We start from the raw sequence: 46,202 nt of genomic DNA, 5'->3' as shown, positions 1-46,202 counted from the left end.
CCTCGGCGCACTCCAGCACGATCCGCGACCGCTGGGCCAGAGCCTGAGCCGTCGTCCGGCGACGCACCCAACCCTCCAGCACCCCCCGCTGAGCACCAGTGACCGACAACGGCGGAATCTTCGGACCCGGACGACTCATGCCCAACCAACGACGAATCTTCGACTCAGGTCACTAGCTGGCCTCGGCCTCGGCTCGGCTCGGGTGCTGGCGAGTCGGTAGGAGACGGTGCCGGTCTCGATGATGGTGCCGTTGAATGTGAGGCGGTCGACGATGGCGCGCAGAGGCGGGGGTCGGTGAAAGTCTTGGTCCAGCCGTCGAGGGACTCGTTGGAGGAGATGGCGACGCTGTTCTTCTCCTCGCGTTCGGTCAGGACCTGGAAGAGGAGTTCTTCTTCGTAGCGGTCGGCTTCCATGTAGCCGAGTCGCGGGTCACAGGCCCGGCGGGAGTTCGGGCCCCATGTAGCGTTCCAGGAAGGCGCGCGCGTAGGCCGGGTCGTCGCGCAGCCGGAACAGCCGGGCCCGCCGCAGCTTTTCGAGGTACCCCGCGTCCGGGGTACCGGGAAGCGGGCCATGCTGGAGGTGGAGCATGAAGTGGCTGAACTCCTGCACCTGCCACACGTCGGTGAGGCGCCGCCGTGAGTAGGCCGCCAGCACCTCACCGACATCCCCCGCGGAGTCTTCGCGGAAGTACCGGCCCAGGGCGGCCGCGAGATCGGCCGCGTCGGCCATGGCGAGGTTCATCCCCTTGCCACCGGAGGGCGGCACGATGTGCGCCGCGTCACCCACCAGCGCCACCCGCCCCAGGCGCATGGGTTCCACCACCCAGGTACGCATCTCCACGAGAGACCTCTCGAGCACCGGCCCCCGCCGCAGCGCCCCCGGCGGTAGCGCCAACCGGGCATCCAGCTCACGCCAGATGCGTTCTTCGGGCCAGTCCTCCAGGCTCTCACCCGGGGACACCTCCAGGTACAGGCGCGTCACGTCCGCGGACCGCAGCATCTGCCCCGCGAACCCCTCACGGTGCTGACCGTAGACGGTATGGGGAGCGAAGGGCGGAGTCCGCGCCAGGACGCCGAGGAGCCGCACACCGTGCCGGATGTCGTACTGGGTGAAGGCGTCAGCGGGCAGGTCGGCGCGCACGGGACCGTACTGGCCGGCTGCATCCACCACCACATCGGCCGGTACCACCGTGCCGTCCGCGCACCGCGCCACCGGCCGCGCCCGCTCGGTGCCGAGGCCGACGACGGGGTGCCCCAGCAGTACCGCTCCGCCGTCCCGGACGTACCCGTCCAGCAGATCGGCCACCAGCTGGTGCTGCGGGTAGACGAAGCTCGGGGTGTCTCCGCACAGGTCCGCGTAGTCCAGCCGCACGACCTCGCCGTCACACCGGAACTCGCACGCCGTATGGGGCAGGCCCTCAGCGTGTAGCCGCTTCGAACGGCCGAGGTGGTCCAGCAGCCGCACGGTGCGGCGTTCCAGAAAACCGGCACGGGACCTGGCCACCAGCTGGTCGCGCCGGAACTTGTCGATCACCACGCAGGCGACGCCCCGCTGGTGCAGCAGCGTTGCCAGTGTCAGGCCGGCGGGCCCGGCCCCGACGACAGCCACCTGAGTTTCGATAGGTCCCACCACAGTGCTCCTTCGTCCGTGCTGGGCGAAAGGATAGTGAGCCGCCGCTGCACCGCCGACGGTGGAGTGGGGGAAGACGGGGCGTGGAACAGCTGCCGCACACCGTGCCTGGCGTCGTAGCGGGCCGTTGCGCGTCCGGCTGGGGCCGCGGGACAGTGGCGTCGTTGACGCGGTCGATGGCGACGTTGTCCGCGATGCGGCGGGGTGAGGTCTCGCCGCGTGTCGGGCGTGCGCTGAGGATCGCGGCCGGGCCGGCGGCAGGATAGCGAGCGCGGCGGACGCGGCGACGCCGACGGACACAAGGGGATGGGCCGAGGGGTCACCGGCGGATCCCTTACGTGAAGCGCCGTGCCGCCGGAGCCGCCGCCGGCCGTGACGGCGGCCCAGACGGAACGAGCCGGTCGGCCGCCGCAGAAGGTGGGCCGGCGTACGGGTCAACGTGTCCCCCGCGTACAGCCGTACGTGCACGTCCAAGACGACACTCAAAGATTGATCTCGGTTGTCCCGCATATCGAGCGTCCATGATCACCACGAACGGAGCGCACCCCGTGGCCCGACAGCTCGTTCACCCGTGACATGGTTGCTGCCATGACAGTTGGCGCGTCTCCAGCCAGTGAGGTTGTACTCGAGACGAGTCGGCTGCTGCTCAGACCTTGGCGGGTAGCCGAGGCTGTCGTCCAGCGTGAGCTGTGGACCGAACGTGACCCACGAGTGCCGCCGCACCGCCGAATCGACCGGGACGGACACCCCACGGTCGCGGAGCTCGAGGATTCGATCCGTACCAACCAGCCGTGGTCGATCGGGTTGCTCGCGGTCGAGCGGAAGGCCTCTCATGACGTCATCGGCTACTGCGGGCTGGTCGACAGCGGCCGAGGATCGGTAAGGGAACCGGAACTGGCCTTCGAGCTGCTGCGCCGGGTTTGGCGTCAGGGATACGCGACTGAGGCCTCGTTGGCGGTTCTGGCCTGGGCGAGATCGTCTGGGTACGAACGTCTGTGGGCCACGGTCTGGGACTGGAACACCGCTTCTCGCCGTGTGCTGGCCAAGGTCGGGTTCACCGAGACCGAGCGGAAGGAAGTGGACGCGGTGCACGGGACTACCCTGTTCACCACGAGACGGCTCTGACCGACCCGATGTTTGGCCTTGCGGACGGCTCCGTCCACTGCTGTCAGGCGCCAAGTGTCCCCACTCCGTCGGCAGAAGCGGATGCGGCGCACGCTCGATCCCAGGCCGTTGGGAACGGAACATCACGGTGGCCGCCGGGCCGTTCTTATGGGTCTCGCTGAGTCCGGTGGTCGATCGCGGTCGGTTGAAGCATCGGACCTGCCTCCGCTCGCCTCATCGTCGATCCGCACGACGCTGCGCGTTCAGCCGTACTTGGGTGTGCACGTTGACACGCACGCCGACAAGTAGCGGCCACCGCGGCGGCGGCCATGGTTCTACGCATGCGAACGCATTGGCATGAAGCCGTCAGCATTGACGAGCGTGAGCACGAGGCGAGTCTTCCCGACCGACGCGCCAACGTCGGCCTACTCGATGACCATCACAGGATCATTCGGGAAGCTACTCCCTTCGTGACGCGATGCCGAAATGAAGAGGACCTTCTGTCCGCGATCACGGGAGTTCCACGCCTTCAGACCAAGCGGAACGGCTGCATTGGAAGGTGGTGTTGGGTCTACCCCTGTGGTGGTGCTGGACCGCTGGCGGGCCGAGTGGGCCTCTCATAGCGTCGTGCTCATGATGAATGCGACGAACGAAGAACGATCAGGTGCCACCCGGCGGACGGCATTGCGTGGGCTGGGACTCGCGGTGGGGGGCGTGGCATTGGCCACCGGGCTGGGAAGCTCGCCGGCCGCAGCGGACCCGCGTCGCGGGCTCACCACCTACGTGCTGGTGCACGGTACCCACAGCGCCGGCGCGTTCTGGATGCCGATCGCGCGTGAGCTGACGCTGCGCGGTCACCGCGTCGTCATGGTGGACCAGCCGCGGCACGGCGCGGAGGCTTTCGTGCCGGAGTCGTATCAGCGGCAGGACCTCAAAGCGATGGCGGCCGAGCTCTCCCCGCTGAAGGGCCTCGGGCTGGAGGACTATGAGGCGCGCGTCACGGGCATCGTGCGGCGGGCGGCAGGCAACGGCCCGGTGGTGCTGGTCGGGCACAGCCTGGGTGGCGTATCGGTCAGCCGTGTCGGCGATGCCGTCCCGCATCTGCTGCACCACATTTGCTACATGGCGGCCTTCTGTCCCAGCCGTGTCCTGCCCACAGCGGACGCCTGCACGGCGGCACCCGAGAACGCGAACGCCGTCAGCCCGGTCGAGCTGACGGTGGGTGACCCGGACCGGCTCGGTGTCCTACGACTGAACTTCCGGACAGGTGACAGCCGTGAGCTGGCCCTCCTCAAGGAGATGATCTGCGCGGACTACCCCGACGCCGAATTCCGCCGGATACTGGCCGGCCTGCAGACCGACGAGCCCGTCACCGCTTATGCGGGCCGAGCGGTCGGCCGGGCCGGTAGCTGGGGACGCATTCCCCGCACCTACCTGCGTTTCGGCAGGGACCGGACGATCGCCACCGCACTCCAGGACAGAATGATCGCGGAAGCCGACGCGTTCACGCCCGGCAACAGCTTCCGCGTGCACGACTTTCCCGGGGCGTCACACATCGGCCCTCTGGACCCCACCCCGATCGCAGAAATCCTGGACACGCTCGCAGGGTAGGGGGACAGGGCGCTCGAAGAAGAGCACGGGTGGATCGAATTACAGCCCCGAGCCCTCACCGTCACCAGGGCGGGTCGACGCATCCTGGAAGAGACGTTCCAAGTCGACCTCGAAGACAGCCCGGCCGCATAGGGCTCAGCGACACCAGCATTCAATGCCTGCCCTACCCGAACATGTGAACGACGTCGGGAGTCGCCGACATTCGGCGTCGAGATTTCACCAGGCTTCTACTTCTTCGCGGTGATAGCCGTCCTCGGCTTCCTGGCGCCCACGGGGGCCTATCCCGCGGTCGCCAGCGCACCGGTGATCGTCAGGCCGGCGATCGAGCCGATCCGGCCGATGCCCGAGGCGGAACCGAGGGCGATGCCACAGGTTTCGCCCGGGTAGTAGTTCGTCACGTAGGCATGAAGGCGCCCGCCGCACCGACCGCGGCCACGATAAGGCCGGCCCATCCCGCTGTCACTTCTGCGCTCACCAGTTGATCCTGCCGTTTGGGGCACTCGATCTGGCCGTGGATCGCTCAGTTTTTTCCTGGACCGGACGGGTACGGGCTTATTGAACAGCCGCATCGCGGCGCCTCCGGCTCCGCGATGCTATCGAATGGAGGACATCAGATGCTGAAGGCAATCGCGGACGTATTTCGTGCTGTTGGCGGTGCCGTCGCCACCGTCGCCACCCTGCCATTCCGCGCTGTCGCACGGCTCTTCGGCGGAGCCTCCGACACCGCCCACGGCCACCACTGAAACAACACTGCCTCCAGCCCGCCCCGGTCGGCTCATCGAGCCGGCCGGGGCTTCGTTCGGTCGGCAGACCCCACCCGGGGCGCCCGCCGGCCAGCGGCGCCCGCGCCGCCTCCGCAGGCCAGCAGGATCGGACAGCCAGCCTTCCGCGAGATCCAACGCCTGATCGGCTGGCACTGATGGGCAGCCCCACCATGGGATCCCCGGGTTCTCGGGTCTGCCCCGCACCAGCCGATGACGGCTTCGCTGGAATCGGGCCTCGGCGGATCCTGACCCAGGCGCGGGTGTTTGTTCCGCCGTCCTCCTGCAGGCTTGCCACAGACCCCACTCGTCCTGTGACACGTGGCAGGTGCGCAGGAGAACGGCCGTGAAATGAAGTTTCGGGAGAACAACCAAAACGTATAAGTAGACGTTCCCGGGCTTTCCTCGGATGTGAGAGACCCACCTTTCAGTATCTTTTTGAAAGATCGCCGCCCTTCGTGATGATTCTCGCGGAGCGGGGAGACCCTCGGGGGATCTCGCGAGCCTAGGTGAGCCCTGCGGTGTCCGGCGGCCGTACTGTCGAACCCGGTAGCGAGGAGGACTTCTGATGCGCAGCGTGACGTATTCGATGGGCGTCTCACTTGACGGGTACATCGTCGGGCCGGACGGTGACTTCAACTGGACGGAGCCCGACGACGAGGTCTTCCGTTTCGTCACCGACGAGATCCGAGGGGTCGGCGTCCACCTGTTGGGACGACGGCTGTACGAGACGATGCTGTACTGGGAGACCGCCGACCAGAACCCCTTGCTCGACGACTCAATGCTCGAGTGGGCCGCGATCTGGAAGCCGCTCCCCAAGGTGGTGTTCTCCACCACGCTGTCGGCGGTGCAGGGAAATACCCGCCTGGCTTCCGGCAGCCTGGCGGAGGAGATCGAGCGATTGCGAGCCGCGCCGGAAGAGGGCGACATCGCGGTCGGCGGCGCGAGTCTCGCCGCCGAGGCGGCCGCGTCGGGTCTGATCGACGAGTACCGGGCCAGGGTCTACCCGGTGCTGATTGGTGGTGGCGTCCCCTTCTTTCCCCGGCACGAGCGCCGGGTGGATCTCGAACTCGTCGAGACCCGCACCTTCAGCTCCGGAGTCGTCTACGCCCGCTACTGCGTGGTGCGCTAGGCCGTGTCTTCAAAAGATCTTGAGTAGTGGATCATGGCCGGGTGATGCGTCGCCATGAACTGTCGGATTGCGAGTGGGAGTTCGTCCGGTCGCTGCTGCCTGTCTCGTCACGAGGCAGGAGGCGGACGGACGACCGCACCGTGCTCAACGGCATCGTGTGGAAGTTCCGTACCGGAACGGCCTGGCGTGATGTGCCCGACCGATACGGCCCGTGGGCCACACTCCACACCCGTTTCCGTCGGTGGGCTCTGGACGGCACATTCGAACGGATGCTCCAGGCCGCCCAAGCGCGAGCGGACGCGGTCGGCGATATCGACTGGCTGGTGTCGGTCGACTCCACCGTGGTCCGCGCCCACCAGCATGCCGCCGGGGCGCGAAAAGGGGGCGCCGCGGCCCCGGACTCGGACGGTCCCGTGGCGGCCTGACCAGCAAAATTCACCTGGCCTGCGATGCCTGGGGTCGCCCGCTGGCCTTCACCATCACCGGCGGGAACACAAACGACTGCACCCAGTTCACCGCCGTGATGGAGGCGATACGGGTGCCACGAACCGGTCCGGGCCGGCCCCGAGTGCGACCCGATCACGTCCTGGGCGACAAGGGCTACAGCTCGAAGGCGATCCGGTCCTGACTCCGCGGGCACGGCATCGGCCACACCATCCCCGAACGAGCCGATCAGATCGCCAACCGCCTACGACGTGGCAGCCGAGGCGGCCGCCCACCGACCTTCAACAAACAGCTCTACAAAAACCGCAACGTCGTCGAACGCTGCTTCAACCGCCTGAAGCAATGGCGCGGAATCGCCACCCGCTACGACAAGACCGCCGAGTCCTACCAAGCAGCCGTCACCCTCGCATCACTCCTGATGTGGGCGTGACATTTGAAGACAACTCCTAGGGGTCTGAACTGCGCAAACACGCTCGCCATGCGAGTAAGACACCGTAGGGGGGAACGCAGGGGAAAACGTAGGAAACCCTGCAGGGTCGACCACACCCGCCTCACAGCTTGTTCCTGAAATGCACGCAAGCGGCCCGGTCGCAAAGGGCCGGGCCGTGTGTCACCCGGCGGGTTTGATGCGGAGGACGGCGGCCGCATCGAGGATGTCGACGACCTTCAGGCTCATGGCATCGTTGATGGTCGCGGCGGGTCCCTGCCCGCAGCTGAACCCGACACCGCCTTCACCCTTCGACGACACGCCGTCGCCACCGGAACAGCCCGAGACGCTGTAGCCCGACCCTGTCAACTGGGCGACCATGTCGACCTTGCCGCCGGCGATCGCTGTCACCTTGATCGGCCCGAGGCCGTACGTTTCTGGCACGGTCACGACATCTCCCACCGCGACCTTGATTTCGCACGTCCCGTCAGCACACGGCCCGGTTGGCGAGGGCGATGGCGTGGCCGTCTCTGTGGGATCGGTCGCCGGCCTGGATCCGGACCTGCTGGGCTGGCCCTCAGCGGTTGACCCGTCCGAAGAATCCGAGGAACACGACGTGAGAGCGGCGAACAGGCAAGCAGCAACAACGGTGACGGCGGCGGTGGATGACGTTCTTCTACGCATCATGACCGCCATTGAACCCCCGCCACCTGCCGCCCGGCCAGGTGCGCCCCAAGACGCCCCGGGGATGTTCGCCACCGCTGTGAGCAAAGCCCCCCGGTGTCCGGATCGCACCAAAGCGCGGGAGCGTCTGCGGAAGCCTGACGTCCGCCCCGGCCCGATCAACTGGCGAACCGACGCCAGAACTCTCACTTAGTGGAGAGGCGTGCGAAGGCGACGACGCTTGCGAACACCACACCGGCCACAACGAGCATCCAGTCGGGCCCAGCCCACCAGCCCAACATCGAATCAACGAGGTAGCCCAAGGCCACGAGGAACAGCGCGCTCGCCACAGCGAAGATGAGTAGGCCCTTATTGCCGGCACGACGCGGCGTGTCAACCGGCTCTGACTCCTGCATCGCAGGCATCCCCCGCCCTGGCCTCTGGTGCCATGGATTGGCCGCGTCTCACAAGCAATGTACTGCCCTTGGGCGTTGTCCCAGCATGCGCGGATCGAGTTGGCCACTGGCCTGACCAGTCACAGACTCGGTCAACATCCAGCGAAACGGTCAACACGGACACCGAATCATAAAGAACTTCCCAATGACGATGTCAAGCCGCTGCCGTGACTGACGGTTGGGCTTGGTAGCACGCTCCGTCCCGGATCATCGCCCACAGAACATTGGCTCTGCGGCGGGCGAGGGCCAGCAGTGCCTGCTTGTGGCCCTTTCCTTGGTTCCGCTTGCGCCAGTAGTACCTGTGCGAGGCAGGGCATGATCTCAGGCTGGCCATCGAGGAGAGGTAGAAGGCCCGGAGCAGGCCGCGGTGGTAGCGGCGGGGCCTGCGCATGTTGCCGCTGACGCGGCCGGAGTCACGAGGAACGGGGGCCAGGCCGGCGAAGGATGCCAGGCGGTCGGGGGTGCCAAAAGCTTCCATGTCTCCGCCGGTGGCAGCGATGAACTCGGCGCCGAGCAGGGCACCCATGCCGGGCAGACTGCGGATCACTTCGGCGTGCGGGTGCTCCTGGAACCGTGCCTCGATGAGTGCGTCGAGCTCGGCGATCTCTTCATCGAGGGCGATCACCCCTTTCGCTAGGCGGGCCACCATCGCGGCTGCCAACTTCTCGCCCGGCAGTGCGGTGTGCTGCGACCTGGCCGCCTCGACCACGGTCTCGGCGAGCGCGGCGGCGTTCTTGACCTTGCGGTTCTTCAGCCATGTGCCGATCCGGCTGGCACCGCTGCGGCGGATCGCAGCCGGTGTCTGATAGCTGGCCAGCAGGACGACCGGGCCCTTCTTATTCAGGTTCAGTGACCGCTCCAACGCCGGAAAGATTTCGAGGAGTTGCGATCGGAGCCGGTTGATCTGACGGGTGCGGTCGTTGACCAGGTCAGTACGGCAGGCGGTCAGGGTGCGCAGGTCGACGGCTATCTCATCGTCGGGCCGCAGCAGACCGAGGTCCATGCGCATGCGCGCCTGGTCGGCGATGACGAAGGCGTCCTTCTCATCCGTCTTGCCCTGGCCCCGGTATGCGGTCGACGCCTGGTGCACGGCCAGGCCGGTGATATAGACCATCGGCTGCTCGTGGTTGAGCAGCAGGCCGATCAGCAACGCGGCGCCGCCATGGTTGATGTCCACCGCCCACAGCGTCTCGCCGGATAGCGCCAGTACATCTGAGATCAGCTCCAGCAGGGCCGCCTCGTCGTTGAGGACTCGGCGCGAGAGCAGACGCTCGCCCTGGGCATCCATCACCACGCAGTGGTGGTGTTCCTTGCCAATGTCCACTCCGGCCCAGATCTGGGGCACGGTCACCTCCGCCAGCTCGTCGTCGTACACGAATCCCGCAGACGACCTCGCCGACGTTGTCCTACGAAGCGATCAAGTCGCGTATCCCAATTAGCGGTCGAGTCGTCGCGGGGCTCCGGGCGGCCAAGTTCTTTGAGCCATCCAACGGCGACAAGCTCACAGCCATACCCAGAACCCCCGGGCCCGCCGATCTTACGAATGACCGGCTCAGACCCACGCTTGGAAGGTAGGACAAGCTCAACGCCTGGCCCGCCGGAGGGAACTGACCACGCCGGCAGGCGACGGTTCCCGAGAGGTCACGAGCCGGAGTGCGAAACGCCCTGCACGAGCTGGTCCAAGACGTTCAGGACTCCGTGACCGAACTCCGTCGGGGCCAGCAGCACCCCCAACACCAGCACAGTCACCACGGTCACCTTCTCATCGAACCGGCTCCTGGCCTCCGTCCGACGACGCAACCGAAACAAGACGATGACCACAAGCAACACCGCCACATTGATCGTCAGCACCCGGCCAGTCCCCCCGTCAGGCAACACCCGTCCTTCCTGTGTAGCCCGAACCCGGCAATCCGGTAACTCCGTTGCACGTTGTTGGCGACAAAACACCCCTCTGGCCGGATCCCCACCAGCGCGCGAGCATCGAAGCCGACACCCGGCGTATCGGTGCGCACCGCCCGATGACTTCGGAGGGCGCTGCGGTCGTCACTCTCGGTCTCCTCGAACAAGATGGGCTCGCCCGTAGAACTGGGCCTCCATCGCGAACACGAGCGGCTCTCGGTTCCTCAGTCGATGCGGGCACTGGCCGGAGCCACGTGGCGCTCGCTGCGCAAATCACGGATCTGAAGCCGTGCGCGAACCTGGAGAGTGAGCCAACGACGCTCAGCGGCCCGTCCACCTGCACCACCTAGCGCGGGAGCGCGCCCAGTTGGCGCAGCATGCTGAGGTCGTCACGTATGGCCCAGCGTTCCGCGATGCGCCCGTCAACCAGGCGGTAGGCGAAGGCCACGTCCCTGGCGTAGTCGCCGCTCGGTGCCGGGAAGCCCAGGAAGTCGCCGCCGGCCCAGTGGCCCGCCCGTACGCCGAACTGCACCACCAGGTCGTTCTCCGCGACAATGAAGGACTCACGAAAATGGTCGTCGTCAAAGGTTCGCGCCATCGTGGTCAGGAACTCCCTGGTCCCGGCGAGCCCGGCCGGGCGTCCCGGGGCCAGCGCATGATTGACCATGTCCGGCGTGCACAGATCGTCCAATTGGCTGACATCGCGGTTGCGGACAAGATCGTCGAAGCGTGCCACGACCTGCTTGTTGATCTCGATGTTCATGAGTCCACCTCTGCCGTTGGCCCCCAGTCGGTCTCCAGAGCCCCGCTCACCTGACACACTGCGAGCGCCCCCGAGGAACAAGCTCTCATCGACGCTCGGGTCGTGCCAGGCGGGGCTGGTGCGGCAGACTTCGACGGCTTGGGCTGAGGACATGTACCAGCGCCTGGACTTTAAACGACCAGATCGTCTCACGCTCAAGATCGACTTTCGCCACAGGCCCTGACCCGCCGAAGCCCCTCAGGCGTTCCTCCCTAAGCTAAGGAGGACAGGCCCGTCGGTCAGACCGTCTGGTCGCAGTGTTCGACGAACGTGCGGAGCCTCGTCGCGAACCGCCTGGGATCGACGAGGTGGACGAAGTGCCCGTCGCCCACCCACTCTTCGATCTGCACATCCGGCAGGCGGCTGAACCTCTCGCGCTCGCCGTCGGTGGCCGACCGTCCGAATACTGCCAGGGGGTCCGGATTCCGGTCGGCTTTCTGGCTTCGTTGATCTCCAAGGGTTCGTGAATTGAGCCACCCCGCGAAGGCGCCGGTGGCGATGAAGCACGTCCAGTCAGTGGGTAGAGGAGCTGCTCGGCTGTCGGTCGATAGGGGTCGTGAGGTGGGGAGGGGCGGAGCGCGCGCCGGGTGCGCGCTGGGTGGCGCGCCCTGGCGCTGTTACACAGGCGCCAGCTGGGTCTTCCACGGTGCGTCCCACCCAGCCTCGATCGTCGCAGGGCGGGGCGCACCGGCGGTAGCCGGTGCGCCCGAATCAGGAATAGTCGGTTTCGAGATAATCGATGTCGGTGAATTCCACGAGAAGATCATTTGCGCGTCGGCCGCCGTCCTTGAAATAGACCTCTTGCAGTCCTTGAGCGACGATGTTCCGCAATTCCTGCTCACCGGCCCCGGCGTCTTTCGCGGTGAAAAGGCGGTCGGCGTAAACGGGCGGGAGGTGCTGGGTAATCAGCCGGATGCGTCCATCATCCGTCGTTCCGGGCGCGGCGGTGAACCCGAAGCGGGCCCGGGTTTCGATCGTGATGCCGGTCGCGGTTGCTGCCTGGGTGCGGGCGCGTTTGCGGACCACCGGCTGCCAGTTCTTGCGGACCTCGCCCTGCAGTCGGTCGGCGAGTTCGGGGCGGGGCTTCTTGATCTGGCCCTTCAGGTAGCGCTCCACGGTGCGCTGGGAGATGCCCAGGCGGCGGGCGACCGTGCGGGTGGAGCCCTTCTCGTGCTTCACGAGGAACCGGATCTGCGCGCCGGCGGACTTCGGGATCGGGCGGGTGAACACGTTGGCTGAGGCCTTGTCGAGGCTGTCTCCGATGATGCCCATCAGATTCCTACTCTCCGTCGTCGGCGGCGTCGGTGCCCTTGATGTGCCGGGCCGGGTTGTGGCCCTGATCCAGCATCTGGGCGGCCCACATGAACTCCTGGGTGCCTTCGTGCTTGACCATCCCGGGCGATACTCCGAGACGGAATCCGCCGGGGGCCGGCTTGCCGTCGGCGGTGCGCGGCAGGAAGCCGTACGGCGAGGGGTCGTCGGCGAGGAAAACCGCACAGTCCGAGAGCAGCGCGACAGGCAGGAGCGCGTCCTCGTCGAAGCGCAGGTGCCCGACCGGGGCCGGAGAGGTCTGAGAGGCGAGGGCGGTCTTGATGAGCTTGCGGTGCATGTTGACCCGGGCCGCCGCGATGACGGCGGCACGGATGTCCGGGCGCCAGGTCGGGCGCTCGAGTGCGGGCCAGCGCTCGCCGTACTTGTGGGAGGCGCCCTGCGGGCGTTCGCGGAGCTTGCCGATGCTGCCCTTGATGGTGGATTTGATCGCGGACAGCACGATGGCCATGCCGGGATCGTGTCGCTTGTGTGTGGCCATCGCGGTGAGGAAGTCGTTTTCCTCCATGCCGGATTCGATGCCGAGGTCGGCCATCGTCGCCTTGTATGCGTCCGAGAGGTGCTTGTACCAGGGGTCCAGGTACGGGCCGGATGCGGTGCGGATCCATGCCTGGATCGGGGTGAGGGTGACGGGCAGTTGGTAGGTATCGATGAGCTCTTGGGCGTAGGCGACGGTGGGCGTCGCGTACCAGGCCGGGCCGGTCGGCCGCGTGCCGTGCGGGGTGAACGGGTTCGCCAGCCGGGGGTCCATCTCGATGGTGGACAGGTCGATCAGCCAGGAGCCGGGCACCGTCTTGTCGAAAACGGGTGCGGTGACGTGGAGGGGCTCACTGAGGCCGACGTTCAGCCGGTTCGCGGCGGCGAGGAAGGCGGTGTTCACGTCGATGCCCACCGCGTACTTCTTCGCGCATTCGGCGTCGGTGAGCAGCTGTGGATCGCGGATCCACTCGAAGGCTTCCTCCTCGAGGACGTCGGCCGGGGTGCGCTCGTGGTGGCGGGGGAACAGGGAGGCGACGATCGGGTGCTCGGACGGGGCCTCCGGTGGCGCGGGGTCGACTGCTTCGGTGAGCGAGCCGGCCACCGGGCCGGACACCCAGGCGCCGGTGGTTTCGTCCTTCACGGCCCGGGTCGGCGGGCGCAGCGCGGTCATCAGCTCAAGGCCCGAGACGGCCGTCGATCCGCGCGGGGTGATGACCCGCTGGGCGTACGTGCCCAGTACCGCGGCGAGTTCGGCGGGCGGCAGCTGATCGGCGTTGCCCCAGGAGCGGGTGTCGAGCGCGCCCCACGGCAGGATCGCGAACTGCACACACTGGCGCTGCCCGCCCGCCGCGGGCCGGTACACCCGCGCCCAGGGGCCGAAGCCGCGCCGGGTGAGCTGCCATTTCGCTTTGGTGATCTGCTTGAGGACCTTGTGGTCCTCAGCAAGGCGCAGGCCTCTGCGGTCCTCGAGGGTGGCGGGCAGTCCCAGATGTTCGGCGGCGGCCGCGGTGATCACGATGAGCGGGTCGCCGTCCTTGCCGTTGCGGTGCAGCCGCGGCGTGCCCAGCTTCGCCTCGCTCAGGGTCCAGTCGACCAGCGAGGCAACGTTGGTGGCCGGGCAGTCCAGGACCAGGCCGCCGGCGCAGTACAGCGATCCGTCACCATCGAGCACACCGAGCCGGCCATGTGCGAAACGCGGGTCGACCGCGGCCGGGGCGACAGTCGGCTTCTTCGCCACCGGCTTCTTGACTCCCGGGCGACGCGACGTCGCTGCCGTCCTGGTCGTGCTTGGCGAACCGGGCGGGGCCGCGACGGGTGCAGCAACGGCGGGTGCCGGCGCCGGTTCAGGCTGCGGTGCGGCGGGGCCGGTGGATGCTTCCGGCACCCGAGGGTTGCTGCTGGTGGGCTGACCTGGGTTGCGGGCGGCGAGACCGTCCAGGAGCCGGACGTACGCGGCGCGCTTCGGGGGCCGGGGCTCGGTCCGCCCCGACTCCCAGCCGGTGATGGTCTCGCGGCGCACCGACAGCGCCCGCGCGACCTGATCCTGACTCAGCCCGCCCGCCTCCCGCAGCCTCTTGCGCTCGCCAGGATCCGGCAGGTCATCCTGCGCAGCCGCCTGTTCCAGCAACGCGTCAACCGACGCGAACAGCTTGTCCTGCTCATGGGACACAACGATCACCTCCAACCGCCACCCTACCCAGAACACACAAAGCGTCGCACTGAAACGCACAACCTTATGTGAGGCCGTTCGGCTGGGCCGGCAATCGTCCAATCGTCCGTGCTGCGTGTTGGTGACCGGGTCCGATTCGACGGTCAGGTTCATACCGTGGCCGGGCTCGCGGGCACCACGGTCCGACTGGTCGACAGCCACGGGGCGCCGTCGCTGGTGATGTTCACCCACCTCCTGGCCGCCGAGGACTTCGAACTGCTCGACTCGCAGGCCACGCCGCCGGGCCTGCCGCCGTTCGGGCAGCTCGACACAGTTCCCGAACCCGCCTTGCGTAAGGCCCAGTTTTTCGAGCGGCACCTGGTCGAGGTCGAGACCGGGGTGCCGCCGGATGCACCTACGGGCACCAGTCCCCGGCCGGAGTTCGACCCGAAATGGCGCACGATCAACGAGCGGATCGTTGCGAATGCCGCCGAGCTGACCGCCTCGGGAACACCGGTCTCGGACCGGACCCTGCACCACATGCGGCTGCGATGGCGCGACGAGGGAGTGTGGGGTCTGGTGGACCGGCGGGCCACACGGCTGTCCTTGCCGAGTACGGGGCGAGCGGATGAAGGCTGGTGGAAGCCCTGATCGAGGTGCTCGCCTCGCAGGAGAACCAGTCAACCGGCACCCGCAGCCGGGCGATGCGACAGGCCGAGCAACTGGTGGCCGAACGCCACGGCGACGGCGTGGTGCCCATCCCGCCCCGGGCGACGTATTACCGGTTGGTGAAAGCGCTGGCCGAGGGGCGACACAGCTTCGAGGCGGCCACGACCAGGCGGTCGCAGGCCCGGCGGCCGGAGGCGCCGTTCACGCCGACCATGGCCGCCCGGCCCGGCGAGGTGGTGCAGATCGACACCACACCACTGGACGTGCTGGCGGTCCTGGACGACGGAGTGACCGGCAGAGTCGAGCTGACCATCGCGGTCGATATCGCGTCGCGGACCATCTGCGCGGCCATCCTGCGGCCGGCAGGCACGAAGGCGGTCGATGCCGCCCTGCTGCTGGGGCGGATGCTGGTGCCCGAGCTGATGCGGCCCGGCTGGGCAGACGCGTTGAGCATGTCGGCTACGCTCATCCCGCACGCCCGCCTGATGAGCATCGACGCCCGGCTGGAGCACGCCGCGGCCAAGCCGGTCATCGTCACGGACACGATCGTCGTCGACCGGGGAGCGCCGAACAGCAGAACCTCCCTCGCGCGCGTCGATGTCGGACCCGCAACGAGAAGCGCACCGCGTGACCACGCGGCTGCGGGTGCTGCCACTGTCCCCGCCGCCTGTTCACGGAGAGACGATCGGCTCCTACCTGAACCACCTCGCTGACGCCAACCACCTCAGCATCGGCACCCTCTCGTCCCTGATCGGCCCCTCGCGTCAACACCGCCGGGGCGACAACCGAGTCGGCTACTGGACCCCTGAGGCACTGAGACGGCTCACTGTTTTGACCGGCCGGGGTTCGTCCTTGCTGATCCACGCGATGCCGCCGCTCGGCTCGATTGGCGGCCCGCTTCGACACCTTCGCTCCGCCATCGAAGAGGTCATCGAGCCCCGACGACGCCCGGCCTGCCGACTCTGCATGGCCCGCCGACACATCCATGGACTTGTCGTCCGCAGCACCCCGCCGCGCGAAGGCGTCTGCCACTGGCACCACCACTGGCTTCTCGGGGACGAACAGTACGACCTGACGAGACTGCCGGAGGTGCTTCACGCCAACCGCCGACATCAGCGGATTGTGCGCCGCGGCACATACCCCGCCACGGCCCTGGCCTTCGTCGACGCCCGTGACCACCTACTCACGTGGTTTCCCACCGAGACCTGCGGACCGTCGCTTCAGCAGCAGTGGAACCGTCGGCTCGACGTGCTGGGCCAGGACCCGTTCGGGGATCCCCACCGTCCGTCCGACGCGCGGATCGAGCTCGTGACCTATCCCGAAGCCGTTGTTCTCACCGGCCTGTTCGCCTCGCCGCACTGGCGAGACCACCCCCAACTGCCCACCGAAGCGGCACGGCGACTCGGCATCGCATCCCACCAGCCACAGCACACTGGAACAATGAAGGTCTTGCACTCGTCACGAGGGAGAATTTGTCTGTGAAAGTCGGGCTGGCACGTTCCGTTGCGGTCCAGTGGGTCGCGCAGTATGCCCAATCCGATGCCGGCTATCGGGGCGCGTACTTCAGCGGCTCGACCGTCGGACTGCCGGACGATGCCGAGCTGCCACCCTCCTCCGACGTCGACATCTTCGTCGTCACCGCCGCCGACAGCCCGCCGGCCAAGCCGGGGAAACTCCGCTACCAAGGCGCTCTGCTGGAGGTCAGCTACCTGCCCTGGGCCGAGCTCGCCTCCGCCGACGAGGTCCTCGCGTCCTACCACTTGGCCGGCAGCTTCCGCACCGACACGATCATCGATGACCCCACCGGCCATCTGCACAAGCTGCACGCTCTCATCTCACCCCATTTCGCCGATCGGCCCTGGGTCCGCCGCCGATGTCAGGCTGCCCGCCACCGGATCGAAACCCGTCTGGCGACGATCGACACCTCAGCACCGTTCCACGAGCAGGTGGCCGCCTGGTTGTTCCCCACCGGCGTGACCTGCCACGTGCTTCTCGCCGCCGCCCTGCGCAACCCCACCGTCCGCTTGCGCTACCCGGCCGCGCGCGAGGTCCTCACCGAGTACAGCGACCTCAGCATCTATCCCGAACTCCTTGGCCTTCTCGGCTGTTCACATCTGTCGGCGCAACGCGTCCAGCACCACCTGCGCGAACTCGCCGCGACGTTCGATGCCGCCGCCCAGGTGGCGAAGACCCCGTTCTTCTTCAGCAGCGACATCACCCCCACCGCACGGCCGATCGCGATCGACGGAAGCCAGACTCTCATCGACTCCGGTGACCACCGCGAGGCCACCTTCTGGATCATCGCGACTTTCGCCCGCTGCCACACCATCCTGGCCACCGACGCTCCCCAACTGCACGAAGCCCTCGCCCCGGCCTTCCAGGCAGCCGTTGCCGACCTCGGCATCAGCTCCAGCCGGGACCTTCACCACCGGGCCGCAGACGTCACCCGGTTCCTGCCCCGGCTCTGGCAGACCAGCGAGGACATCCTGGCCAGCAACCCCAACATCACCGAATAGCGAGGAAGAACACCGTCCCGCGCAGGGAGCGCTGTCCGTTCTCATTGACGAAGCCAGCTACCGGGCCTGCCCCGGAAAGTGCCACCTGCAGTGAGAGCCCTGACAGCAAACGTCTCACCGTCCTGACACAGCCCAGCTCAGGACACCTCGGCACCGCCATGATCGACGAGACGCGGGTTCGGTGGCGGAGCCGCAACCGCAGACGACAGCCTGCGGTCCCGCAGCGAATTCCACATCAACCTGTCACCTTGCAGGCCAACGCCCCAATCTTTGCAAGATCTAATGAGACGGGACAGACGCGCCCGCGTGGTCGATGTCCGTGCCGAGGACAGTGTCGACGAACGGACCACGGAAGCGTTCGCCGCGACCGAGCGGGCCTGTTGGGCGGTGGGTTGGGAGTTTGTGCACGTCGGTGTTCCGGATGCGGTGGTCATGGCGAATCTGCGGTGGCTGGCCCGCTGTCGGCATGGGCGATGCGGCCGTGAGACCGATGTCGCCGAGCGTCTGGTGGAGGTATTCAGGCAGCCTCAGGGGCTACGGACAGGAGCCGAAGACACGGGGAACGTCCTGCGTGTCCTGCCCGTACTGTTCCACCTGCTCTGGGCGGGAACCCTTCGCGCTGCCCTGGGTGGTGCTCTGCTGAGTAGTGGCACGGTGGTCCACGCGTCAGGGGGCTCTGCCGTCGGGCTGCAGCGCAGAGACCGGGGCCACGGCCTGCTGCGGTCGAGGCCGGACACACGCGGTGAAGGGAGCCAGACGCAGGCTGTCGAGGCTGGCAACGATCGGGATGGTGTCGGCGTACGGACTTCTCTCCCCAGCTGCGTACAGATGAACGTCCCCAGCTGTTAGTACGTGCTCCTGATTCTGGTGCGCCATGCTGACTCCATGACGACTAAGGGGTGGGGCATAGCGGCCGCGGCCTGGACCGTGATTGCCGTGCTGTTTGTGGGGATAACGGTGTGGGCCGGGTTTGGAGGGCTCGTGCGGCTGGGACTGGCTGGAGATGAAGTCCGGGTTCGTCTTTCGCAGTGCCAGCGCGAAGGCGGCGGCCGAGGGGGAAGCTACGTCGAGTGTTCCGGTCAGCTCGTGGGTGACGTGAGCGCGGAGACAGCGATCGTGCGTTATGACGGCAAGCAAGGGGAGGTAGTGCTCGCCGCGAAGACGCCGTGGGGAGCCCTTGTGGTGGTGGATAGGGGTCTCTCGTCGTGGGGAACGGCAGTTCTATATCCGTTACTGCCTCTCGGGGCTGCGGCGTTGGCTGCCTACCTTGCTTTGAGAGCCGGTCGTCGCGGATGGAAGCGGACCGCATCAAGCGTCTCGTGAGGCTTGGTGACCAGGGGGCTTATGCCACGTCCGTGTCTCGTTCGATGGCTTTGAGCCGGTTCTTGAGCCGGTAGCTTGGCCCGTTAATGGAGATGACGTCGCAGTGGTGCAGGAGGCGGTCGAGGATGGCGGTGGCCAGCACCTCGTCGCCGAACGCCTGTCCCCATTCGCTGAAGGTCTTGTTCGAGGTCAGGATGATAGAGCCCTTTTCATACCGCTTTGAGATGACTTGGAAGACCAGGTTCGTTTCTCCGCGTTCGAGGATTTCGTAGCCCACCTCATCGACCACGAGAACGCCCGGCCGCAGATAGGTGCCGAGCTTGTTAGCCAGGCGGCCGGCGGCTTCGGCTGCTTTGAGATTGCGGACCATGTCGTCGAGGCTGGTGAAGTAGACCGAATAGCCGGCCCGGCAAGCCGCGACCGCCAGCGCGACAGCGATGTGCGTCTTGCCCACCCCGGGCGGCCCCAGGAGTGCCGCGTTGGCCTTGGCCTCGACGAACGAGAGGGTGGCCAGGTCCTTGACCTTCCGCGGGTCGAGGTCGGGCTGGAACGAGAAGTCGTACTCGTCGAGCGTCTTATGGTGCGGCAGCCGGGAGAGCCGCAGGCCCTGGCGGAACCGGCGGTCGTCGCGGACGGCCAGTTCCTCGGAGAGGACAAGGTCGAGGAAGTCGAGGTAGCCCATCTTCGCCTCGTCCGCCCGGCGGGTGAACTCGTTGATGGTTTCCGCGAGGTGGGGCAGGCCGAGCTTGCCGGCCGTGGTGCGATGGGCAGGTCGATGCCGGGCCCGACCCGGTTGATCAGGACGACCGGCCGGGCTGGCGGGCGAGTTCACGCAGCTCGGGCGATGCGATGCGGGAGGAGAGCAGGGCCAGGCCGTCGACATGTCCCAGGAGGTCCACGGCCGCGGCGTACTCGTCGCCGGGGTTGCTGGAGTGGTCGGCGATCAGCATCCGGAAGCCGGACTCGGTGGCCACGTCGTGCGTGCTCTTGATGATGTCGTGGAAGTAGGCGTTGCGGAGATCGGGCATGAGGGCGCCGATGTTGCGCTGGGATGCGAGCGCGACGTCGCGGTTCCGCGGGCACTGACCGGCCGGACACGACACCGGCGTGCTCCTGCGGCGCAGAGCACGCCGGTGTCCGGCAGAGTCAGCTCAGCCCCGGCACCAGCAGGACCTTGCACGCGTCGCCCGTGAGGAGGTCCATGGCCTGGTCGACCTCGTTCAGGGGCAGGCGATGTGTGATCAGCCAGTCCAGGTCGAGGCGGCCTGAGTTCAGCAGGAGCATGGTCTGCTCCCAGGTCTCCCACAGCCGGCGGCCGAAGATTCCGCGCAGGGTGATGCCGCGCTTGTTGATCTGGGCAGCGACGTCGATCGGCACCGGGCGGCCCGGGTGCCCCACTGTCACGACCGTGCCTTCGCGGCGCACCGCTTCGAAGAGGGGCGGGAGTGCGGCGGCCGCTCCCGAGCATTCGAAGGCCACGTCGGCGCCGCCGCGGTGGCCGCTCAGTTCGCGGCTGCGCTCGGTGACACCGTCGCCCGGCTCCATGGCGATCACACCGAGCCGTTCGGCCTCGGCGCGGCGAAAGGGGTTCGGCTCGATCACGATCACGTAGGCGGCGCCCATCAGGGAGGCTAGGCGGGCGACGACCATGCCCACCGGTCCGGCGCCGCTGACCAGAACCCCGCGGCCTGCCACCGAGTATCCGGCCCGCTGGATGGCGTGTACCGCGACGCCGGCCGATTCCAGCAGTGCGCCGGTCTCCAGGGCGACGTTGTCGGGCAGAGGGACGCAGATGCTGTCGGGAACGGCGACGCGTTCGGCAAAGACTCCGTCGAAGTGCATGCCGAGGATGCGCGTGCGCTCGCAGGTGTGGGCGTCCCCGGTGCGGCACGCGAAGCACTGCCCGCACGGCAGGTGGCTCTCCAGCGCGACGCGGTCACCGACGCGCAGGTTCTTCACCCCGGCGCCCACCTCGACGACGGTGCCCGCCGCTTCGTGTCCGAGGACGACGGGGAGCCCGAGGTTGAACGCCTGGGCGGCCGGTGACCACTCGTAGCATTCGCGGTCGGTGCCGCACAGTGAAGCCGCCGCGATCTCGACCGCCACCTGGCCGTCGCCTGTCTTGGGCTCGGGTGCGTCGGTGACGTATTCGACTCCCTTGTCCGCCGCTGCCTTGATGACTGCTCGCATGAGTTCGTACTCCTTGAATTCAATTACCGTGTGGGGGTGGGGCGTGGGGAGGTGACTGGTGGCTGGGTGGGCGGATCAGGCCGCAGGAGATGGCTGCGCGAAGCGGTCGAGGACGTCGACCGGGCCGACTTGGCCTCCCTTGAGCAGCAGTCGGCAGCCAGCCACCGCCGCGGCGCTGTCGGTACGGCAGACGGGGGCGGCCGTGACGAACTGTGAGGAGACACGGAGCTCGCTGACTCCCATGGCCAGCAGTGCGTGGCTGGAGGTGTCACCGCCGAGCACGGCGATGTCCCGGGTGAGCCCCTTGATGGCCATGTTCGCGGCCACGGTGCCCAGGAAGGCACCCACGTACGCGGCGTCGAGCGGGCCGGCCGCGGCGTAGCGCGGGTCCTGGGTTCCCCGGGTGGTGTGCACGACGACGTTCCGCCCGGCCTCGAGCCAGGCGGCCGCACGCTGCTCCAGATCGTCCAGCAGGGACGGATCGTCGCCGTTGAGTACCTGCGCGGGCACGGCCAGTTCGGCCCAGCCGTGCGCGACGGCGTCGGCGATCTGCGCGGCCGTGGTGCTGGATGCCGATGCGCTGACGGCCAGTACGGGCCCCGTGGCCGACGGGGTGTCGGTGGCAGAGGGAGCGATGGAGCGCTCGGTGGCCGTGCGGGCGAGTGCGGCCATTACACCACCGGAGCCGACGACGATTGCCGGGCCCGGGCGGGCGGTGTCCTCCCGCAGTGCCCGTGCAAGGGTGTCGAGATGGCCGTCCTCGACGGCGTCCACGACGAAGGCGGCCTGGTGGGAATGGCGCAGCCTCGTCCATTGCTCGCGGAAGGAGCCATCGGCGTAGGCGGGGAGATGGATGGCCGCGGGGACCTCGCCGCTACGCAGCTGTGCGGCGATCACCTGCCGCAGGTCGGCCTCGTGCAGGGGAGTTGACGGATGATGCGCCATGACGGGATGCCGATCGAGGCGGTGTACGCCGCCGGAGTAGCCGGCGAAGTGGTTGCTGAAGGCGGTATACCGGCCGAAGCCCGGTTGCGCCGGCGCGATCGGGACCGGGCCGTGATGGGGAAACCGTTCGTGCAGCAGCTCGATGCCTCTGCCGATGCTGCCACGTGCGGGGGAACTGTCGAAGGTGGAGCAGACCTTGTAGATCAGCACATCGGCGTCGGCCGTGGCGATTCGCTCCAGCTGTGCGCGGACCAACGCGTCGAAGGCATCCCCGCCGAGCGAGCGCGAGGGACCGGCGATCCCCACCACATCGCAATCGGTGGGCAGTGGCCGGCTGCCGTCTCCGACGACGAGCACTGCATCAAGACCCTGGCGGTGAGCCTGCGCGAGGACATCGCTGGCGCCTGTCAGGTCGTCGGCCACGAAACTGACGTACGTCATGTCAGGCCACTCCCCCGAAGGCGCGCCCGGCGTGCAGCAGCGCCGGATCGCCTGCCTGGGCCGCAGCGTGTGCGGCCACGTTCAGGGCGACGCCGTCGACGGCTGCCGTCCAAGCGGCGCGGAGGCTGTGTACGCCGGCAGCCGGTCCGTCGGGGTGCGCGGCCACGCCTCCGCCCGCGAGCATCAGGAGGTCGGTCGACCCCGTCGCGGCGAAGGTCGGTGCCGGGGTGGTGACGTTCTGCCCGGACGACAAGGTCGGTACCGGGCTCAGGGTCTTCCCCAGCGGCTCGAGCAGGCTGTGCACGTTCGCGGCGACCTCCAGGTCGGTCTCGTAGAACTTGCTGCCGAGTCCGCTGACATGCAGGTGGTCGGCTCCCGCCAGACGGGCCAGCTGCTGCCACACCCGGTAGGACATCCCCAGCGCCGGCGAGCGCATCGACCCGGCCAGACCGGCACGATGGCCGTGCACGGGGACTTCGGAGAACTCCCTCAGCCAGGCCAGTGCGGGAAGTCCCATGACAGGGACGTTGAGCATCACGCACCGGCCGCCCGCCGCGACCACCATGTCGTGTCGCCGACGGAGCCCGGCGAGGTCACCCGTGATGTTGAACGCGTACATGACCGGGTGACCGGTGATTTGTTCGGCCTCCCGGATCTCTTCGGTGGCCACGGCGATACGGCGTTCCAGCGGAAAGTACGCCGGATCGGTCATCAGCTCGTCGTCCTTGATCAGGTCGACCGAGGACCTGGCCAACTCCCGCACCAGCAGACGGAACTCGTCCTCGGCGAGGCCGACGTTCGGTTTGATGATCGTGCCGATCATGACGCCCTCGGCGTCCCCCATCAGCCTGCGGGTGCCGGGGACGCCGAACGCCGGGCCCGGGTGCGCGGCAACGAACTCGTCCGGCAGCTCGATGTCCTGCACACGGCAGGCGAACAGTTCACCGAGCTCGAAGAGGTTCCCCGCGATCGTGGTCTGCAAGGTGGCCAGGTCCGTGCCGATGTTCTCCATAGGGAACTCGACCACCGCAAGGGCGGCCCGCACCTCCTCGGGGCGGGTACGTGACGGCAGCGACGGGCTGCGCACGCCCAGATCCCGCACGTCGACAACCTGCGCGGCATGCCGTTCGCGAATACGGGGAGACTCACCGGGCACGGCGATGAAGGTGCCACTGGACTGCTCCCCGGCCATGATCGCGGCAGCCTGCTCCGGATCGATCTCCGACTCCAGGTAGTACGTGCAGCGCACAACCCTTTGGTCACGCATGGTGCTCTCCGTTTCTACGGCTCTGATGTAAGGGACGTTCGTCGTCAATTGCCGTCGCGCTGCGCGGCGGTTGCGCGGTTTCTGCTGGATATGACATCCGGGATGGAGGATGGCCCCTCGGCGTCGGCTGTCGAGTCGCCGACCTGGTTGGCGCCAGAGGGCTGCTTCAGGATCCGTCGGGCCCACAGAGCGGTGATCAGCGGACAAAGGATCGACGTCACCACGACCGACGAGGCGATGAGCACGGTCGCGGACTGGGCGGCCGGCGCGTAGACGGGATTGGCGGCCGCGACGATCGAGGGGACCACTGCCGCGTTGCCGGCGGTGGTCGCTGCGGCCAGGCCCGCGATGCCGTCGCCGCCGCTCGCCTTGTCGGCCAACAGCAGAACCGCGAACCGCCCCGCCGACCAGCACCACGAACAGTCCCAGCCCGATCCCCAGCAGGCCGGCCTTCCAGACCGCGGTCAGGGTGAGCGTGAGTCCCAGTGACAGCCCGAGGAACGGCACGATCGCCGGCACGGCGGGGGCCAGGAAGCGACGCATCTCGGGATCCAGGTTGCCCAGGAGCATTCCCAGCACCAACGGAAGAATCGCTCCCACCAGGGCCTGCCAGGGAAAGGCGGATAGCCCGGCGGCACCGAGTGTGACCATGGTGAGGAACGGGCCGGACTCCAGACTCATGACGCTGTAGGCGCCGACGTCGCGCTTACGTCCGAACTGGGCCATCAGCGACATGTAGAGGCCGCCGTTGGTGTCGTTCAGTGCCGCCACGACCGCCAGCGTGGACAACCCCGCAAACGCCCCACCGCTGATCGGCGATTCCCCGAGCAGCCGGCCCAGGACTATGCCGACGAGCATCGCGAACAAGATCTTGCTCCCCAGCAGTACACCGCCCTTCTTTGCGATGTAAGGCGTCGCCTTCACATCCAGGGTCGAGCCCAGACACACGTAGAAGACGGCCAGGATCGCGGGCAGGCCCGTGTACAGAGCTCCGGTGAAGGAGCCGAAGAACTCTCCGGAGTCCGGCGCCGCCGTGTGCACCACGGCACCGACGAGCATGGGGACGAGCATCAGCCCGCCCGGCACCTTCTCGATGCCAGCTTTGATGGGCACAGCCATGGGAACCTCCGGACGGCAATGTTCGAATGAACATTTAGTGGCTCGGACCTTAGCCGCAGGAAGTCTGCAGGTCAATAGGCCGCCACTCGCGTGACCGTCGGCGCAGAATTAAGGGCGCCCACACGATAGGCCCGACAGGTGTACGATCGAGGCGCCGCGATGTTCATATGAACAACGCGGAGGGGGGCGCACCGCGTCAACCCTGGTTGAAGCCCGTGGCAGGAGGCCCGATAGCGTGATGAGCGTGGCTCAAGACGAGGTGGAACCAGTGCGCAACTCCCGGCAGAGAGCCATCCTCAGCGCGCTGCAGACATCCCGGCAGGTCGACGTCAACACACTCGCGAAACGATTCGCGGTGTCCGGCATGACGATCCGCCGCGACCTGGCCGAACTCGATCAGGCAGGACTGCTGGACCGCGTCCACGGCGGCGCCGTACCTCGCCGGGCACCCGCCTACGGATCGCGGACCGCGACAATGATGCCCGAGAAGTCGAAAATTGCGCGGGCCGTGGCAGACATGGTCGAGCCAGGCGCCTCAGTGGGAATCGACACCGGCACCACCTGTACCGCTGTCGCCGCGGAACTCTCCGACCGGGACGATCTGACCGTGATCACCAACTCGCTTCACGCGGCGTTCGAACTGCGCGACACCCGAAGCCGCGTTCTCGTCCTGGGCGGACTTATGACACCCGAACTGAGCCTGATCGCTTCCACGGCCGCACAGGAACCGCCTCAAATCCATCTGGACCTGATGATCCTCGGCTGCGGAGGACTGTCCATCGACCGCGGGATCACCTACTTCGACCCCGCCGAAGTCGAAGTACGCCGCACACTTCTCGACCTCGCGGACCGAGTCGTAGTCGCCGCAGACCACACCAAGTTCACCCGCAAGAAAGCGATGGCCCTCGGCGACCTATCGATCGTCGATGTCCTTGTCACCGACCAAATGCCTCCCCCTGAGCTGCGCCCCGCCTTCACAGAGATCTTGGTCGCTCACTAGCGTTCGAACCGACCACTGCGCACAGATTATGATCACCACTCTTCAGCCACCGACAAAGAGCTGAAGAAGCCGTATCTCAACCGTTCATGGAACGTGTGAACCGGACAGGGTTCCTGGCCGGGTGATCTTGCGGCGATACGCGCATCGAAGCAGAGCCACCCCCAGAACGCGGTACGGGCCACGATCCCCATCAGCGTGCGCTCCGGCACCCGGGCCTTGACCTCCTGCTCCAACCGCTTCGCCGAGGGCCGCTGCCCCTCGGAAGCCGGCGAAGTCGGTGACCTTCGCTGAGGGGGCTCCGTCCACCCACACCGCGGTGTCCCCGAGCTTGTCCAGCCACTCCAGGTGCGTGAACAGGCGCTTGAAGTGCGACCAGCTCGGGCCCTGGGCGGTCTGCTTCAGCCGCTTGAACTGCGTCGTACCGTCACTGCCGCGCTCTTCCAACAGCCGCAGCATCCCCGCCTGCTCGGCGAGGCTCATCCGGTCGTGGATGCCGCAGCAGATCGAGGAGTTCACCTCGCTGCGGATCGTGGAGATCATCGAGTCGAAGGTGGAGAAGCCGGCAGCTCCAGCCCGGCCGCCACCACCTTCTCCAGGCCGACGGGCCGGTTCTTCGACGCGGCCTCCTTAAGTCCTCCACCGCCTTGGTCGTAGCGGGTGAGGTCGGGAGGCGCATCGGGGCGTGGTGCCCGGCGCACCTACTCATGGTGCTTAGCGAGCCGCGGGTACTTGCGAAGAACGAGTTCGCCGTCTCCCGTCCAGCATGCCTCAGACCTCTTGTAGACCCACCGGATCCCTGCCCCAGACCGGGGATTTCAGAGAGCTGAATAAGCCGCACGAAACTGCCCCGCGACGTCACGGGGTCAGTGAGGACCTCGACGTCGGCAAAGGGCTTGTCGAAGCCGCTGGCCATGATGCCGTGTCCGTCGAGTCCTTGAGGTCGACTGCCGCTGCGGCGATGGCACGACCAGCCTGGCTCAAGCCGTAGAAGACCTGCAGGGGTCGAGTGGCCGGACCTACCACGGAAGCCGCGCGAAACATCTGTTCTGCCTGTTCCAGAGCCGCCGCGTACCTTTCGGCGCGCTCCACCGCCGACCCTGCCGGGCGGGTTCGCCCGGCTCGCGCGGAGCTTCTCCCACGCCGACCGAAGGACGCCTCGGGGTTCGTCGTTCTGCCTCGGCGCTGGGTCGTCGAACGCTCACACGCCTGGGTCATGCACGCCCGCCGGCATGCGCGCGACTACGAACGGCTCATCCAGCACTCGGAATCGCTCATCACCTGGGCCGCGATCACCCTCATGACCAAGCGCATCACCCGCCGAAGCTCCCGCAGGAACGGGCAGCCGGCCTCTCGCGAAGCCCAGCGGGACTGATCCTTTTCAAGGCCAGGACCATCACCTCGGCACCGAGCTGGCCCTGCCCTTCCGCTCCACGGAATGTACAGCTAGCGGTTCGCGTCCCGGCCGAATTTCAGATACGCGATCAGCCCGAAGACGTTCCCGAATGCGCATATGGCCAGCCATGCCTGAGGCGTCAGGCCCCGGGTGTCCGGATGTCTCACAATGTCGACCATGCACAGGACGGCAGGCAGAATCGCGATCACCGGCACGATCGCCACCCACGGGCTTGCGCCAGACGGCCCGGTCACCTGCTGCCCCTGCCTGCGGTGAGAATGCGCAGGACAGCGTCCGGATCGTCCGGGGTGATCGTGGGGCGCACACGGCGTCCGGCGTCGATCACCAGAGCGCGGCTCTTCCTGGGGCGCCTCGCGTCGAAGTTCCACCAGTGGATGAAGTCGCCCGTGCCCCAGATCCGCCATGCGCGCACCTTGTTCGTGCCGGTCAGGTCGAGTGTCTCGATGCCCTTGATCGAGGTGCAGGCGATCCGCTTCGCCCCCCAGGGATAGTAGCCGCGGATGATCAGGCACTGGTCGTCGCAGCGAATCGCACCGTCGTCGTAGGTGGTCATACCCGCCCGGCTCACTCATGCCTCCCGCGTATGGGCGTCTGCCGACGCAATAAGGTCCTGCCGGCGCCCGAACACCCAGTAGGCAACTGATCCGAGAGTGTTCACCGTGCTGGCCACCCGCCATATCCGTTTGCCACCGCGCACGCGCCGCGCCGGCCTGGCCCGCAGGTCCCGCCACGTGAGGACCGCAGCGGCCGTGTGCAGCACGGCGATCACGGCGAGAATCCGCGCGTCCGGCCTATTCCTTGTGGGCACGACTCCTCCGCTCGTCCGCCGACCACGCCTTCCGCGTTGGCCGGGCCCGAGGTTCACGGGACTTCCGTGGGGATGATGTAGATTCCGGCGACTTTCTCCTGCGCGTCGAACGCGACCTGGGCCTTCATGTCGCCGGCTTCGTAGCGCAGTGGGATGTCGACGACCGTGTGGTCGCCGATGCGCCGTACGAACGGCTCGCCCTCGCCGAAGCCCTCGAACGGGCCGACGAGGCCGGTGAGCGTGGCCAGGCCATTGCCCCACACTTCGTCGGTGAACGCCTTCAGAACTTCGGCGTTGAACGACCGCCTCGCTCGGTCCATCCTGCCTTCGAGAACGTCCGTGACAATGGCGAGAGCACGTTCCGCGGCGTCGGCCATGTGCACCGTCTTATCCATGAGTTCTCCCGTCCTGGGATCGATGGGTTTACCGAACCGCTGGAAGGCGGCCTGGCGAGTGACACCGAGCAGGTCTCCGATCTCCTGCCAGGTGTGACCGGCATCACGCGACTGCTGTACGCACAGCTTCAGGACTTGTCCCGCCATGTCGTCGACCTTCTGGGAGCGCCGGACTAAGTCGAGATATGCCGGCGCTGCCAGAGGGCTGCCCAGCGCCTCAGCCAGATCAGACGCCTGCTGAGCAAGCTGATCGCTCAGGGCGCTGAGAGACATCGAAGAATCGACCACATGTCAAGAGTGCCTTTACACCCTCCCGCCTGTCAAGAAGGCCTTTACACATGTCCCAGTCGAACCCAGGGGATCAGAAACAGGTACTCAGCCGGGCAGCTTCGTATGGGATGCGCAGATCTTCGACCTGACCACGGCGCAAGCAAAGGGCGGCACCCTCGTCTACGTCGATGGTGAAGGCACCGCGCACCGGTGGAAGGCCCCTGCTTCCGATGCTGGTCCGCAGGTCGCTGCGGTGAAGAAGCAGTTGCAGTCCTGAGCGCGGCAAAAGGCGAAGCGGCTCGGCGAGTGGAACCGCCTGCAACAGGCCCCACCGAGCCCCGCAGGGCGCTGACGCTCGCGGGGGCAACGGGCCCGGCAGCTGGGACTATCTCCGAAACCTCAGCCAACGCCACCGGCGCTCAAGCCTGCGGGTGGGAGACATCGGCCCGTTCGTGACCGTCGGCGCGGGCTGTGATCCGCTCTCCACGTACAAGGGGGTCGCCACGATCAGCCGGTGCCGCAACTGCCCCGGCGGGAAGTTGCACAGCACCCGGGCGTGGCCGCTCAGGTACCCCGGGGTCGGGTAAAAGTGGGAGATCATCGAGTAGGCGGACCGGGCCGCGAACTCCTGGTCGTTCGGGCTGGTGGAGGCCAGCAGGGCGGGTGGCGTTGTGTCACCGTGCATCTCACGGGCGACCAGGTCGGCGGCCATGGCATGCAGCCAGTCGGAGCCGGATCCCATCCTGGTGGGCGGGTGCTCGCGATGGTCTCGCACGTGCTGCATCGAGCCGCACAGCACTACCTCGATGTTGCTGCAGAACTCCTCGTCACGATGCCGGCAGCCGCCGTCCTCCACGGACGCGTAGGAGAAGACGCCAGCGTCCCGAAGTCCGACATCGCTGGCTGCGGGGCCGTAACGGAAGAAACCGCGAAACTCCAGCCAAGCGCCGACCCCCAAATGTCCGCACGCAGCCGGCTCCCAAGTACGGGCCCAGCACTGCTTTCGGAGGTGGCCCAGGATCTGCTCCAGCCGTTCGGCGGGCGTCGGCGCCGCGGTGCCACCACTTCCCCCGAACGCGACGCGGGCGCTGACGCCCAGCGCGCCGACTTCTGTCTCAACGGACCGATCGGTGAGCCCTCTTCGCAGCTGCTCATAAAAATCATCTAACTTGGCCGTTGACAGATATTGCAGCTCCCGCACGTGCTCCGCCTCTCATAGCCCCCACCGGCAGCCCTGCTGCCCGCCAATTACCCCTTCGTCTCTCCACCGAGCAATAGTCGAGGCCCGTGGAAAAGATGACGTGCGAGCAGGCTTCGGCGCCCAAAGAATTCGATCCTATGCTGACGGTCGTGCAGATACTGGGTGTGAGCAGTGAGGACGAGATGGTCGCCTGCTTCTTGAGCGGCGAGCTATCCAGTCGGCGGTTCGGCCAGAACCTCCGGTCCCAACTGGCGGCAGCCGGGCTGGCCGAGCAGTTGCTCACACGTCCGGACCTCTCCGACGCTGGAGCGAACTTCGCACGTCGCGCTTTGCTCGCTGCGGTGCGCGGGTACGGCGAAAACCGCGATCTGTTCGAGAACTTCCCCACTCACGTCACGTGGACCAGGGCACTCCTGTCCGCCGACGAGGCGACCAGCGTGCGCTACCTCGACTATTCCTACTGGGTTGAACTGTCGGGTGGCAGCCGCCGGCCGGCCGACGCAGCCGCACGCATCAAGGCAGGGTTACGGGCGTTCGACGTGCCCAATGAACCGTTCGTCGACGCAGCCCACGCGCTCATCCGAGGCGAGCGATTTTCTCCGCTCATCCTCGTCGGCGAGAGGCAGGACAACCTCGTCTGCCTTGAGGGCCACCTGCGCCTGACCGCCTACGCCCTCGTTGGCTTCCCGACCGACATCGAGTGCCTGATCGGCACCGCTCCGGTCATGAGCCGCTGGGCACGGTAGTCCAGTCGCACGGAGCTCTCGGCGCCCCACATTAGCCTGACTGCGGATAGGTCAGCTCGTCCATGGGACGGTTGGTGGCTCCTTCAGCCGATCAAGCGGCCTGCTCCTCGCGTTCGACGAGGACGCCGTTCTCGAACCTAAGTCTGGTGCACGATCGGGTGAACCTGTCACCCAACGCTGCATCAGACCCCTACGAATCCCAAGGGGCTTGACGGGCTGAAGGACTGCTCGAGCGCACCGCACCACACACCGCACGCCACCGAGGCAGACGTCGTGGAAAAGATCCTGTGGCGGCGTCAGCAGTACCACTTCGGCCCAGCCAAGATCGCGATGTACCTGCAGCGCTACCACGACGTCACAGTCAGCTCCTGCGGTATCTGGCGCATCCTGAAGAAGGTCGGCCTCAACCGGCTGCCGGCCTCCCAGCGCTACAAGCTCCACTCCACCCGCTGGAAGCGGTACGAGAAGCAGCGCCCCGGCCACCAACTGCAGGTCGACGTCATCGCCCCCCCCTGCGCCCTCGCCGGCCAGACCCCTGCGAGCGACTCCGCCAGAAGGCCCAGAACCCACTGTTGTCATAGACCTTCGTCAGGCGCACACCGGCCATGGTGGGTATGGGCTGTTCAGACATGTGTACCTCACTGTGCAGGGGGTCTGGATGGGCTCCCGTCCACCACTGCCCGGCTGGGTATAGGCGCACGCCAGTGCTCTCTGTGCGAGCTTCCCGGTGGACGCACGCGTGCATCAGATCTGATCCAGTAGTTCCTGTATGCGCAGTCCCCGGGCGGCGTCGATCCCAGTCCCAGTGCCGGTTCGTACGGCGGTGGCGAACTCGCGGCGGAGCACCGGCCAGCACTCCTCGTGGTCGATATCCGCCGTGTCGTACACGAGCTCCGCCCCAGGGCCGAAGAGCTCGACGCGGGTTCTGGCGCGGGGGAGGCTGACGCTTCCGGACAGCGAGGCCTGGCTGACTGCGCCGTTCTGGTGTTCGCAGGTCAGCTCGATCCAGCGACGCGGGTCGCCGGTGCCGCGTACCGAGACGATCGGTGCGACGGCGCTGTCCAGCAGGTCCAACAGGTGCGGTCCGAGGTCGAGCAGCGCGCCATGCTGAAGTCGCCAGGACGTGGCGAGCTCACCGCCGAGGAAGGCGCCGTGCAGATAGCAGGACCGGGCACCGGTGACCTCGCGGGTGGCGGCCTCGGCCAGGAACGCTCTGGTGACGGGGTGATACCGCTTGGTGAGGACGAGTTGTGACACCACGTCGTGCTCGGCGACCGCATCGGCCACTGCTCGGGCTGCGGAAAGATCCGCGCCCAGGGGTTTCTCCAGGAGCACTGCCCGTCCTCTGGCTGCTGCGCGGACGGCGAGCTCGGCCTGGACGGCCGGCGGTACGGCGAAAGCGACGGCCTCGCAGCAGTCAAGCAGTTCTTCGAAGGAACCGGCGGCCAGGGACCCCTGTTCGTGCGCGATTTCAGCGGCCGCTTCCGGGCGCCGGGCCCAGACTGCGGTCAGAGTGGTCTCAGGACCGGCGGCGAGTACCCGGGCGTGCATGGCGCGGGCCCAGGGCCCTGCGCCGACCAGGCCGACACGGACCGGGGGGTACGGCCAGGCTTCGTGAGACAGGTCGACCGCTCGGGGCATGGTGTGCTCCAGACAGGTTGCAAGGGTGGGTCAGCCACCCTCGCCGGCGTGGGCGAGAGTGGCGAGCCGGGCGTCGGCCCGGTCGGGGGCGTAGAGGTGGTCGATGACCATGACGGCTGCCCCGACCAGGGCCGCACGGTCACCCAGGGTTGAGGTGGCCACTTGGAGGTGGGCCGTGGTTCGTGGCAGAGCGCGCTGATAGAGAAGTTCGCGTACACCGGTGAGGAACGGTGTGCCCGCCAGGTCTCCCCCGAGCATCAGGACACCGGGGTTGAGAAGGGTGACCACAGTGACGAGTACCCCCCCGACGCGCTGCCCGGCCTCTCGCGCGAGCCGTACGGCGTCCGGCTGTCCGGCGGCAAGGTGGGCGCGCAGATCGGAGGCGGATGCGGTGGGGACGCCGGCGGCGGTCAGCTGTTCGGCGAGGGCGCGGCCGCTGGCGGCCGCCGCCAGGCAGCCGTAGGACCCGCACATGCAGAGCGCGTCGGGGCGGTCGTGGAGCCGGATGTGGCCGATGTCGCCGGCTCCGCCGTCGATTCCGCGATAGATGCTGCCGCCCACGACGACTCCGGCGCCGATTCCGGTGGATACCTTGACCAGGAGGAACGCACCGCAGTCCGGGTGGTTCTCGCGTTGTTCGGCCAGGGCCATCAAGTTGGCGTCGTTGTCGACGAAGACCGGGAGCGGGCCCCCGGTGGGTGGCGGGCCGACGTGGTCGGCGAAGGCGTCGCGAAGCCGTTCGCGTACGGGAAAACGGTCCCAGCCGGGCATGATCGGCGGCTGCACGATCTGCGCCGTATCCCAGTCGACGGGGCCGGGGACGGAGAGGCCGATGCCGCAGACCCGGTTGGGCTCCGTGGCTGCGTCCTCGAGGAGTGGCCCGAACCAGCGGGCGAGCCGGTCCAGTACGAGATCGGGCCCGTCCGCGATGACCAGATCGCCGGTGCGTTCGGCGAGGATCTTGCCGGACAGGTCCAGGACTGCGGCGTGGCCATGCCGGGTATCGAGATCAGCAACGAGTACGACGGCGTGGGTGGGATCGAACTCCAGCCGTGCCGACGGTCGTCCGCCGGTGGAGGTGCCCGCGGCACGGCGCAGCCAGCCGGCGCCGAAAAGCTGATCGAGCCGGTGCCCGACAGTCGATCGGGAGAGGCCGGTCGCCTGTTGCAGTTCGCCGCGCGTGGTGGCCTCACCGCTGCGGATGAGCCGCAGCAGATGTCCCGCGCTCGCCTGGTTTCCTGTCATCCCCGTCGTCCTCGCCTCTTCGGGTGGCGCGCCGACCGGTTGTGCCGGTCAGCGTCGTCGCTGATCTGGTGTCAGGGTCCGTGTCAGCCCTTGTCAGCGCCGCTGGTGAGCCCCTCGGTGAGGAGCCGTTCGGCGGCGAAGAACAGCAATACCACGGGGATGGTGAGGACCACCGACCCGGCCATCAGAACGGTCTTGGGCACTTCGATGCCGTTGGCCAGCTGCTGGAGCCCCAGAGAGACCGTCCACTTGCCCGGGTCGGCAGCCAGAAAAAGGAGGGCGAAGAGGAATTCGTTCCAGGCGATCATGAAGACGTACAGTCCGGTCGCCATCAGGGTGGGGGTGGCAAGGGGAAGGATGATCCTTCGCACGGTCTGCAGACGGGAGGCGCCGTCGATCGCCGCGGCTTCTTCAATACTGAACGGGATGGTGATGAAGTAGTTCTTCAGCATGTAGATCGACACCGGTACGGTCTGCGCGATGTAGACGATCGCGAGTCCGACGAGGCTGCCGGACAGACCCATTTTCGCGAACATGACGAAGAGCGGCACTGCCAACAGCGTGGCGGGGAAGAGATAAACCGCCAGGAAGAGGGCGCTTACATGCCGGCTCCCGAAGAACTTCAGCCGGCTGATGGCGTAGGCGCCGGGGACCGCGGCAGCCAGCGTGAGCAGCACCGTGCCGAGGGCGACGAGCGCCGAGTTGAGCAGCATGCCGAGGAAGCCCTGGCCGCCCTCGGAGGCCGGCTTGAGCACACTTCGGTAGGTGGCGAGGGTGAAGTCGTGTACAGAGACCCAGAGTTGGCCGGGGTCCAGGAGGAGAGCGTCGATCGGCTTCACCGAGAGCAGCAGCATGTAGTAGAAGGGCGCGATGGTGATGACCGCTAGGAAGGCAATCACCACCCAGCGGAGCATGCCGAAGAAGCGGTCCTCGCATTGTGCGCGGGTCATGAGCGATGCGCGAGTCATGCCGACTCCTCCTGGACCTTCTTGCCGAAGAACGTGAAGTAGATGCCCAGCAGTGCCATGAGGACGACGGCGAGGACCAGCGCCTGGGCGGCGGCGGCGCCGACGTCGAACCGGGCGGTGAGAAAGTTGTAGACGCGGACGGCCACGACGTCGGTGCCCGACCCGCCACCGGTCAGCAGATAGATGTCGTCGAACTTGTTGAACGTCATGATGAAGCGCAGGACGGACAGCAGCGCGATGACCGGCATCAGCTGCGGCAGCAGAATGTGCCGGAAGCGCTGGGTGGGGGTGGCACCGTCGACCGTCGCCGCCTCCTCCAGGTTGCCCGGTACGGCCTGAAGCCTGGCCAGCATGAAGAGAAAGGCGAAGGGGAAGTAACGCCAGGTCTCGAAGGCGATCACGGTGAGCAGCGCCAACGGTATGTGGAAGTGAACGCCCAGCAGACCGACCTCGTACGACCGGGTCGAGAGAAAGGCGATCGGGTCGTGCCATCCGAAGAGCTTGCGGCCCCAGTCGTTGACGACGCCGTACTGCGGGCTGAGCGCTACCTGCCACACGAAGGACACCGCGACGACCGGCGCGACGTACGGCAGGAGCATCGCGCTGCGCAGAAGGCCGCGGCCACGGAACGGCTTGCGCAGTGCGAGAGCGGCGACCAGGCCGAGCAGTACGGAGCCCGCGGTCGCGCCGATGGTGTACGTGAGGGTGGTGCCGAGGCCGCTCCAGAAGCCGGGCGAGCCGAAGACCTGCTCGAAGTTGTCGAGGGTCCAGTTACCGAAGAGGCCGTTCTCCTGGATGTCGACGAGCTTGGAGTGCTGGAAGGCGAGCAGGACGGTCCACAGGATGGGCAGGATCACCACGACGAGGACCACCAGGAAGGTGGGGGTGACGAAGGCCAGGCCGGCGCGATTCTCCCTCCGGCCGGCGGACTGCGGGTGGCTGCGGTGCTCTTGGACGCCGCTGTCGGATGTGCTCATGAATGGGTTACCTCGGTGACGGAGCGGCCGTGTGGCTACTGGAGGGACTTCTGAAGGGCGGCCACATCGTCCTGGGCCTCCTCGGCTGCCTTGTCCGGCGGGATCTGACCGCTGGTCATGGCGCCGATGGCCTTGGCGACCGGGAGTTCGCCGTTGGTGGCGCCGACGAGGTTTCCCTGCCCCTGGGCGAGGCCCCAGCGCTTCATGTCGCCCACGCCCTTGACCAGGCTGTCGAGCAGTGAAGGAGGGTAGGCCTTCGCCATGGACGCTCGGTGGTCGACCCCCATCTCGCTGGCGCGCCAGGCTTTCAGGAAGGAGTCGGGGTGGCCGGGGGTGCCGGTGCGGACGGGGATCTTGCCCTCGGGAGCCATGCCGAACCAGTCCTGGTAGCCCTTGCCCATCATGTATTCGATGAACTTTTTCGATGCGCCGGTCTCTGCGGTGCGGGTGACGGTCCAGGAGGTGATCTCACCGAACTGGGCGGGGTCCTTGCTGTCCGGTCCCTTGAGTGAGGTGACGACCCCGGTGTTGCGGGCGAGGAAGGTGCGGTCCTTCTTGCACTGTGGGCAGCTGGGCAGCGAGTCGTTGCGCAGGCCGGCCAGTTCGTCAAGGAGGAACGAGGACCAGACCATCATCGCGGACCGGCCGGAGAAGTAGGTGGCACGGGTGGTGTCGACGGACTGCAGGCCTGGTGCGCCGTGCTTGTGGGCGAGGTCGTCGTAGGCCTTGAAGGTGTTGCGGCAGGCTGTGGAGTCCAGGTCGACTTTGCCCTTCCCGTCGACGAGTTGGCAGTTGTTGGCGAGGGCGAGGTCCTCGAAACTCTGCTGGGTGAAGACGTCCGAGGGATCGGTGGCGAGCGACGCGCCGTTTGTGCCTCCCTTGTCCAGCTTCGCGGCGGCCCTGAGGGCGCTCGCGTAGCTGTCGGGTGGGCGCAGCCCGGCCTTGGCGAACAGGTCCTTACGGTAGACGAGGAGCTGGAGCCAGGCGTCGGACGGGACGCTGAGGCGCGTGCCATGGTCGCCGGTGAGGGAAAGAGCGTTGGCGTTGAAGGTGCCGGGACGCAGATCCTTGATGATCTGTGCCGCTACCTCTGTGTTGAGCAGCCCATTTCCGTACATCTGCCACACCTGGCCCATGGGGACGGCGCCGATGACATCAGGGAGGTTCCCTGCGGCGGCCGCCGACATGATCAGCTGCGGCAACTGTTTCTCGTCAACGCCGACCAGATCCACCTTGACGCCCGACTCCTTCTCGAAGCGGGCGATGACCTTCTTGGTCACAGCCATGCGCGGCGCGAGGTTCTCCTGCGACCACACCGTGATCCGGTTGTCTGCCTTCTTGGCCCCGTCCGCGCCGCCGCAGCCTGCGAGCAGTCCGGCGGCGAGAGCCGCTGCGAGCCCGAACACGGCTGTCCGCGACCGTCGGGTCTTCCACACCATGCTTCATCCTCACGCTACTTATGCACGTTACTGGAGCATCTCAGCACCCCTTCTGCTCCTTGACAAGACATAAGTGTGAGATATCTTCGACGGAAGTCAGCGAGCATCACCCCCCTCTCAGCCATCCGGAGCTCCCCCGTGGAACGCGTTGTCCAGTTCACCGGCCCCCGTCAGGTCGAAGTCGCCGAACACGGGAGTTCCCCGCTTCCCGCCGGTCATCTACGGGTCCGCACGCGCTACTCCGGGATCTCCGCAGGCACCGAACTCACCGCGTACCGCGGCACCAACCCGTATCTGACGCGCACCTGGGACGCCGAGGCGCGCATCTTCCGCGACGGGGTCGCCGGAATCGAGTACCCGGTGGCCGGCTGGGGCTACTCCGAAGTCGGCGAGGTCACCGAGGTCTCGTCCGAACTCATCGGCAGCCCCGGTATGCCGGTCGCCGGCGATGAGGTGTGGGGCATCTGGGGCCACCGCAGCGAGGGCATCGTGCCGGCAGAGCGCATGGTCGGCCACACGCTGCCCTCAGGTCTCGAACCGCTGGCCGGCGCCTTTGCCCGGGTCGGCGCCATCGCATACAACGCTGTTCTCGGCGCCGACATCCACCTCGGCGAGAATGTCGCCGTCTTCGGCCAGGGCGTCATCGGCCTGCTCACCACCCGCCTCGCCCAGCTGAACGGCGCCCGGGTCACCGCGGTCGACGCATTGGACGGGAGACTCACCACGGCCCGCGAATACGGCGCGCTGCACACCCTCAACGCCCGCACCGGTACGGTCGCGGAGGAGATCCGCAAAGCCACCGGGGGGGTCGGTGCCGACGTCGCGATCGAGATCAGCGGTGTCTACCCGGCGCTCCAGGAAGCGATGCGGTCTGTCACCGTCGGCGGCCGGGTTGTCGCATCCGGCTTCTACCAGGGCGACGGCATCGGCCTGCGTCTCGGTGACGAGTTCCACCACAACCGGGTGCAGCTGGTCTGCTCGCAGATCGGCGGTGTTCCGCCGCAGCTCGCGGGACGGTGGACGGTGGAGCGCCTCCAGCAGACCTTCCTGTCGCTGGTGGCCGAGGGCCAGGTCGACGTGAAATCGCTGGTCAGCCATGTGGTGCCGGTGGCGGACGCAGCAGACGCGTACACCCTGCTCGACGAACGGCCCGCGGACGCCCTGCAGATCGTCCTGGAGTTCTGAGGTCCCGTGGCTGCTCCGCATCCCCCGCCGCACCGCCCCCGGACACCACGCCCGGACGCCGAGCGCCACCACTCCAGCGCTGAAAGGCCCCCATGTTGAAGACCGCCTGCCAGGAACAGCTCCTCCCCGGCACCACTCTCCAGGAGAAGTGGGAGTTCGCACAGGGAGCCGGCTATGACGCGATCGAACTGCGCTCCAAGGGCGACTTCCAATTCCGTGACCGTCTCCCCGGGTTGACGCAGGCCCACGCCGATGGCGTCGTCATGCCGACCGTCTGCGTCGACATGCTGCACTTCTTCGCCGCCTTCGACGACTCCTTGCGCCGCGACGCACTGGAACAGTTGAAGTCACAGCTCAGCGTGGCGGCCGAGATCGGCGCCCTGGGCGTGCAGACGCCCGCCTCGTACGGCATGTTCTCGCGCAGGCTGCCGCCCTTCGAACCGCCGCGTACCGAGGAGCAGGACCGTGAGGTGCTGATCATGGGCCTCACCGAGCTCGGCGAACACGCCCGCCGGGAGGGCGTGAGCCTTTACCTGGAGCCGCTCAATCGGTACGAGGACCATATGGTCAACCGCCTCGAACAGGCAGCCGAGCTGATCCGAACAGTGGGCATCGACGCAGTACGTATCGGCATCGACAGCTACCACATGAACATCGAGGAGGGCGACCCGTCGGCAGCCATCCTGGCCGCAGCGCCCTACATCGGCCACGCCCAGGTCAGTGATTCCAACCGATTCCAGCCGGGCGCCGGGCACCTGGACTGGCCCGCCTGGCTCGGTGCGCTGCACAGCATCAACTACGACGGGTACCTCGCCGTCGAATGCCGGCTGACCGGCGACCCTACGGAGGCCGTCCGCTCGATCCCCGCGTTCCTCCGGAGGTCCGGCGCGTGACGTCGCTGCTCGAAACTCCCGCGCCCGCCGCAGCCGATGGCCTGACCCTTCGGCGCGGTGCGGCGCGGGTCCTGCTCGCCAACTGGACGGGAACATCGACGGTCCCTTCCCGTGGCCTGTATCCGCACCAGTGGAGCTGGGACTCGGCCTTCATCGCGATCGGCCTGCGCCATCTGTCGGTGCGACGCGCCCAGCGCGAACTGGAGAGTCTGGTCGGCGCCCAGTGGGCCGACGGACGCCTCCCGCACATCGTCTTCAACCCGGCTGTCCCCCTGGACGCATACTTCCCCAGCCCCGATTTCTGGCGTTCCTCCAGCGCCGGCGCGACGACGGGCGCCCCGGCGGGCACCGAAACCTCAGGGATCGTGCAGCCCCCGGTTCACGCCCTTTCCGCGTGGCTCGTTCACTCTGCCGACCCAGAAGCCTCACGCCGACGCGGCTTCCTGCCCCGGCTCTACGGGCGGCTCGCCGCCTGGCACGACTACCTCGCGGGTCCCCGCGACCTCGGCAGCGGCGGGCTCGCCGCCGTGGTGCACCCGTGGGAGGCCGGGATGGACAACAGTCCGTGCTGGGACGGCCCCCTGCAACGCGTGGAACCGTCCGTTCCCAGCTCGTACCGGCGCGCCGATCTCGATCACGGACAGCCCGCGGAGCGCCCCACCGATCTGGACTACGGCCGCTACGTACGTCTCGCCGGCGACTACCGCGACCGGTTTTACGCGGACTCCGGAGAGAAGCACGCCTTTGCCGTCGAGGACCCCTGCTTCAACGCGCTGCTGATCGTCTCGGAACACGCTCTCGCCCAGATCGCCACCGCGACTGGAGCCGACCCCGCCCGTCACGAGCGCCGGGCCGCGCAGCTGACCGACGCGCTCGTGGCGCGCCTGTGGTCCCCCGCCGAGGGAATGTTCCTCTGCCGGGACCTGGTGGGGGACGAGCTCATCCCCGAGCGCAGTATCGCCGGGCTTGTCCCCCTCATCGTGCCCGGGCTCCCCCGGGACCTGGTGGACGCACTCCTCGGAACGGCGGCGGGCACCGGCTTCCGGCTCGGTGAGGTACCGATGGCACCCTCGTACGACTTCACCGGCAACGCCTTCGACGGGTCCCGTTACTGGCGCGGACCCGCCTGGTTCAACACCAACTGGCTGCTGGAGCGCGGTCTGCGCGAGCACGGGCAGACCCGGGAGGCGGACCGGCTGCGCACATCGATGCTCACTGCCGCGGGCGCGTGCGACTTCGCGGAGTACGTGGACCCCCTCACCTCGCAGGCCCTGGGGACCCGCGACTTCGCATGGACGGCAGCCCTCACCCTCGATCTGCTGGCCGCCGCCCAGTCCTCAGAGGTGACCGGCCGTACAACCGGCCCCACGAACGGAGTACGTACGTGAGCACCACAGCGGACACCATCCTGGTCCGTGCGGGCACCTTCGCCATCCTGGGTGCCGACGGCGGTATCACCGGCAGCCGCGGCGCATCGCCCGACGGGATGTTCCGGCAGGACGCAAGGCATTTGAGTCTCTGGTCCCTGACCGTGGACGGCACGGCCCCGACGGTGCTTGTCCCCTCGGCGGGAGAGTTCTCCACCGCTTGTGTGCTGACCCCGCCGGGCACCCGTGACGAGCCCCCCGCGTACACCGTCTTCCGTGAACAGTCCCTGGCCGACGGAGCCCTGGCGGAGCAGCTCCGACTGGTCAGCAACCGGTCGGAGACCACCACGGCGGTGGTCGGGCTGACCGTGGATGCCGACTTCGCCGACCAGTTCGAGCTACGCTCCGATGAGCGTCAATACGACAAGGACGGCGCGCAGCGCAGCGCCCGTGTGGTGCCCGGCGGAATCGCCTTCACCTACGAGCGCGGTGACTGGCTCTCCCGTACCACGGTGTCCGCGACTCCTGACCCCGATATCGTCGTGCCGGCAGACGGGCAGGACACCGCGCACCGGCTGGAGTGGCGACTGGAACTGCCGCCGCTCGGTGCGGCGGAACTACTGCTGACGGTGACGGCGTACCCGCACGGCGGGGCGGCCCCGGCAGCGGTGACCACTCCGGCGGAGACCGCCGCGATCTGTGCCGCCGATGTCGCGGCCTTCGTCGGTGACGCGCCGCTGCCGATGCCCCAGGACGCGCCCCCCGCTCTGGCGGCAGCCTGCTCACGCGGCCTGCGCGACCTGGCAGCGCTGCTCGTCCCCGTCACGGGGCCGGAAGGCGAAGAGCTGAGAGTCCCGGGCGCCGGCGTCCCCTGGTTCCTCACTCTCTTCGGCCGTGACTCCCTGCTCACCTCTCTCTTCGCACTCCCGTACCGCCCGGAACTGGCCGCGGCGACCCTTGGCGCGCTTGCGGCGACGCAGGGCAGCCAGTACGACCCGGAGCGCGGCGAGCAACCTGGTCGCATCGTTCACGAGCTCCGCCGCGGTGAACTGGCCAGTTTCCGCCAGGTGCCATACGGCCGCTACTACGGATCGGTGGACTCGACCCCACTCTTCCTGGTCCTCCTGGGCAGCTACACGCAGGCCACGGGAGACGACACGCTCGCCGCTCGCCTGGAACCCCAGGCCCGTGCAGCCATGGCGTGGATGTTCCGGGACGGCGGTCTGGACACCGGAGGCTACCTGGACTACACACCCGATCCCAACGGACTGATCAACCAGAACTGGAAGGACTCCGCCGGAGCTGTCTGCTTCGTCGACGGCACACAGGCCGAGGGCCCGATCGCGGTCGCCGAGGCCCAGGGATACGCCTACGACGCAATGGTCCGCACCGCACATCTGGCCCGTGCGGTCTGGAACGATGCGGACTATGCCGACCGACTCCAAGCCGCCGCCACCGGTCTACGGGACCGCTTTCTAAGGGACTTCTGGATGCCGGGACCCGACTTCCCGGCCCTGGCGCTGGACGGACAAGGGCGGCAGGTCGACTCGCTCGCCTCCGACGCGGGACACCTCCTGTGGTCGGGCATCCTCGAAGAGCGCCACGCGCACCGCGTGGGACGGCGCTTGCTGGAACCCGACTTCTTCTCCGGCTGGGCCATCCGGACCCTGGCTACTGGCCAGCCCGGCTACCACCCGCTCTCCTACCATCGTGGCAGTTCCTGGCCGCACGACAACGCAATCATCCTGCTCGGGCTCGTACGCTGCGGCCTGGCGGAGGAAGCCCGAACGGTCGCGCTCGGTCTGCTCGACGCGGCCGCACACCACGGTCACCGGCTGCCCGAGGTGATGGCGGGCTACGGACGCACCGACCACCCACAGCCGGTGCCGTACCCGCACGCGTGTTCGCCGCAAGCCTGGGCAGCGGCCACTCCACTGGCCCTTCTCACCGCGCTGCATCAGACGGCCTTGGCATGTTGAACCTCACCGTGACCGCCGAGCGGGCCCCCGGGGCCTCCGTCGATGGGGTTGTCAAAACTGAGCCTGGGTTGTGCCCATCACACTCTCGGACGGAGCTGCGGGCCTCTTCGTAGTCCGGCTCCGGTATCGGGCCCCTTCTTGCACAAGTCCGTCCGCGGATCAGTCGCGGGCCAGCCGCTCCAGTACGGTCATGGCGGCGATCACGGTCCGGCGTTCTTCTTCCGTGCACTTGTCCTGCAACTGGTGGGCGAGCCATTCCTTGTGGGCCTGCCGCCCCTCCTCCACCCGGCGGTGGCCCTGCGCGGTCAGCGCGATCAGCAGGCGCCGCCCGTCGTGCGGATCCGGGCTCCGCTCAACCAGCCCCATCGCGGTAAGCGATGCGACCGTCGCCGTTATCGACTGGTGGCGCACCCCCTCGGCGGCGGCAAGCTCACTGGCCGTGATGCCCCCCTTGCCGGACAAGCGGACCAGGACGGACGCCTGGCCCAGGGTGATGTCCTCGGCCTCGGAGGCGTTCAGGATGCGGCGCCGAAGGCGGCTGATGACCGCGCGGACCTCCCGCGACGCCTGAACCGCCGAGGGCGACAGGCTCGGGTTCTCACTCATGGGTTCCCCGCTCATATCCACAGCCTACGCTGTACAGGTTGTCCTGTACAGAATGTCTGCATAATATGCCGTCGCCCTGTTATGGAGAAAGCGGGGTCTTACCGGCCAACGAAGTCATCGCGCACGACCCGATGCCGGTCATCGCCGGGCTTACCGCGTACTGCCACAACACCTACGCCTACAGCAGCTGGGCGCAGCAGGGTTACGACGGAATGGTCACCGTGGTGAGGGGCCTGCGCAAAAGCGGTGTCTGACGCACAGACGGGCAAGGGCGATAATTAGTGGCATGAGCAGACCGCCTTCGGATGACGGCGCTACGGGGCAGGATTTCGATATCAACCTCGCGGCCCTGGAGACGCTGTTCAGCGCGTCCCCCGTGAGCCTGTACGTCTTCGACCGCGAACTGCGGCTGGTGCGCTACAGCCCCGCGGCGCGCGATCTGCGGGGAGTATCGCCCGCCGAACTGCTGGGGCAGCCGTTCGCGGACGTGGCGCCCGGATACGACGTCCGTGCAATCGAGCAGGTCCTGGCACATGTCCGGGACACGGGCGAGGCGGTGGTCGAGCAGGAGGTCACCGGCCGCCCGCTCGGAGACCCGGACCACGAGCACGTCATGTCCTTTTCGGCCTTTCGGCTGGCCGATGCCGCCGGCCGCCCACACGGGGTGGTCGCCCTGGCCACCGATGTGACGGACAGGGCCCGGGCACGCGCGCGCCTGGGCCTCGTCCATGCGGCCAACGCGCGGATCGGCACCTCTTTGGACGCCGCCCGTACCGCCCGGGAACTGGCCGAGGTCGCGGTACCGGAACTAGCCGACACGGTGACGATCGACGTGCTGTGCTCCGTACTCGCAGGCGAAGCGCCTCAGTCCGGCGGGGTGGATGTGGGCCTCCCCCTGCGCCGACTAGCTCTGCGGGCCGCACGCGAGACAGACCGGGGTATCCATCCCGTGGGTGACATCAGCGTATTCGGCGCCGCCTCACCCCACGGTCAGAGCCTGGCCGACCTGCGTCCGCGCCTCGTCCGTGACCTGGCACAGGACAGCGGCTGGCTGGCCCAGGATCCCGCCCGGGCCGAGTTGGTCCAGACCGCGGGCTACCACTCGCTCATGGTGCTGCCGCTGACCGCATGGGGAGTCGTCCTCGGCTTGGCCTCCTTCTACCGGTGGAGCGACAAGGGCCCCTTTGAGGAGGACGATCTGACCCTCGCCGCCGAGCTCGCCGACCGCACAGCGCTGTGCCTGGACAACGCCCGGCGATACGTGCGCGAACACACCGTCGCCGATACCCTGCAGCGCAGCCTGCTCCCGCCTCGGCCGCCCACCGTCACCGCGTTGGAAGCCGCCCACTGCTACCTCTCCGGCGGAGCCGGCAGTGACTGGTTCGACGTGATCCCTCTGTCGGGAACGCGCGTTGCCCTGGTGGTGGGCGACGTCGCAGGACAAGGTATCCAGGCGGCGGCAGCGATGGGCCGCTTGCGCACTGCCATCCGTACGCTGGCTGCACTCGACCTGGCGCCGGACGAAACGCTCGCCCGCCTGGACGACCTGGTGCTCGACCTGGCGAAGGAATACGCCCAACCCCCGCACTCGCCGAAGCAACCGCCCGTCGGAGCCACCTGCCTCTACACGATCTACGACCCCATCTCCCGGCGCTGCACCCTGGCCCGGGCCGGCCACCCGCCGCCCGTACTCGTCCACCCCAACGGGGACGTGCACATCATCGACGTCCCCGCCGGCCCGCCGCTGGGACGCGGCAGCCTGCCCTTCGAGACCGCCGAGCTGGAACTCCCCGAGGGCAGCATGATCGGCCTCTACACCAACGGCCTGCTCAGCGGCCAACCCGACACGGACACGGCACTCCTCAGGCTCCAGCGCATGCTGAGCACCGCCGGACCCTCCTTGCAGGACACCTGCACCACCGCACTGCACACCCTGCTGCCCAGCCACCCACTGGACGACGCCGTCCTGCTCCTGGCCCGAACCCGCACCCTGCAACCCGACCACGTCACCTCCTGGACGCTGCCCACCGACCCCGCAATCGTCGCGACCGCCCGCACCCTGACCAGCCGCCAACTGGACACCTGGCAATTCGACGACCTGGCCTTCACCGCCGAACTGGTCGTCAGCGAACTCGTAACCAACGCCATCCGCTACGCAAAAGGGCCCCTCACCCTGCGGCTGATCCACGACCGCACCCTCATCTGCGAAGTCTCCGACCACAGCAACACCGCCCCCCAACTCCGCCACGTCCGCACCACCGACGAGGGCGGACGAGGACTGTTCCTCGTGGCACACATCACCCAACGCTGGGGCACCCGCTACACCACCGAAGGAAAGACCATCTGGGCCGAACTACCACACAGCCAGCCCACACCAGCCCCCGACCCGGAAACCCTGGCGTCAGCCGAAACACCGAAGAGCTGACCTGCGCCGCCTCCCAGCCAATGACGCGAAATCCTGCGCCATCAACACCAGGGCACAGACGAAAGCAAGACACACCACTCGCTCTTCTTCAGCGGGTCGTCACTCGATCTCGGAGTCGAACTCGAGCACCACCTGTGGCAGTGCCTTGAGGACCGTCGTGGAGTGGTCGAACTGCCCGACATCGCTCAGCTGCTGGTCGGCCCCGTGGGAAGCCAGCTGACGTTGGCAGTACAGGGAGTTCGCAAAGGAGACGTCCTTGTCGCCCCTGGCGTGGAAGAGGTGCACCGGGACTGCGGGCCGCCAGTCACAGGTGGTGCGCTGGACTTCCATCTCACCGCCGGACAGGCAGGCGACGCGCCCGGCGTTCATGCAAGCGATGGCACGCTTGCGCATTCCCCGCCGCCGTGAACGGCCCCGCATCAGGCTGCATATCGTCCTGGCCGACAAGGCGTATGCCTCCCGCGCGATCCGCAGGCACTTGCGCAAGCGCGGTACCCGGACGGTGATCCCCGCCCGGGCCGACCAGCGACGTCACCGACTGCGGCGGGGAAGCCGGGGTGGCAAGCCCCCGGCCTGAAGCAATGGCGCGGCCTCACCACCCGTTACGAGAAGACCACGACCATCTACTTGGCCGGACTCCACGTCGCGGGCATCTTTCCCAGGTCCGTTCGGCGACCAAACGAACCCGCCTAGTTGTATTGACCCGCAGGGTTGTTGACGCGGGTGACGGGGGGCCGGCCTCCGAGTGCGGTATGGCAGCGATGGTAGTTGTAGTTGTGCAGGAAGCCT

43 protein-coding genes and 9 pseudogenes are annotated in these 46,202 nt (G+C 67.6%); 23 read left to right on the top strand and 29 right to left on the bottom strand.

The window, feature by feature from the left end; translation table 11 throughout:
• The 3 genes and pseudogenes from AB0436_RS29685 to AB0436_RS29675 all read right to left on the bottom strand — a co-directional run.
• Nucleotides 1-139 (bottom strand): annotated as a pseudogene (locus tag AB0436_RS29685) (IS630 family transposase); the annotation flags it as partial.
• Nucleotides 136-422 (bottom strand): annotated as a pseudogene (locus AB0436_RS29680) (ATP-binding protein); the annotation flags it as partial. The pseudogenes AB0436_RS29685 and AB0436_RS29680, both read right to left, overlap by 4 nt.
• 7 nt (nucleotides 423-429) lie before the next feature.
• Nucleotides 430-1,629, bottom strand: coding sequence for an FAD-dependent monooxygenase (locus tag AB0436_RS29675; protein WP_366471026.1), 1,200 nt, complete (start codon nucleotides 1,627-1,629; stop codon nucleotides 430-432).
• Between the two features lie 588 nt (nucleotides 1,630-2,217).
• On the opposite strand from AB0436_RS29675, the gene AB0436_RS29670 reads away from it, so the two are divergent.
• The 5 genes and pseudogenes from AB0436_RS29670 (at nucleotide 2,218) to AB0436_RS29650 (ending at nucleotide 7,111) form a co-directional block, all read left to right on the top strand.
• Nucleotides 2,218-2,754 carry a GNAT family N-acetyltransferase gene (locus AB0436_RS29670; RefSeq protein ID WP_366471025.1) on the top strand — a complete coding sequence of 179 codons (537 nt, stop codon included), beginning with the start codon at nucleotides 2,218-2,220 and terminating at the stop codon, nucleotides 2,752-2,754.
• Between the two features lie 684 nt (nucleotides 2,755-3,438).
• Nucleotides 3,439-4,344, top strand: a complete 906-nt coding sequence (locus AB0436_RS29665) for an alpha/beta hydrolase (RefSeq protein WP_366471031.1) — start codon at nucleotides 3,439-3,441, stop codon at nucleotides 4,342-4,344.
• Nucleotides 4,345-4,958: 614 nt separating this feature from the next.
• Nucleotides 4,959-5,087, top strand: coding sequence for an LPFR motif small protein (locus AB0436_RS29660; RefSeq protein ID WP_366471024.1), 129 nt, complete (start codon nucleotides 4,959-4,961; stop codon nucleotides 5,085-5,087).
• A gap of 586 nt (nucleotides 5,088-5,673) precedes the next feature.
• Nucleotides 5,674-6,237 (top strand): dihydrofolate reductase family protein, encoded by a 564-nt coding sequence (locus tag AB0436_RS29655; RefSeq protein WP_366471023.1) that lies wholly within the window; start codon nucleotides 5,674-5,676, stop codon nucleotides 6,235-6,237.
• Nucleotides 6,238-6,281: 44 nt separating this feature from the next.
• Nucleotides 6,282-7,111: pseudogene (locus AB0436_RS29650) on the top strand (IS5 family transposase).
• 180 nt (nucleotides 7,112-7,291) lie between these two features.
• Here the strand turns inward: AB0436_RS29650 and AB0436_RS29645 are convergent.
• The 4 genes from AB0436_RS29645 to AB0436_RS29630 all read right to left on the bottom strand — a co-directional run bounded on the left by AB0436_RS29645 (nucleotide 7,292) and on the right by AB0436_RS29630 (nucleotide 10,077).
• Entirely contained in the window at nucleotides 7,292-7,570 is a 279-nt protein-coding gene (locus tag AB0436_RS29645) for a hypothetical protein (RefSeq protein ID WP_366471022.1), read from the bottom strand.
• A gap of 407 nt (nucleotides 7,571-7,977) precedes the next feature.
• Complete coding sequence (locus AB0436_RS29640; protein ID WP_366471021.1) at nucleotides 7,978-8,187, bottom strand: hypothetical protein; 210 nt, start codon at nucleotides 8,185-8,187, stop codon at nucleotides 7,978-7,980.
• Nucleotides 8,188-8,380: 193 nt separating this feature from the next.
• Entirely contained in the window at nucleotides 8,381-9,577 is a 1,197-nt protein-coding gene (locus AB0436_RS29635; protein ID WP_366471030.1) for an IS110 family transposase, read from the bottom strand.
• A gap of 290 nt (nucleotides 9,578-9,867) precedes the next feature.
• On the bottom strand, nucleotides 9,868-10,077 hold the full coding sequence (locus tag AB0436_RS29630; RefSeq protein WP_366471020.1) for a hypothetical protein: 210 nt from the start codon (nucleotides 10,075-10,077) through the stop codon (nucleotides 9,868-9,870).
• A gap of 192 nt (nucleotides 10,078-10,269) precedes the next feature.
• Here AB0436_RS29630 and AB0436_RS29625 point away from each other — a divergent pair.
• Nucleotides 10,270-10,410, top strand: a pseudogene (locus AB0436_RS29625) (glycosyltransferase family 2 protein); the annotation flags it as partial.
• Between the two features lie 61 nt (nucleotides 10,411-10,471).
• Here AB0436_RS29625 and AB0436_RS29620 read toward each other — a convergent pair.
• The 3 genes from AB0436_RS29620 to AB0436_RS29610 form a co-directional block, all read right to left on the bottom strand.
• Nucleotides 10,472-10,888 (bottom strand): ester cyclase, encoded by a 417-nt coding sequence (locus tag AB0436_RS29620; RefSeq protein WP_366471019.1) that lies wholly within the window; start codon nucleotides 10,886-10,888, stop codon nucleotides 10,472-10,474.
• A gap of 750 nt (nucleotides 10,889-11,638) precedes the next feature.
• On the bottom strand, nucleotides 11,639-12,199 hold the full coding sequence (locus AB0436_RS29615; protein WP_366471018.1) for a helix-turn-helix transcriptional regulator: 561 nt from the start codon (nucleotides 12,197-12,199) through the stop codon (nucleotides 11,639-11,641).
• A 7-nt stretch (nucleotides 12,200-12,206) separates the two neighbouring features.
• Entirely contained in the window at nucleotides 12,207-14,405 is a 2,199-nt protein-coding gene (locus AB0436_RS29610) for a helix-turn-helix domain-containing protein (protein WP_366471017.1), read from the bottom strand.
• A gap of 156 nt (nucleotides 14,406-14,561) precedes the next feature.
• On the opposite strand from AB0436_RS29610, the gene AB0436_RS29605 reads away from it, so the two are divergent.
• From AB0436_RS29605 to AB0436_RS29580, 6 genes are all read left to right on the top strand, one after another.
• Nucleotides 14,562-15,035 carry a hypothetical protein gene (locus tag AB0436_RS29605; protein ID WP_366471016.1) on the top strand — a complete coding sequence of 158 codons (474 nt, stop codon included), beginning with the start codon at nucleotides 14,562-14,564 and terminating at the stop codon, nucleotides 15,033-15,035.
• Nucleotides 15,023-15,766, top strand: a complete 744-nt coding sequence (locus tag AB0436_RS29600; RefSeq protein WP_366471015.1) for a hypothetical protein — start codon at nucleotides 15,023-15,025, stop codon at nucleotides 15,764-15,766. The genes AB0436_RS29605 and AB0436_RS29600 overlap by 13 nt, the downstream gene beginning before the upstream one ends.
• On the top strand, nucleotides 15,651-16,535 hold the full coding sequence (locus tag AB0436_RS29595) for a TniQ family protein (protein WP_366471014.1): 885 nt from the start codon (nucleotides 15,651-15,653) through the stop codon (nucleotides 16,533-16,535). The genes AB0436_RS29600 and AB0436_RS29595 overlap by 116 nt, the downstream gene beginning before the upstream one ends.
• Nucleotides 16,532-17,569, top strand: coding sequence for a hypothetical protein (locus AB0436_RS29590; RefSeq protein WP_366471013.1), 1,038 nt, complete (start codon nucleotides 16,532-16,534; stop codon nucleotides 17,567-17,569). The genes AB0436_RS29595 and AB0436_RS29590 overlap by 4 nt, the downstream gene beginning before the upstream one ends.
• A 282-nt stretch (nucleotides 17,570-17,851) precedes the next feature.
• Nucleotides 17,852-18,418, top strand: a complete 567-nt coding sequence (locus AB0436_RS29585) for a TnsA-like heteromeric transposase endonuclease subunit (RefSeq protein ID WP_366471012.1) — start codon at nucleotides 17,852-17,854, stop codon at nucleotides 18,416-18,418.
• A gap of 36 nt (nucleotides 18,419-18,454) precedes the next feature.
• On the top strand, nucleotides 18,455-18,892 hold the full coding sequence (locus tag AB0436_RS29580) for a hypothetical protein (RefSeq protein WP_366471011.1): 438 nt from the start codon (nucleotides 18,455-18,457) through the stop codon (nucleotides 18,890-18,892).
• A 19-nt stretch (nucleotides 18,893-18,911) separates the two neighbouring features.
• On the opposite strand, the gene istB is transcribed toward AB0436_RS29580, so the two are convergent.
• The 7 genes and pseudogenes from istB to AB0436_RS29545 all read right to left on the bottom strand — a co-directional run.
• Entirely contained in the window at nucleotides 18,912-19,724 is an 813-nt protein-coding gene (gene istB / locus AB0436_RS29575; protein ID WP_366471010.1) for an IS21-like element helper ATPase IstB, read from the bottom strand.
• On the bottom strand, nucleotides 19,690-19,995 hold the full coding sequence (locus tag AB0436_RS29570; RefSeq protein ID WP_366471009.1) for a hypothetical protein: 306 nt from the start codon (nucleotides 19,993-19,995) through the stop codon (nucleotides 19,690-19,692). Before AB0436_RS29570 ends, istB begins: the two co-directional genes overlap by 35 nt.
• A 43-nt stretch (nucleotides 19,996-20,038) precedes the next feature.
• Nucleotides 20,039-21,082 carry an alcohol dehydrogenase catalytic domain-containing protein gene (locus AB0436_RS29565; protein WP_366471008.1) on the bottom strand — a complete coding sequence of 348 codons (1,044 nt, stop codon included), beginning with the start codon at nucleotides 21,080-21,082 and terminating at the stop codon, nucleotides 20,039-20,041.
• Between the two features lie 75 nt (nucleotides 21,083-21,157).
• Nucleotides 21,158-22,468: a four-carbon acid sugar kinase family protein gene (locus AB0436_RS29560; RefSeq protein ID WP_366471007.1), complete on the bottom strand. Its 1,311-nt coding sequence runs from the start codon at nucleotides 22,466-22,468 to the stop codon at nucleotides 21,158-21,160.
• A 1-nt stretch (nucleotide 22,469) separates the two neighbouring features.
• Nucleotides 22,470-23,714 (bottom strand): annotated as a pseudogene (locus AB0436_RS29555) (RuBisCO large subunit C-terminal-like domain-containing protein); the annotation flags it as partial.
• 65 nt (nucleotides 23,715-23,779) lie between these two features.
• A complete protein-coding gene (locus tag AB0436_RS29550) occupies nucleotides 23,780-24,115 on the bottom strand; it encodes a 2-keto-3-deoxygluconate permease (RefSeq protein WP_366471029.1) in 336 nt (111 codons plus the stop codon).
• A gap of 31 nt (nucleotides 24,116-24,146) precedes the next feature.
• A pseudogene (locus AB0436_RS29545) lies at nucleotides 24,147-24,854 on the bottom strand (2-keto-3-deoxygluconate permease); the annotation flags it as partial.
• A gap of 244 nt (nucleotides 24,855-25,098) precedes the next feature.
• On the opposite strand from AB0436_RS29545, the gene AB0436_RS29540 reads away from it, so the two are divergent.
• Nucleotides 25,099-25,854, top strand: a complete 756-nt coding sequence (locus AB0436_RS29540) for a DeoR/GlpR family DNA-binding transcription regulator (RefSeq protein ID WP_366471006.1) — start codon at nucleotides 25,099-25,101, stop codon at nucleotides 25,852-25,854.
• Nucleotides 25,855-25,938: 84 nt separating this feature from the next.
• On the opposite strand, the gene AB0436_RS29535 is transcribed toward AB0436_RS29540, so the two are convergent.
• Nucleotides 25,939-26,394, bottom strand: coding sequence for a hypothetical protein (locus tag AB0436_RS29535; protein WP_366471005.1), 456 nt, complete (start codon nucleotides 26,392-26,394; stop codon nucleotides 25,939-25,941).
• Between the two features lie 601 nt (nucleotides 26,395-26,995).
• Here AB0436_RS29535 and AB0436_RS29530 point away from each other — a divergent pair.
• Nucleotides 26,996-27,226 (top strand): annotated as a pseudogene (locus AB0436_RS29530) (hypothetical protein); the annotation flags it as partial.
• Between the two features lie 71 nt (nucleotides 27,227-27,297).
• Here AB0436_RS29530 and AB0436_RS29525 read toward each other — a convergent pair.
• The 4 genes from AB0436_RS29525 to AB0436_RS29510 form a co-directional block, all read right to left on the bottom strand.
• Nucleotides 27,298-27,426 carry a PLD nuclease N-terminal domain-containing protein gene (locus AB0436_RS29525; protein WP_365859512.1) on the bottom strand — a complete coding sequence of 43 codons (129 nt, stop codon included), beginning with the start codon at nucleotides 27,424-27,426 and terminating at the stop codon, nucleotides 27,298-27,300.
• A 71-nt stretch (nucleotides 27,427-27,497) separates the two neighbouring features.
• Complete coding sequence (locus AB0436_RS29520; protein WP_365859500.1) at nucleotides 27,498-27,821, bottom strand: hypothetical protein; 324 nt, start codon at nucleotides 27,819-27,821, stop codon at nucleotides 27,498-27,500.
• A gap of 308 nt (nucleotides 27,822-28,129) precedes the next feature.
• Nucleotides 28,130-28,759, bottom strand: coding sequence for a DUF3887 domain-containing protein (locus AB0436_RS29515; RefSeq protein ID WP_366471004.1), 630 nt, complete (start codon nucleotides 28,757-28,759; stop codon nucleotides 28,130-28,132).
• Between the two features lie 367 nt (nucleotides 28,760-29,126).
• Nucleotides 29,127-29,942, bottom strand: a complete 816-nt coding sequence (locus AB0436_RS29510) for an SAVMC3_10250 family protein (RefSeq protein WP_366471003.1) — start codon at nucleotides 29,940-29,942, stop codon at nucleotides 29,127-29,129.
• A 95-nt stretch (nucleotides 29,943-30,037) separates the two neighbouring features.
• Between AB0436_RS29510 and AB0436_RS29505 the strand changes: the two genes are divergently transcribed.
• The gene (locus tag AB0436_RS29505) at nucleotides 30,038-30,688 is read left to right on the top strand and encodes a hypothetical protein (protein ID WP_366471028.1); all 651 of its coding nucleotides are present in this window, start codon (nucleotides 30,038-30,040) and stop codon (nucleotides 30,686-30,688) included.
• A 320-nt stretch (nucleotides 30,689-31,008) separates the two neighbouring features.
• Nucleotides 31,009-31,189: pseudogene (locus AB0436_RS29500) on the top strand (IS481 family transposase); the annotation flags it as partial.
• A gap of 243 nt (nucleotides 31,190-31,432) precedes the next feature.
• On the opposite strand, the gene AB0436_RS29495 reads toward AB0436_RS29500, so the two are convergent.
• The 5 genes from AB0436_RS29495 to AB0436_RS29475 all read right to left on the bottom strand — a co-directional run bounded on the left by AB0436_RS29495 (nucleotide 31,433) and on the right by AB0436_RS29475 (nucleotide 36,958).
• Complete coding sequence (locus AB0436_RS29495) at nucleotides 31,433-32,329, bottom strand: Gfo/Idh/MocA family oxidoreductase (RefSeq protein WP_366471002.1); 897 nt, start codon at nucleotides 32,327-32,329, stop codon at nucleotides 31,433-31,435.
• 30 nt (nucleotides 32,330-32,359) lie between these two features.
• Nucleotides 32,360-33,574 (bottom strand): ROK family transcriptional regulator, encoded by a 1,215-nt coding sequence (locus AB0436_RS29490; RefSeq protein WP_366471001.1) that lies wholly within the window; start codon nucleotides 33,572-33,574, stop codon nucleotides 32,360-32,362.
• Nucleotides 33,575-33,657: 83 nt separating this feature from the next.
• The gene (locus tag AB0436_RS29485; RefSeq protein ID WP_366471000.1) at nucleotides 33,658-34,542 is read right to left on the bottom strand and encodes a carbohydrate ABC transporter permease; all 885 of its coding nucleotides are present in this window, start codon (nucleotides 34,540-34,542) and stop codon (nucleotides 33,658-33,660) included.
• Nucleotides 34,539-35,519: a sugar ABC transporter permease gene (locus AB0436_RS29480; protein WP_366470999.1), complete on the bottom strand. Its 981-nt coding sequence runs from the start codon at nucleotides 35,517-35,519 to the stop codon at nucleotides 34,539-34,541. The genes AB0436_RS29485 and AB0436_RS29480 overlap by 4 nt, the downstream gene beginning before the upstream one ends.
• A 35-nt stretch (nucleotides 35,520-35,554) precedes the next feature.
• Nucleotides 35,555-36,958 carry an extracellular solute-binding protein gene (locus AB0436_RS29475; protein WP_366470998.1) on the bottom strand — a complete coding sequence of 468 codons (1,404 nt, stop codon included), beginning with the start codon at nucleotides 36,956-36,958 and terminating at the stop codon, nucleotides 35,555-35,557.
• Between the two features lie 138 nt (nucleotides 36,959-37,096).
• On the opposite strand from AB0436_RS29475, the gene AB0436_RS29470 reads away from it, so the two are divergent.
• The 4 genes from AB0436_RS29470 to AB0436_RS29455 all read left to right on the top strand — a co-directional run bounded on the left by AB0436_RS29470 (nucleotide 37,097) and on the right by AB0436_RS29455 (nucleotide 42,382).
• A complete protein-coding gene (locus AB0436_RS29470) occupies nucleotides 37,097-38,143 on the top strand; it encodes a zinc-binding alcohol dehydrogenase (protein ID WP_366470997.1) in 1,047 nt (348 codons plus the stop codon).
• A gap of 92 nt (nucleotides 38,144-38,235) precedes the next feature.
• Nucleotides 38,236-39,036, top strand: coding sequence for a sugar phosphate isomerase/epimerase family protein (locus AB0436_RS29465; RefSeq protein ID WP_366470996.1), 801 nt, complete (start codon nucleotides 38,236-38,238; stop codon nucleotides 39,034-39,036).
• Nucleotides 39,033-40,424 (top strand): hypothetical protein, encoded by a 1,392-nt coding sequence (locus AB0436_RS29460; protein WP_366470995.1) that lies wholly within the window; start codon nucleotides 39,033-39,035, stop codon nucleotides 40,422-40,424. Before AB0436_RS29465 ends, AB0436_RS29460 begins: the two co-directional genes overlap by 4 nt.
• Entirely contained in the window at nucleotides 40,421-42,382 is a 1,962-nt protein-coding gene (locus AB0436_RS29455) for a glycogen debranching N-terminal domain-containing protein (protein WP_366470994.1), read from the top strand. Before AB0436_RS29460 ends, AB0436_RS29455 begins: the two co-directional genes overlap by 4 nt.
• Before the next feature lie 159 nt (nucleotides 42,383-42,541).
• On the opposite strand, the gene AB0436_RS29450 is transcribed toward AB0436_RS29455, so the two are convergent.
• A complete protein-coding gene (locus AB0436_RS29450) occupies nucleotides 42,542-42,988 on the bottom strand; it encodes a MarR family transcriptional regulator (RefSeq protein ID WP_366471027.1) in 447 nt (148 codons plus the stop codon).
• Nucleotides 42,989-43,119: 131 nt separating this feature from the next.
• Here AB0436_RS29450 and AB0436_RS29445 point away from each other — a divergent pair, with 131 nt between their 5' ends.
• Both AB0436_RS29445 and AB0436_RS29440 read left to right on the top strand, forming a co-directional pair.
• The gene (locus AB0436_RS29445) at nucleotides 43,120-43,242 is read left to right on the top strand and encodes a hypothetical protein (RefSeq protein WP_366470993.1); all 123 of its coding nucleotides are present in this window, start codon (nucleotides 43,120-43,122) and stop codon (nucleotides 43,240-43,242) included.
• Between the two features lie 32 nt (nucleotides 43,243-43,274).
• Entirely contained in the window at nucleotides 43,275-45,413 is a 2,139-nt protein-coding gene (locus AB0436_RS29440) for a SpoIIE family protein phosphatase (protein ID WP_366470992.1), read from the top strand.
• A gap of 99 nt (nucleotides 45,414-45,512) precedes the next feature.
• On the opposite strand, the gene AB0436_RS29435 is transcribed toward AB0436_RS29440, so the two are convergent.
• Nucleotides 45,513-45,698 (bottom strand): hypothetical protein, encoded by a 186-nt coding sequence (locus AB0436_RS29435; RefSeq protein ID WP_366470991.1) that lies wholly within the window; start codon nucleotides 45,696-45,698, stop codon nucleotides 45,513-45,515.
• A gap of 42 nt (nucleotides 45,699-45,740) precedes the next feature.
• On the opposite strand from AB0436_RS29435, the pseudogene AB0436_RS29430 reads away from it, so the two are divergent.
• Nucleotides 45,741-45,984 (top strand): annotated as a pseudogene (locus AB0436_RS29430) (transposase); the annotation flags it as partial.
• Between the last annotated feature and the right edge of the window lie 218 nt (nucleotides 45,985-46,202).

The sequence above is a fragment of the Streptomyces sp. NPDC051322 genome, from assembly GCF_040689485.1.
Lineage (GTDB): Bacteria > Actinomycetota > Actinomycetes > Streptomycetales > Streptomycetaceae > Streptomyces.
The sequence above is the reverse complement of the archived record's forward strand: the minus strand, read 5'-3'. Positions and strand labels throughout refer to the sequence as shown.

Excerpts from the sequence above, each read along its gene's own strand:
- AB0436_RS29670 (WP_366471025.1), top strand. The coding sequence starts at position 2,218 with ATGACAGTTGGCGCGTCTCCAGCCAGTGAGGTTGTACTCGAGACGAGT.
- AB0436_RS29660 (WP_366471024.1), top strand. The coding sequence starts at position 4,959 with ATGCTGAAGGCAATCGCGGACGTATTTCGTGCTGTTGGCGGTGCCGTC.
- AB0436_RS29655 (WP_366471023.1), top strand. The coding sequence starts at position 5,674 with ATGCGCAGCGTGACGTATTCGATGGGCGTCTCACTTGACGGGTACATC.
- AB0436_RS29640 (WP_366471021.1), bottom strand. The coding sequence starts at position 8,187 with ATGCAGGAGTCAGAGCCGGTTGACACGCCGCGTCGTGCCGGCAATAAG.
- AB0436_RS29620 (WP_366471019.1), bottom strand. The coding sequence starts at position 10,888 with ATGAACATCGAGATCAACAAGCAGGTCGTGGCACGCTTCGACGATCTT.
- AB0436_RS29615 (WP_366471018.1), bottom strand. The coding sequence starts at position 12,199 with ATGGGCATCATCGGAGACAGCCTCGACAAGGCCTCAGCCAACGTGTTC.
- AB0436_RS29595 (WP_366471014.1), top strand. The coding sequence starts at position 15,651 with ATGTCGGACCCGCAACGAGAAGCGCACCGCGTGACCACGCGGCTGCGG.
- AB0436_RS29585 (WP_366471012.1), top strand. The coding sequence starts at position 17,852 with ATGAGACGGGACAGACGCGCCCGCGTGGTCGATGTCCGTGCCGAGGAC.
- AB0436_RS29580 (WP_366471011.1), top strand. The coding sequence starts at position 18,455 with ATGACGACTAAGGGGTGGGGCATAGCGGCCGCGGCCTGGACCGTGATT.
- AB0436_RS29565 (WP_366471008.1), bottom strand. The coding sequence starts at position 21,082 with ATGCGAGCAGTCATCAAGGCAGCGGCGGACAAGGGAGTCGAATACGTC.
- AB0436_RS29560 (WP_366471007.1), bottom strand. The coding sequence starts at position 22,468 with ATGACGTACGTCAGTTTCGTGGCCGACGACCTGACAGGCGCCAGCGAT.
- AB0436_RS29535 (WP_366471005.1), bottom strand. The coding sequence starts at position 26,394 with ATGATCTCCACGATCCGCAGCGAGGTGAACTCCTCGATCTGCTGCGGC.
- AB0436_RS29525 (WP_365859512.1), bottom strand. The coding sequence starts at position 27,426 with ATGGTCGACATTGTGAGACATCCGGACACCCGGGGCCTGACGCCTCAG.
- AB0436_RS29520 (WP_365859500.1), bottom strand. The coding sequence starts at position 27,821 with ATGACCACCTACGACGACGGTGCGATTCGCTGCGACGACCAGTGCCTG.
- AB0436_RS29505 (WP_366471028.1), top strand. The coding sequence starts at position 30,038 with ATGACGTGCGAGCAGGCTTCGGCGCCCAAAGAATTCGATCCTATGCTG.
- AB0436_RS29495 (WP_366471002.1), bottom strand. The coding sequence starts at position 32,329 with ATGCCCCGAGCGGTCGACCTGTCTCACGAAGCCTGGCCGTACCCCCCG.
- AB0436_RS29490 (WP_366471001.1), bottom strand. The coding sequence starts at position 33,574 with ATGACAGGAAACCAGGCGAGCGCGGGACATCTGCTGCGGCTCATCCGC.
- AB0436_RS29485 (WP_366471000.1), bottom strand. The coding sequence starts at position 34,542 with ATGACTCGCGCATCGCTCATGACCCGCGCACAATGCGAGGACCGCTTC.
- AB0436_RS29480 (WP_366470999.1), bottom strand. The coding sequence starts at position 35,519 with ATGAGCACATCCGACAGCGGCGTCCAAGAGCACCGCAGCCACCCGCAG.
- AB0436_RS29475 (WP_366470998.1), bottom strand. The coding sequence starts at position 36,958 with ATGGTGTGGAAGACCCGACGGTCGCGGACAGCCGTGTTCGGGCTCGCA.
- AB0436_RS29465 (WP_366470996.1), top strand. The coding sequence starts at position 38,236 with ATGTTGAAGACCGCCTGCCAGGAACAGCTCCTCCCCGGCACCACTCTC.
- AB0436_RS29450 (WP_366471027.1), bottom strand. The coding sequence starts at position 42,988 with ATGAGTGAGAACCCGAGCCTGTCGCCCTCGGCGGTTCAGGCGTCGCGG.
- AB0436_RS29445 (WP_366470993.1), top strand. The coding sequence starts at position 43,120 with ATGCCGGTCATCGCCGGGCTTACCGCGTACTGCCACAACACCTACGCC.
- AB0436_RS29440 (WP_366470992.1), top strand. The coding sequence starts at position 43,275 with ATGAGCAGACCGCCTTCGGATGACGGCGCTACGGGGCAGGATTTCGAT.